Raw genomic sequence first — 45,471 nt, forward strand, 5'->3', positions numbered from 1 at the left:
ACTTCTCCGTTAATTTTTTTACGCCGAGCTCCAATTCATTTAGATCACAATTTACAGGATTCCACTTCTCCGGATCATCCGTCAAGCGTGCAGCCGTATAGAAGGCTCCGTCCTTCCATACCACCGCAGAGTAACCAAACAGAGGAAGCTTATATTCCTTATCTGTTTTTACATAACCGGGAAGGCATAGACGTGTATAACCCTGGGGCAAAAGAGCGCCGACTGCCGTCTCATTCCCTGGCATTGCCTTCATTTCACCCGTTTCCGGGTCCATGCCAATCGCCCGCGTATTCGGCAACCCGACCAGTGTGGCGCCTTCTGGCAGCGGAATTAATTCATCTTCCAATATCTCAACAATCATATCTCCGCTTCGGGCAAGCCCATACCATTCGGAATGATCATATACATTTCCTTGCTCATCTGCGTAAACCAAATACATGTCGTTCTCCTATTCTAAACGTAATTCTTGGTCTCGTGTTCAGCCTTGGGTAGCCGGGGCTGCCTGCGTGCGTGACGTGCGCCTTGCCGGCTGACTTGGGGACGAACTCCCCGAGCTGTTTCCATTCACATCAAACGATGCAAGAAACTCGGCATTGTTCTTGGTATCCCGCATTTTTTTGAGGAACCCTTCCACAAAATCTGCGGAGTCATTCATATTTTTGCGGATCGCCCAAATGGTATCCAATTCTTCCTTGCTAAGCAGCACTTCCTCGCGTCTTGTACCCGAACGACGAATATCGATCGCCGGAAAAATGCGACGCTCCGCAAATTTACGGTCGAGGTGAAGCTCCATATTACCGGTTCCCTTAAACTCCTCATAGATAATATCGTCCATACGGGAGCCTGTATCGACCAGTGCCGTTGCCAAAATGGTCAAGCTGCCTCCCTCTTCCACGTTGCGTGCCGCACCAAAAAACCGTTTCGGACGATGGAAGGCTGCCGGATCAATACCGCCGCTGAGCGTTCTGCCCGAAGGAGGAATAACCAGGTTATAAGCCCGTGCGAGCCGTGTAATGCTATCCAGCAAAATAACAACATCCTTCTTGTGCTCCACCAATCGCAGCGCACGTTCCAGAACCAGTTCTGCAACCTTAATATGGTTTTCAGGCAGCTCATCAAAGGTCGATGCAACCACTTCACCTTTTACCGAACGCTGCATATCAGTCACTTCTTCTGGACGTTCATCGATGAGCAGAACAAACAATTCAATTTCGGGATAGTTGGTTGAGATGCTGTTAGCAATTTCTTTTAGGAGGAGCGTTTTGCCCGCTTTTGGCGGAGCCACGATCAAACCGCGTTGTCCCAGTCCTACAGGAGCAAGAAGATCCATAATGCGGGTAGACAGCTGATTAGGGGATGTTTCTAGCACTAATTTATCTTGTGGATAAAGAGGAGTCAGAGCCGGAAAGTGCAAACGTTCTGCTGCAACAGCGGGATTCTCTCCATTGACTGCATTGACCTGCAATAAGCCGAAGTAACGTTCATTCTCTTTCGGTGCTCTACATTTACCGGACACTAAATCTCCTGTTCTCAAATCAAACTTACGGATCTGGGACGCAGATATGTAGATGTCCTCTGTGCTCGGAAGATAGTTGATCGGCCTTAAAAATCCGTATCCTTCTGATAATACTTCAAGTACACCTTCCATAAACATCAGGCCGCTCTGCTCGGCTTGAGCCCGGAGAATAGCAAAGATCAGTTCCTTCTTCTTCAGTTGGCCATAATAAGGAATCTGATATTTTTTAGCCAATTTATACAGGTCGGTCAGCTTCATACCTTCCAAATCGGAAATTTGTAAATCCATTCAATAACCACCTATTCAATTTTTTAATTCGAAAGTAACTCTTTTCAATCGTAAGTCTATAAGTCTATGATTGCGTCACTAGGATAGGATTACCCATTTCAAAGGGAGATATGCAGATCAAATTTCATTTTTATTCAAACTTCACACAAAAAAAGACCTACCGCTCTCCCTGTAATGGTTTATCGACGTCTATTCCTCTGCCGGCTCACGCCAAACATCGGCACCCAGCATACGCAAATTGGTTACCAGATGGTCGTACCCGCGATCAATGTACTCTACACCGCTAACCTCGGTGACACCTTCAGATACGGTCAATCCAGCGATAACCAATGCAGCTCCCGCCCGAAGATCTGTTGCCTTTACTTTAGCTGCATTCAGTTTCCCGCCCTCAATGATAGCAGAGCGTCCCTCGACACGTATTTTAGCTCCCATTCGAACCAATTCCGGTACATGCTTGAAACGATTGCTGTATACAAAATCGCTAAGCATGCTCACACCTTCAGCCTGTGTTAGCAGACTGGTCATCGGTGACTGGAGGTCCGTTGCAAAACCTGGATAAACTAGCGCTTTCACATTTACATGCTCATAACGCTCTTTACCAATTACACGGATACTTTCATCCAATTCCTCAATGTCTACACCCATTTCCATAAGCTTAGCTGTAACAGCTTCGAGATGCTTAGGAATGACATTATCAATAACAACGTCACCGCGGGTAGCCGCAGCAGCAATCATATATGTTCCGGCCTGAATCCGGTCGGGAATAATCGAATGGCGGCAGCCATGCATTTCAGACACACCCTCAATACGGATCGTTTCCGTACCTGCGCCCTTAATGACAGCTCCCATGGAGTTCAACAGAGTAGCAACATCTATTATTTCAGGCTCTTTGGCCGCATTTTCAATAATTGTGGAACCTTTGGCTTTAGAAGCCGCCAGCATAATGTTAATTGTCGCCCCAACACTGCTCACATCAAGATAGATTTTCGCGCCCCGCAGCTCTTTAGCATGCAGATGAATCGCGCCATGCTCATTCGTCACAGTCGCTCCAAGCGCTTCAAAACCCTTAATATGCTGATCAATGGGACGAGGTTCAAAATTACAGCCACCCGGCAGACCGATAATGGCTTCATTAAATCTTCCAAGCATAGCTCCCATCATATAATACGAAGCACGCAGCTTCTTGACAGGTCCATTAGGCATCGGAATCGATTTGATACCGGAAGGATCGATCTTCATCTGAGAGCCTTCCCATGAAACTTGACCACCCAGCTCTTCCAATATTTCTGCATACACAGCCACATCACTTAAAAGCGGCAGATTTTCCAGTACCACTTCTGTGTCAGCTAATATAGCCGCAGGTATTAATGCGATTGCACTGTTCTTGGCACCACTGATCGTCACGGTACCCTGCAGTGGGCGTCCACCGCGGATCATTAATTTTTCCATAAGCTTAAGGGTCCCCCTACATCACTTACTGCCGAACATATAGCTTGATGGCAGCGTTTTGGGTGTTATCAAGCGATAAATCGCTAGATCTCATCTTTAGAAGCAGTTACGTCTCAGCAAATAATAAATATTGTCTAAGTCATAGTTTCATTGGCGTTTGCCTTTACTATGAAAATGGAAAAACACCGGCTTAGCGGTGTGTGCTTTCCATTCCTAACTAAGGAATTGGACAGCCCTTGACGGGCTGTCCGTATTTATGCTCAATCCATGTTTATGGGCAGCGCCGGATAAGGCGCATCTACCGTTAAATTAAGCTTTGTTATTGGATCCAAACTCGCGGATTTTACCGATAACTGTTTCTTTGATTGCCTCACGGCCTGGCTTCAGGAATGTACGTGGATCGTAAGCTTCAGGCTTCGCAGCCAATACTTCACGAACGACTTTCGAGAAGGAAATTTGGTTCTCTGTGTTTACATTAATCTTGGAAGTACCAAGGGAAATAGCCTTCTTGATGTCATGTGTCGGGATACCTGTACCACCGTGTAAAACGAGTGGAAGCTTAACGGCATTGCGGATTTCTTCCATTTCCTTGAATCCAAGGTTCGGCTCACCTTTGTAAGGTCCATGAACAGAACCAAGTGCAGGAGCAAGTGTGTCAATGCCTGTCTCATTCACGATACGTACGCAGTCATCAAGCTTCGCATACATAACATCACCAACAACATCGTCTTCCTGACCGCCAACCATACCAACTTCAGCTTCAACAGAAACGCCCTTAGCATGTGCATATTCAACCACTTGCTTCGTTGTTTCGATGTTTGTTTCAATTGGGCTGTGGGAATCATCGATCATTACAGAAGTAAATCCTGCATCGATCGCTTCTTTACATTTCTCAACGCTTGAACCATGGTCGAGGTGAATAGCTACAGGAACAGTGGTCTTAAGGTCTTCCATAAGGCCTTGCACCATTTTTACTACAGTATTAAAACCGCCCATGTAACGAGCTGCACCCTCAGATACACCCAAAATTACTGGCGACTTTTCTTGTTCTGCTGCCTCAAGAATTGCATGCGTCCACTCAAGGTTATTGATGTTGAATTGACCAACTGCATACTTTCCTTCAAGAGCTTTGTTCAACATGTCCTTCATAGATACTAATGGCATGGTCCATCCTCCTATAGTCGATTATGTCTAAGTATATAGCCGACGTTCTAATACGATAGTATTATACCACATCGCATGATAAATACTAAACAAGCATTTAGCAAAAAACTACGGTGTTTGTCACATCCACCAAAAAAAAGAACTCTGCTTATACACAGAATTCAGGGTTGATTGCATGTATTCGTTTTATTTTTGAGCTGCATATTAACGGCCAGCCGCATTTCATCAATATCGAAGGGCTTCGTGAAATGCATCAGGGCTCCAAGATCCGTTGCTTCCTTGATCATATCGAGTTCACCGTAAGCTGTCATCATGATCACCTTGATACCGGGATTCATCTGTTTAATATGTTTCAAAATCTCAAGGCCGTCCATGCCCGGTATCTTCATGTCGAGCAGTACCAGCTCAGGCTCATTTTTCTTCACAATATCGAGCGCAATCCTGCCGTTAGCAGCCTGGTATGTCTCATAACCTTCACTGGTGAAAACCTCCATCAGTAAAATCCGAATCCCGTTCTGATCATCCACAATAAGCACTTTGTGTTTGTCCATTTAGCAGCCTCCCACCATCATTTTATTACCTGATATATGTAAAAACTGTCATCCCCCCATATTCACCTTGATTGACCATTACTTGTATTCGCCCGTGAAGAACAAATTCCTCCCTTATTTTTACTTAGCAATTAAAAATAACCTTATTTTCTTCTGCGAAAAATTATAATAATTAGCGAATATAAAAAAGCCTCCCCGCATGGGGGAGACTTATGATATTTTGCCCTTATATAGTAAACGAAATTAAGACAAGTGTTGAATCGAAGCCTTCACAAACTCACGGAACAATGGTTGTGGGCGGTTTGGACGGGAAGTGAACTCCGGATGGAATTGTACCGCCAAGAACCACGGGTGACCAGGAAGCTCGACAATTTCAACCAATCTTCCATCTGGTGATGTACCGGAAATGCGAAGACCTGCTTTTTCGATTTCTTCACGGTACTGATTATTGAACTCATACCGGTGACGATGTCTTTCATATACGAGCTCGTCATTGTAGCAGGACATGGCCAGGGAGCCTGGCTGAAGCTTACAAGGATACAATCCCAGACGCATTGTACCACCCAGATCTTCAACATCCTTCTGTTCAGGCAGCAGGTCAATGACCGGATATTCTGTAGCAGGATTAATCTCGGAGCTGTTCGCGCCATCCAGACCTACCATAGAGCGTGCATATTCAATAACCGAAACCTGCATTCCAAGGCAGATACCGAAGAACGGAATCTTCTGTTCACGTGCATAACGAATCGCCGTAATTTTGCCTTCAATACCGCGGTCACCAAAGCCGCCCGGTACCAGAATACCGCCGATATTACCCAGCATTTGCTCTACGTTTTCCTCTGTAATTTCCTCTGCGTTAACCCAGCGGATCTTCACTTCCGCATTAGCATCAAATCCGGCATGAGCTAAGGATTCCACAACACTGAGGTAAGCATCATGAAGCGCAACATATTTACCGACAATGGCAATTTCAATCGTCTTCTCCAGCTTGGATACACGGTCAACCAGTGCTTCCCACTCCGTCATATCCGGTTCAGGCGTGTTCAGCTTCAGATGATTCACAACAATCTCATCCAGACCCTCTTCGCGCAGGTTCAAAGGCACTTCATACAATGTAGATGCATCACGGCACTCTACAACAGCATCCGGATCAATATCACAGAACAAGGCGATTTTTGCTTTCATTTCTGCGGAAAGCTCGTGTTCTGTCCGGCATACGATAACATTCGGTTGGATACCGATGCTGCGCAGTTCCTTCACGCTGTGCTGGGTCGGTTTCGTCTTCACCTCACCAGCAGCCTTGATGTATGGGATAAGCGTTACGTGAATGTACATCACGTTATCGCGGCCAACCTCGCTCTTGATTTGACGAATCGCCTCAAGGAAAGGAAGACTTTCAATATCGCCTACGGTGCCGCCTATTTCTGTAATAACAACGTCAGAGCCAGCCTCGCGTCCAGCACGGAAAACGCGCTCTTTGATTTCATTCGTAATGTGTGGAATAACCTGAACTGTTCCACCTAAGTATTCGCCGCGGCGTTCCTTGCTAATAACGGAGGAATATACTTTACCAGTCGTGACGTTGCTGTTCTTCGACAGATTTATATCAATAAAACGCTCATAGTGTCCAAGGTCGAGGTCCGTCTCCGCGCCATCATCGGTTACGAATACTTCACCGTGTTGGTAAGGACTCATTGTTCCCGGGTCTATATTAATATAAGGATCGAATTTCTGGATCGTTACCTTCAGCCCTCTGTTCTTCAGCAATCTGCCGAGCGAAGCTGCAGTAATCCCTTTACCCAGGGAAGATACAACCCCGCCTGTTACGAAAATATACTTTGTCACAGTAAAACCCTCCTAAATAAATTCGAAAAAAATCAGGCGACATACGATGTTTATAGTAACCCTTTTACTTCTGATTCATCATTAAAACACGATAAAAATGAACGGTGCCCGCTTCATAATTAAAAGCGAGCCGACCGATTAACATATGACAAGCTTTTCCGGTGAATCAAGCCGGCCTGTCAGCAAACAGCGCGAGAAGCTTCATTCAAGCACCATGTACCTGTGGGGTTCCTTGATAACCGGAATTTGTGCTGTGTAAAAAGCATGACAACAATTCCCTAAAAACAAAAAAAGTGACCCCGAAAATAAACGGGGCACTTTTATAATTAAACATATTTGTCTTCAAATCATAAGCCCAAGCAATAGTTTACTCTGTGCCTTGTCTCCTTGTCAAGAGAAGAACCCATCACAAATTGACCCAATGCCTGGTTAAAAATATACAGTTCGCTAAACCTAAAAATTATTGGTCCAGATCCTCATCGTCGAGCTCTTCATCCGCAGCATCATCATCCACGTCATCGTCGTCTTCCAGATCATCATCGTCAAGCACGACTTCATCGTCTACCTCGTCTGCATCGTCGTCATCATCGGAGAAGATATCGTCATCTGAATCTTCATCAACGTTATCGTAATCCTCGTCTGCATCATCAGTAGTATATGTTTCTTCTTCCTCTGTGAAGTCATCATCATCGTCGTCTTCATCATTAATGATCCGCGGACGCTTAGCATTCGCAACCGGATCGTCAGAACGCTCCAGAGGGTACCAACGCTTCAGTCCCCACAAGTTCGTGCCCACGCAGGCGAAACGTCCGTCTATGTTGATCTCGGTATATAACTGGGCAATTGTATCGTTAATTTCCTGTTCCGTGAAGCCGCGAAGTTTGGCCACCTCGTTCATCAGGTCACGGTAATAATAAGGCGTATTTGCCGCCTTGAGAACCATAAAAGCCAGGTCCACCATCGGGATTTCCTGAATCTTTTCTGGATCAATCTTTAAATTGAGCGGATTACTCACTTACGTACACTTCCTCTCACGCAATCTTCAACTTGCATATCGTCATTGTATCAACTTACCCATTATCAAAACTAAGTAAAACCTATTTAGAGTCAAAAATCAAGTTTTTATCTTTCCTTCCTGAACAAGAAAAAGACGGAGATGAATTCTCCGTCTTCTGACTGTATCCGCCCCAAGGATCGGCTCCTTACGGGATAGAATGAGAGAACCCTTGTGTTCTCTCCGTTTATATTATGTTCGCCATATATGTTTGACACGCCGAACAAGGCCTATTTCCTTGAAAAAAGGGCAGCTTCCCACGCGGGCAACCACCTCCAGTCATACAATACTTCAGCAACGGTTCTTATAAGGGGGATTGCCAGGCATGAACTATACCCGGATCATGCAATCACTGCTATGGGAGTCAAACCCTCGGCACCATACCCAAGAAAGCGACCGAAGGATTCTTACGTTTCATGATCCCCAGCTCTTTCTCAAATGTGTTCATGAGTGGAATGAAATATCTAAATCCGCCTGTGAGCTGCAGCACGTCACCTATTCTCCTTTAACCCGCTCCATTATCGCACCATCCTCCCTGACGGCTTCAATCGAAGCCGAGTTTAAGCAAGATATAACTGTAGAGGAAGACGCCCGGATAAGTATACACGCAGTAAAAGGGAGCATTGAGACCGGACCTGGGATACCTTGGGGAGTCAAGCAGATCAGGGCCCCTCAAGCATGGTCAATCTCCACGGGTCACCGTGTTAAAATCGGCGTGATTGATACAGGGGTCGATTTCAGCCACCCTGATCTTCAGCATTCCTTGATGAAAGGAGTTAATCTGGTCAATCGCGGCATGCTTCCGTATGACGATAACGGACACGGTACACATATTTCAGGCACCATTGCTGCAGCCAACAGTGTTCAGGGAATGATTGGTGTTGCCCCGAAATCGACAATATATCCAGTAAAGGCATTCGATCACAACGGCTCCGCGTTTGTGTCGGATATTGTCATGGGTATTGACTGGTGCATACGTTCGGGCGTCGACATTATCAATATGAGCTTTGGTATGCAGACAAGAAGCCAGGCCTTGCTTGATGTTGTAACGAAGGCCTATCAATCCGGCGTCATTATTGTAGCTTCTTCAGGCAATGATGGTAAACGCCGAACCGTCGACTATCCTGCCCGCTATCAGCAAACGATTGCCGTAGGGGCTACGGATCGATATCACAGAATCGCCGCTTTTAGCAATCGAGGGCAATTTGTGGATATATATGCACCTGGCGATAAAATTGTATCCTCCTGGTTACACGGAAAATATCACGAAATGAGCGGCACCTCTATGGCCACCTCTCATGTAAGCGGGACGATTGCCCTGTTACTGGCCCAAAAGCCGGGTATCAAGCCTGCAGCAATCAAGGCACTGCTGCGGCGAACTTCACTTCCCATCCGCCTTCGTAAAGGACGAACATCGTCCGACTGCGGCGAAGTGTATACTATAAGATTCCTAAAGGAAGGTTTAAAGCTGTGACTTCAGCACAGCTGAGCCTTTAATCCAAAGAAAGGTTACTCCATCATAGAAAAAACAGCCGCTCCCCATGATGGGAAGCGGCCGTTATGGTTAATGTGTATTTTATAATTCTGGACTTACATCCGCTCTGGAGCAGATACACCTACAAGGCGGAGTACATTTGCAATAACGGTGCGAATGGCGCCGAGAATTGCAAATCTAGCCTGTGTCTGCTCTGCATCCTCTGTAATAACACGTTCAGCTCTGTAGTAGCTGTGGAACAGTGAAGCCAGCTCATACACATAACGGATTAAGCGATGCGGCGCATAGTTCTCCGCAGCAAGCGACACTTCCTGAGGAAGCTCACCGATTTTGCGCAAAATGTCGTACTCATGTTCCGCTGTAAGAAGACTTAAATTCACTTTATCCAGAGGCAGCAGCTCAATCCCTTGCTCTTCAGCTTGGCGGAACACACTGCAAATCCGCGCATGAGCATACTGTACATAGAAGACCGGATTTTCGTTAGACGTAGAAACTGCCAAGTCCATATCAAAATCGAGATGTGAATCCATACTCCGCATCGTGAAGAAGTAACGGATCGCATCTACGCCTACTTCATCCATCAGGTCTTCCATGGTTACGGCTTTACCGGTACGTTTGGACATTTTGACCTTTTCGCCGTCCTGGAACAGACTTACCATCTGAGCAATAAGAACAGTCAGCTTCGCCGGGTCGTTACCCAGCGCCTCCATTGCTGCCTTCATCCGCGGAATATATCCATGGTGATCTGCGCCCCAAATATTGATCATACGGTCATAGCCGCGTTCGTATTTGTTGCGGTGATAAGCAATGTCCGGTGTCAGGTAGGTGTAGGTGCCGTCATTCTTAACAAGAACACGGTCCTTGTCATCACCATAATCGGTTGTACGCAGCCAAGTAGCGCCGTCCTGCTCGTACGCTTCCCCTTTTGCTTTCAGCTCTTCGAGCGATTTTTCGACAAGCCCGTTCGTATACAAGGAGGTTTCACTGAACCATTCATCAAAATGAACGCGGAAACGACTTAAATCGCGCTTGATTTTGCCGAGTTCCTTCTCCAAACCAAACTCACGGAAAAATGCCGTGCGCTCTTCAGGGGACAGAGACAGCAAAGAATCGCCTTTTTCGGCAACGAGCTCTTTAGCAAATCCTTTAATGTCTTCTCCGTGATAACCGTCCTCCGGCATTTCAACTTCTTGTCCCAGCTCTTGCAAATAACGTGCTTCAATAGACTTGCACAGGTTCACAACCTGATTACCAGCATCATTAATGTAGTATTCACGGGTAACATCATATCCTGCAAAATCAAGCACGTTGCAGAGTGCATCGCCAACCGCTGCACCACGGGCATGTCCGAGATGCAGGCTTCCTGTCGGGTTCGCACTAACGAACTCTACTTGGATTTTCTGGCTTTGACCCTTGTTTACACGTCCGTAGTTCTCGCCCTCTTGCTGGACGAGTTCAATCACCGGATAAAGATAGCTCTTGTTCAGCTTGAAGTTAATAAAACCAGGACCTGCAATTTCAGCTTTCTCAATTGAAGCTTTTCCTGTATCCAGATGCTCCAAGATGGATTCAGCGATTTGACGGGGATTCTTCTTCGCGATCCGGGTCAGCTGCATCGCTGCATTGGTCGCGAGATCGCCGTGCGATTTGTCCTTAGGTACCTCTAAAGTAATAGCAGGCAGCTCTTCGCGGGACACCAGCCCTGCTGCTACAGCAGCATCAGCCACCGCTTCAGCAACAAGCTGGTTAATGTGATCGAGTGGATTCAATGTCATGATTCATGGGCCTCCTGAATAGTCAAACTGATGGAAAAGTGTCCCGAAAACTCATCGAACACGTATAAATCATACGCCCACGAAGCGCTGCCGCTCATATCGTTAAGTTCGATGTTCAGGCACTGGGTGTGCGTAGACAGATTAAATGAGGTGAACGGGGAACGGTAGTAGCCGGGCAGTCTCTGCCCCTGCTTGAAGGCCTGCTCCGACTGTACTTCACCGTGACGAATGATCTTCAGATCATCTTGGGTCAGCTTCAATGTCGTGCGGGTCTCTCCTTGATACGGCCCCATCTTTGGTTCTTCATAGCGAACATAAATAGCATTTCCTTTGGCAATAACCTCAGCCGGAAGCTGCTGCTCCGTATTCTCCCCTTCATGAAGGCTCTGGAGCCGGATGGTCGCTTGTTTTCGGTCTGACATCATACGTTCCTCTTTTCCTTACCTATTGTAATACTATATCCAGTATAGGGCGGCAATTCAAATGAGGATTTTTGCAAAATTTACAGAATCCCTTCGGATAAACCATATATGGATAGAAAAAACGCTCTATATCTTATTTTACATGAAAATGAGTCATGAGTTACATAACCTTTTTTCATTCGTTATATTTCTGCGCCCATTGCTCTTTCCATTCGGCAAAGGATATCCCAGTAATCTCTTCGAGAGTACGGCCATCCAGGGAGTAAGGACTTCCAACTAATCCGGGCTTGGGTATAGATGTACCACCAATCACTTCACCATCTGCCATCATAATTGCTACCCTTGTATCTGTATTATAATGTTCACTCAAAGGATGGCCCGAAACCGTAAAGCCATACGTTGCAATTTCCTTGCCAAAATAATCACCCGGATCACTCTCCTGTACACCCCAAGTTTGAATGTACGGCAAGTTGCCGGTAGAGGCAGCAGATTCAGAGTTAAGGAGCGACTTATCTAATATGTACGTAAAGGTCTTGCCTAATCGTTCTTCAATATGATATCCCCTTGATTCCACATATGCAGCAGCTCTTTTCTCTTCCTCAGACATCTGCTTCGGGAAAACATCGAAACGACTCAGCACTAACAATAGAAGGACAAGAACAAATACCACAATCAATATCCTCTTCATGGACACACAGACCACTCCCCCACTCATTCTCCACTTATAATACACCAAAAATTTACAACCAAGCGATAGTAACAAAAAACAAGCATCCCCCGATAGCCGTAGGCTTAGAGAAGGGATGCTTGTTTTTTAAAAAGGTTTTAAAGGTTTTAAAACCTCACGCTCAGAGTCGAGGCGAAGCAGACGATGAGTCGTGTACAATCCTAAAATTAGCCGTACCCAGCGTTTAGCTGGTTAGCCGGCAATCTCGCATGAAGGCCACCTCGGCACGAACCCGAAGGGGAGCAGCCGAGAAGTGGCCGGCAGACGACGAGCCCCCGCTTCCTTCCACAACTAAACACCATCCGCCAAAAATTCCGGGTGTCCAGAGGGCAGCGCCCTCTGGGGCCCTCCCTGGCGGGGAGGGTTTGGGAGGGGGGGAAATAATTTAATTTAAGAATGGGGGGGCTTAGGGGGGGCTACGCCCACCCTAGCAGCATCTCCCGAATCAGCTTCGCAGCCACAATCTGTGTCTGCTCGGTCGGATCATAGATCGGAGCTACCTCTACCAAGTCGCAGCCCACCACATTCACGTCAGAGTTTGCAATCAGATGCACGGCCTCCAGTAGTTCCTTTGATGTAATGCCCCCCGCTTCTGCCGTACCGGTACCCGGTGCCGCAGATGGATCAAGCACATCGATGTCAATCGTCACGTAAACCGGACGCTTGCCCATTTTAGGCAAAGCTTCTTTAAGCGGAGCAGCTACCTCAAATGGATGGAAGTTAATGTTCTTGTGCCCGAACTGGAACTCCTCACGGGAGCCGGAGCGGATACCGAACTGATAAATATTTTTCCCGCCCATAATTTCAGCCGCTTTACGAACCGGCGTTGAGTGGGACAGAGGTTCTCCCTCATAATGCTCACGCAGGTCAGCGTGCGCATCAATATGAATCAGAAGAAGATCCGGATATTTCTCATGCATCTTCTGAATAATCGGCCACGTCACCAAATGCTCGCCGCCGAGACCAATCGGAAATTTGCCGTCATCCAGCAGCTTCCCTACATAGTCACCGATAATCTCCAGGCTGCGCCCTGCGTTGCCGAACGGCAGCATCAGGTCACCAGCGTCAAAGTATGTGATATCGTCAATACTCTTGTCGAGGTACGGGCTGTATTCCTCCAGTCCTACCGAAGCTTGACGAATCCGGGAAGGACCAAAGCGGGAGCCCGGACGGAAGCTGACGGTAAAGTCCATCGGCATCCCGTAAATAACGGCTTTGGAATTGTTGTAATCGTCGGAGCTGCAAATAAATACGTTGCCGGAATAAGCTTGATCCAGTTTCATTGATTAACCGCTCCTCCTTACTTCACCAGGTCTTCTACGAATTTAGGCAGCACGAAAGCTGCTTTATGCAGGCGAGGTGAATAATATTTCGTATCCATCTCATCGATTGCAGACTCGTCCACTTCAAGAGGGTCGTACTTCTTGCTGCCCATCGTGAACGTCCACAGACCGCTTGGGTAAGTTGGAATATTCGCACCATATACACGGACGATCGGGAAGATCTCCTTTACATCCTTGTTCACTTGCTGGATCAGATCCGCTTTGAACCATGGGTTATCGGTCTGAGCCACGAAAATCCCGTCTTCCTTCAACGCCTCGTAAATGCCTTGATAGAATCCGCGCTCGAACAGCGGAGCAGCCGGGCCAACAGGTTCAGTAGAATCTACCATGATTACATCGTATTCATTTTTATGTTCCAGTATATGCATATATCCATCGTTAACCAGCACTTCAACCTTCGGATCATCCAGTTTACCGGCAATCTCGGGCAGGTACTGTTTCGAGTATTCAATGACTTTACCATCGATTTCAACGAGAACGGCCTTTTCCACTCCTGGATGCTTAATCACCTCACGAATGACACCACCGTCTCCTCCGCCAACAACAAGCACCTTCTTCGGATTTGGATGGGTGTTCAGTGCGGGGTGAGCGACCATTTCATGATAAACGAATTCATCCTTAATCGTAGTCATGACCATTCCGTCAAGGACGAGCATACGTCCAAATTCTTCGGTATCGATCATATCCAATTGCTGAAACTCCGTCTTCTCATGTACAAATGTTTCCCGTATTTTTGCCGTGATGCCGAAAGTCGGCGTTTGTTTCTCCGTAAACCATAATTCCATCGTCTCTACCTTCTTTCCGCTAGAATAATGTTCAGCCGTCCAGATCCAATCCGCAAAACTTTATTCGGGCAGATGCCGAGTTTCACATCTTTTCCTATTTGTACTAAACAAATGTATTATATTAAATCAAGCCCAAAATGCAACCAAATTATCCAGCAGGCTCTCTCAATCGTAAAATACTACCCCTAAACTATGAATATCCTTTCACATCCAGCACCATAATATATACTAAAAAGGATACGGAGGAATATTCTATGGCGGGACATCATCATCCGCATAAGCGCAAAAGACCCTTGTTTCGACTCGCCATGGTTCTGCTCGGACTCTTAGGGCTTTCTATCATTGCAGGCAGTGTCCTGCTTGCCTATCTATACATAAAGCCGCTGCCTGTTGCCGAGACCGAGCGTTCATCCAGGCTGCTGGATAATCGCGGAGAAGTCATCGCCACATTCTCCTCTTCAGGAAGGTCATCAGAAAAAGTGACGCTAAACCATATATCACCGCTGCTTATCAGAGCTACCCTGGCCGTGGAGGACCGAAAATTCTATGATCATCCCGGATTTGATCTGAAAGGAATGGCGAGGGCGGTCCTCGTCAACCTGGAACATATGAACAGCAAGCAGGGGGCAAGCACACTTACCCAGCAGCTGGCCCGAAATTTGTATTTGTCTCATGAAAAAACATTGTCCAGAAAACTCAAAGAGGCTAAATTCACGGTCCAAATGGAGATGAAATATACCAAGGATGAAATTCTGGAAATGTACTTAAATGAAATTTATTACGGACATGGTGCCTACGGGATTGAATCGGCGTCACGCATGTATTTTGGCAAGTCTGCTAAGGAACTCAACCTGGCTGAAAGTGCCATGCTGGCCGGAATTCCTAAAGGACCTACCTATTATTCACCCTATAACCATTTCGACAATGCGGTAAACCGGCAAAAAACCGTACTGAACTCTATGGTCGAGACAGGCGATATCACTCAGGCAGAAGCAGAGGAAGCCGCCTCTGCTAAACTGGTTTTACTGCCTCAGGACCGTCAGGAGAACAAGGTGATTGCATCCTTTTTTCGGGATTATATAGGCGGACTGGTAACCACCAAGCTTAATATCACCGAAGAGCAGCTGGAGCAGGGCGGATTAAACATTTACACCACGCTTGACCCTCAGGCACAGCAAGCGGCTGAAGCAGCAGTAGCTAAAGAGATGGACAGCAAGAGCGAGCTGGAAACAGCACTCGTGTCTATAGACCCTCGGAACGGCCATATAAAAGCAATGGTAGGGGGAAAGAACTACCGTGCCAATCAATATAATCATGCTCTGGCCAAGACGCGGCAGCCTGGCTCTACCTTTAAACCGATCATGTACTTAACAGCAGTTGCCTCCCGCCAAATGACAGGAATCACGATGTTCAACAGCGAGCCAACCCTGTTTCATTACGATAACAATCGCAAGACATATCAGCCCAGCAACTTTGGTGACAAATATTTCGGTGAAATCAATATGCGCGAAGCGATTGCCGCCTCAGACAATATTTATGCTGTAAATACGATCATGCAGATCGGACCAGAGCGGGTGATGGATATGGCTAAAAAACTGGGCATATCCAGCCCGCTTGAGCCTGTCCCTTCGCTCGCACTTGGGACTTCACCTATCAGCCCGCTGGAGATGGCCTCCGCTTTCGCGGTTCTTGCCAGCAACGGTCAGCGTATACCTCCTGTAGCGGTCCTCCGCATTACGGATGCAGCCGGACGGACTTTATATACGTCACCCGAAGAGAAAGGGGAACAGGTGGTAGAGCCTGCAGCAGCCTATGTGCTGACACGAATGATGGAGGGTGTGTTTGATTCGGGAGGCACCGGAAGAAGAGTATCTTCTATTTTGAAGCGTCCGGTAGCCGGAAAGACCGGGACAACCGACACCGATGCCTGGCTTGTCGGTTATACGCCGGAGCTGTCTACAGCCGTCTGGGTCGGTTATGACAAGGGAAGAGGGATCAATTCATCGGAAGGGCGGCATGCTGCACCTATTTTTGCAGAGTACACAGAAAAGGCGCTCGAAAATGTTCCTCCGAAAATTTTCCCCATTCCCGAGAATGTGGTCAGCACCTACATTGATCCGAAAACCGGCAAGCTCGCCGAATCGAGCTGTCCTGACAAAGTACTCGAGGTATTCATTAAGGGTACAGAGCCTTTAGAATATTGTGACGCTCATGGCGGCACACCTGAACCAGCCGCACCAGCGGACCCAAGGAAACAAGAAGAGCGCTCATGGTGGTCCGACTTTAAGCGCTGGTGGATCGAATAAATATCAGTGTCTCTGCTCGTTCTAAGCGGATTCCCCTTCCCCTATAAAACAAGCCCTGCTCCGGATATGGTTATCCAGGCAGGGCTTGTATCCATGATACCTGATCAAATATCGATATTCGGGGTCTCTCCCCACGCCGATTCATAGGTTACGGGCTTCTCTTCCTTGTACTCTTCAAGCTCATCGGTATCGAATCCCCATGTGTTCGAGATGTAATCCACCTTCCAGCTCTTCTGGTCCTCATCATATACAAGGCCCGTATAGCTGTATGCCTCCTGCATCTCCAGAGATGGTGATTCTCCTTCGATAAAAGTGGCCGCTTCAATGAGAGGCTGGGTAACGAGCGTCATCTCCCAGACCCCGTTCCTGTAATCAAGATCCATGGACCCCTTATCAAATATCGTACCTAAATAATTCGATTTGTAGGCATATCCGCTCTCTTTGAAATCATTAACAACACTCTGAAGCACATCCTTGTACTTATCCGTGGATAACGTGAGCTTGTCTGCATTTCCGGATACAAAAGCTTCAAGGTTCTCTTTTGAATGCTTAATAACGGTGTCCTGTATCGTCTTCCGGAAGCCTTCATCCTGCGTAAAATCGATAACAATATAATTTTCATCAATCTTAACCTCGGTGCTTCTTACGGTACCCCATGGAAAATCTGCTTCCACGGCGAGCGTCATTGACCCATCCGTAGTTACAGGACCAAATTCAGAATTAGCAAAAGGATCAACTTCTACCTTCTTACCGTTAATGTACAGACGTCCGTCCAATTCAGGTTCATCCATAAACCGGGTAGACCAGCTTACCGTCTCCCCTTCCAATTCGAGATATTCACGATAAGAATAACGGGTATCCAGCAGCTCAATTTCCTCTGCCGTTTTGAGATCAATAAACTCATTCTTGAACCTCGCCTCTACGTCATATATCCCTGGTAAGTAAGGACCCAGCGTAGTCTCATAATCCGGGACATCAGCTACAGCAGCTTGCTGGCCATTCACGGATAATACGGTGCCTGCATAATTCGTTTCGACTTCCAGATAAACTCCGCCCATTGTCAATGAGTATGTATCAAAAAATAACGTCTTCCCGCTCTTCTCCAGATTGATGAGGCCATTCAGTCCGTAGCCCCCATACAAGTCCTCAAAGCTCTGATTCTGTGCGGCTTTTTCGATTACCTCTGCCTGTTCTTTCAGTAGACCAATAATCTGACTGCTCTCATTCGGGTTATGATCCAGGTACTTCATAAAGCCTGTAATTGACTTCTCATCGACCTTCAATTTTTCATCTCTCGAAGACAGCAGCTCAGCCACAGCCTTGGCATCTTTGGACTCAAGCGCAGCCTCTAATCGACTAATCAGCCGATCCTCTGAGGTAAAATACTGCCCCGCTTTATACCCACCGACCAGAACGGCCAGCAGCAGCACGCCTGACAGTATGAATATTTTCTGCTTGAGGCTCATACGTACAGAAACAGCAGCAGAGGTGCTGCCCTGATTCATACCTACAGGCGGTAGTGAGGCTGCCGTCGCAGCACTCTCCCGCCGAGCCTCCGGAATGAAGGAGCTGCCTTCCTGCCCTGGCATAATCTCTTGGTTTATCTTGTACGGAAGGACACCAGATTCATCTGTGCTGGTATCCGTCGTAGACTTATTTCTCTTTTCTGCCTGATTTAATAGTGACCCGCACTCTTTGCAAAACTTCGCCTGCTCAGAAACCTGCGCACCACACTCCGTACAAAATCTCATGTCCCATATTCCCCTTTATCTGCTATCTGCCTTAAAAATTAAAAATACGCTCAGGTCGCAGCATGGACCCAATCGAATCCCCAACGATAAGCATAGTCAGGAAAATAGCTACATAAATAAGCAAAATAGCATAGAGCGTATCCAGTCCCCCGAGGGCTACACGCTTGTAGCTCGTTGTAATCAGCGCCGGAATCGTAAAGATCCCGCCAATAAGCCCAATGGTCAGAAATGCTCCGCCAACTGAACTTCCCAGGATTATAAAGAGAAAAGCGATAAGAGATATAACAATGAAAGGAATAAGCATGACTCCAAAGCGGGCTATAATTTCTTTGAAATGAGCGCCTGGATGGGTTGACAGCTTTACAGCCCCGAATGTGTAAACGGCAACCAGGAACATAAATACCGCTAACCAGAACGCAGGTTTTAACACAAAATCTACAAATGGACTCGAACTGAGGAAGCTGCGTGCCTCATGGCCCAAGGAGAAATAAAACATCAAGGGAAAGAGAATTACAAAAATAGCAAGGGATATGATACCGTTCAGCAGTTGTTCGCTTCCCGTTTTCTGGGTTACGGCAAGCGGGCTTTTGAGACCCTTTAGGAAATAATCAAAATAAACCTTGGAGTTTTGCTTGGCGCTCTCGATATACGGATTAGGCTTGGAAAGCTCATCCCCCGCTGTCCCTCCCGTTGTAGCCTGGGGACGCGGCGGAGCTGTAAATACATGATGATGTGCTTCACCTGCTGCCGACTCATTCTGCACGCTTCGGAATTCCGCCGGAGGTGCCGGTATTTCTGTATTCACTTCCGTTTCACTTGCCTCCTGCCCCTCAAAGGACTGGACTGCTGAGGTTTCCTCTACCTCAGGGCCGAGCTTCGCACCGCATTTTTCACAAAACTTCCCACCCTCGTTCTCGTGGCCGCAAATCTTACAAATCATTTCTTTACCTCCTTGTTCATTTTAGTTAGAACTCACATTATCTTAGAGTTAGATAAAGAAGACACATGGATAACGAATTAGCTCCTCAGGTACCATTTACTTTTTGAAAACCGATCTATGTAATCAAACCATTATAAATATGAAAACTGGTAAGATGGCCCTAAGTCTAACCTTTATATTCCCAAAAGCATGTGAGTCTGGAACTATTTTAGATTATAGTATAAATGCGGCACCCTGCTAATGGAAGCATTTTCTGGTTTATGTCCGCTTGTAGGATGAAGAGGTATGTCATTATTTGTTTATACTATATAGAAGAACTCCATATAAATTATTCCAATAGGAACCAGGGAAGGTGCTCTTCATGATTCATGAAAAAAAAGATTTTACAGCTCGCTATGGCCAGCCCTTACCCTCTTCTATATTTACAGATACGGCACTTGAATCTGCCCCTAAACTGCTCGGACAGACACTCGTTCGATCCACAGAGGACGGAGAAATCCGCTGCAAAATTGTAGAGACCGAAAGCTATGGGGGCGTCGAAGACAAAGGCTCTCACGCTTATGGTGCCAGACGTACAGCCCGGACTGAAACCATGTTTCATGCAGGCGGCGCATGCTATGTTTATCTCATCTATGGCATGTATCATTGCGTCAATGTGGTTACAGGAAAGGAGCATGACCCCCAGGCTGTATTAATCCGGGCTGTAGAGCCTTTGACGAGCCGGGATGCCGAGTTAATGAAGCTTTACCGCGGCAAGCTTCCGGCCGGAAAGCCCGCCAATCTAAGCAACGGTCCCGGTAAACTCTGCCGTGCTCTCCGGATTGATAAAAGTCTAAATGGCTGCCAATTGAACCAGATGAATGGACCGCTCTATCTGGAGCTTGGAGAGGATGTGTCCCGCCTTTCTATCGTACAGGCCCCCCGCATTAACATTCCTTATGCGGACGAATATGCGGCTAAACCTTGGCGTTTCTATATTAAAGGCAATCCTTATGTATCGATAGACGACAAAGAAGCTGTACCTTACTCCATCTAAGCCAGTCAGGATGCGGGGGCATTTTCCTGAGTCCTTTTTTTAGATATCATAATCAAACCAACGTTTGAATATTGGGCGAAAATGGCGTATATTCGAGTTAACAATCAAATCATCATTTGAATATACTGTATTCGCAGGGAGGTGAAACGGGTGACGATAAAGAGAGAGCTGTTATCTTATCCCGATAATAACCAGGATGCGTGCGAGGCTTTCTGTCCAACACCAGAGAAGGTATCACAACTGAAGCAGGCTATAGCTGAAGATGACATCACCGGAATGACAGAGATATTCAAGGCTCTCGCCGATCCTACTCGCGTTAAGGTGGCCTATATGCTGGATCGTGGCGGTGAATTGTGTGTGTGCGATGTGGCTGAGGTGCTTGGGAGCTCAACGGCTACAGCCTCTCACCATCTCCGTACGCTTAAAAATAAATCTATCGCTAAGTCACGCAAGGAAGGCAAGAACGTATTCTATTCCTTGAAAGACGATCATATTCGCACCCTGCTTCATATGACACTGGAACATCAGAAAGAGAAGGTGGAAACATGAGCACATATAACGACTCCACACCTCGCGGCAAAGATAACAACAACAACGATGTAAACACGGAATACCGGGTGCAGGGCCTTTCCTGCCCTAACTGTACACGCGAAATGCAAGATGAAATCAACAAGCTGGAGCATGGTCAGGGTGCTAAACTAAGCTATAACAGCGGGAAGCTGACCCTTTCTCCCCACGTAGACCTTACACGGGTTGAGGAAATATTAAAAAGTGACGGGGCCCGAATTGTTCATCCTTCCGATCCTCACGCAGCAGCTTCTACTAAGCATGCTCATGCGCACGATCATGGCGCCCATGCCCATGATGATCACAATCCTGGTGACAGCGAAGGCCAAAGCCATGGACATGCTCACAGCCATAACGAAAGCAGCAAAATGAAATGGCTGCTGTCGATCTCAGCTGTCTTCTATCTGCTTACGTTCGTACTTGAAAACCAGGTTCCGGCTCCTGTCATTATCACGCTCTATGCTGCGGCTATGATCCTAAGCGGCTATACCACGTTCCTTCGCGGACTCCGAAATCTAACGAGGCTTAAATTCAACATGGATACACTGATGACTGTTGCACTGATCGGTGCAGTGATCATTGGCGAATGGCGGGAAGCAACGCTTGTAGCCATACTATTCGGTCTGAATGAGATGCTTGAAGGCTACGGCATGAATCGTGCCCGTCAGTCGATGGAGGCCCTGCTTGCAGCCGCACCTAAAGAGGCGGAATTACTTCGTAATGGTGAAGCCATTCGTGTACCGATTGCAAGCCTTTCACCAGGCGATATTGTCCGTGTCCGCCCAGGGGAGAAGATCCCTTCTGACGGGATCATTTCGCAAGGAACAGGTGCAGTCAACGAAGCCGCGATTACCGGAGAATCGGTTCCTGTGACGAAGAGAGAAGGAGATGCCGTGTTCGGCGGCAGTGTCAGCACAGACGGCCTGTTGAATGTAGAAGTGACCAAGGCCTATGAAGATTCATCTCTGGCCAAAATTATGCATTTGGTTCAGGAAGCACAGGACAGCAAGACACCAACAGAGTTGTTCATCGATAAATTTGCCAAGTACTACACACCGGCAATTATGATGATTGCCCTATTCATGACGATCATCCCGCCACTGCTGTTCGGTCAGCCATGGATGACATGGGTGTATCAAGGCCTCTCCATCCTTATTGTCGGCTGTCCATGTTCACTTGTACTGTCTTCCCCTATCGCACTGGTAAGCGGGATGACCAGGGCAGCACGGAACGGTATTCTGGTCAAAGGCGGCGTTCACATGGAGCAGCTTGGACGGCTTCAAGCCATCGCATTTGACAAGACCGGCACACTGACACGCGGTGAGCCTGCTGTATATGCAGAAACTATATATAATCAGGAGAAATTTTATGCGGTTGCGGGCTCTGTAGAGCAGTCTTCCTTACACCCGCTGGCCAAGGCAGTCATGAAACATCTGGCCGCCAAGCAGCCGAATCAGACTTTTGCTGAGCCGCTGGATTCTACCGTGCTGCCAGGTGAAGGCGTTCGTGCAGAGGTTAACGGTAAACGCTATTGGGTGGGCAGTGAAGAAGTGCTTCGTCATGTAAAAAGTGAGCAGGAACCGGCCATAACTGCTGTTCGTCAGGATATCCGGCGTATGAAAGAGCAAGGCTTCACGATTATTGTCGCAGCTGACGAGCATTCCGTGCTCGGCCTGTTCGGTCTGGCTGATGAGATACGTCCGGAAACGCCGGAGGTTATCAGACAGCTGCATCAAGCCGGTATTACGAATACCGTCATACTGACGGGTGATCACGAGCAATCTGCACAGTCGATTGCGAAACAGGCCGGTGTAACGGACTTCTTCGCCAGTCTGCTGCCGGAAGAGAAAGTGTCCAAGATTAAAGAACTGGCACGCCATCAGAAGACCGGTATGGTCGGAGACGGTATCAATGATGCACCTGCCCTTGCCGCTGCTGATCTCGGTATCGCTATGGGAAAGGGAACGGACAGTGCCATCGAGACAGCAGATGTGGTGCTCATGCAGGATCACCTCGGAAAGCTTCCTAATGCGATCAGCACCGCGAGAAAGGTTAACCGTGTCATTCGGTGGAATATCGCGATCTCGTTATCACTGAAGGCTATTGCACTGCTGCTGACCATTCCGGGTCTGCTTACCTTATGGATCGCCATCATATCGGATATGGGTGCAACGATTCTGGTGACACTCCTCGGATTAACCATATTACTCGGTAAAGATAAGCCATCTGCTTCATCCCGCTCATAAACCGCGACTACGGTCCCCTTCTCTTGGCTTTCGAGAGGAGGGGATTTTTGCTTGTCCGGAACCGTGAGTATTTTGAACAAATTCTATTTATTGTAAATATATGAGTGTAATTATGGAACTTTATCCATCCCCTGTGCGTCTAATACGTATCAAAGAGAGGAGGTGCAAGAGGATGAGATTCCCGAAATCAACGAAAACGGCAGGTGCTGCGGCGCTCGCGCTAACGCTAAGCATTTCACCCGTTGCAAGTCTATTACCAGGCTTCACTTCTTCTGCTTTTGCAGTCCAATCCATAAAGGAACCTTCAATAGCTTCTTGGGATCTAGAGCTTCAGCACGCACCATTCACCAAAAATGGGGTCCTGCTTGTTCCTGTTAAAGAACTCACCGAGTATATGGATCTTCGGATTATACAATCAACCAACAAGAAATTCATTTATATAAGCAGTCCCAACCAATCGGTTCGAATTACACCCGGCCAATCCAGAGCAATCAATGCAAAGGGAACGATATTAGCTCTTGAAACAGCTCCGACTGTTCGTCATGGCGTGACTTACGTACCGGCATCGCTGTTAGCTAAAGGCTTCGGAATCCATCTAAAGTCGAAAGGAAAGTCTATCGTTTCTATACAGGGCAGCGCGCGGGAACACGTCTCTGCAGCGGCGGGCAATATGCTCATCTGGCTGAACCGTGAAACCCTGCAGCTGTCCATGGGTGAGATCGGCAAGCTTCCTGAAGCAGCAGGCAAGATCACTTTAGAGAATGTGGATTGGGTAAATTTCAAAGCCCGCAAAGTTAATGCTCTCAGCTATGTCGTCGAAATTAATAATTGGCACGGAGAACCTCATATCCACGAGACCTACGTTCGTGCCCTCCTTCATAAAGGCAAAATCGTAAAACAAGGGGCGACCCACTTTACCAATTTCCCTGGTATAAACACAAAGCTAAATATCAATGGATATAAGGGGAATGTGGTAGTCATGGACGGCAGCACCCTCCAGCTTGTTCACCCAACAGGCAAAGTGGTTAAGACATATGATCTTGCAGCAATCACGGGTGTGGAAGATGACTTCGTCGTGGAGGCGATCGAGAATGATTTCCTGTTGGTCCGTCCATATAAAGCAGCCACATTGTTCATCGTTCACCCGGTTTTAAAAAAGGCTGTCCTCATCTATCCGGATCTGTTGGATGAGGAAACGCAAAAAATGATTAGAGAATATCCCCCGAATGAGGCCGGGTTCGTCGGTGACGGATTAGCCTACACCGGCTATACCAATCAGGAACTAACGTTTACATTTAATTATCCCTTACTTAACACTAAGAATAAGAGATTCTCATACAAGCCTCCTTTCTAATATGACCTCTCCCCCTGTACAAAAAAGGCCCAGTGCGAAAATCCCCTTTCGCACTGGGCCTTAATCTGTATATGTGTAGTTTATTATTCTGTTTCCAATGCTTGTTTGAACTCGTCAGAAGAGGCATTCCACCATTCCTCGTTCTTGGAGATCAGAAGCTCTTTCAACGCTTTTTTCTCCACATCACCGAGTCCATCCACAATAATCTTCCGCTTCAGTGCTGCATCGAGTTTATTTACATGATCGGCAAGGATTTTCCAGCCCCGCTTCGCTTCTTCATCGATCCACATTTCACACGCGGTCATGCCCCCATAGTGCTGCCCTTCCGGTGTACGGTCTACCGCAACCCACACAATCCATACCTGACGTCCATTCGGTACATCCTCACGGTTCGTGGAGAACTTGATACCGCGCTCTACCTTACTCTTCGCATGCATGGCCCCAATTTCAATCTTAGCCTCTCCGCGATCAATAATGACCGGTGACACACTATTCAGGTCGATCGATCCTGCCCCGAACCCCTTGTGCTTGCTCTTGCTGTTTATAATGTTAAGGGCAATTTGCTTTTTTCCGCTTTGCTCCTGGTTCTCCATTTCGATAAACCTCCTGTATATAAGAACAGAAGCGAACCTCCGTCTCATTGATTTAAACAACCCGTCCAATATATTTTATTTTAACTAATAATCCCCCAAAAGCAAACATATACATGCTGTAGATGCTTGTCAACGGGAGGTTGTTCGATATGGTCCCACCACGCGCCAAAGTCTTTTTATCATCCCTGCTCGCCCTCGGTCTTCTTGGAAGTTCAATGCTGCTATTTCTGTATCAGACTCATGTTTCAGCGCCTGTTCTCGCTCCGGAGTCGGGCAAGCCTGCAGCGGCAGAGAAGGCTCCACTCTCACCACCGAAAGCGCAGTACGATGTACCCGCTCCCGCCCTGAGCAGCAGACTGGTCGAGTATCACATGGATGTCCGGTTTGAGCCCGGTGAGAAAAAACTAATAGGCAAGCAGACACTCACCTGGACGCATCCTGGAAAAAAAGCCGTAACTGAATTGTACTTTCACCTTTATCCCAATGCCTTTGCCTCTAAAGAAACCACATTCATGAAGGAATCCGGCGGCAGGCTTCGTTCTGACCCCATGCCGGAGGACGGCTTTGGCTCCATGAAGATAACGGGAATCAAGACGGAGGAAGGGCTTTCTTTACTCCACCGTCTGCAATATGTTCAGCCTGATGACGGCAATGCGAAAGACCAAAGCTTGGTGAAGGTACGGCTTCCACGTCCTGTCCGGGGCGGTGAGAGCATCACGCTGAATATGGAATTCGAAGTAGCAATGCCTAAAATCTTTGCCCGTATGGGTACGGCAGATGACTTTGTAATGGCAGGGCAGTGGTTTCCCAAAATCAGTGTGTACGAGCCCGCCGGTTCACGCGGACGTAAGGATGAAGGCTGGAACCTGCACCAATATCACGGCAACTCAGAGTTCTACTCAGATTTCGGCATTTACAGTGTACGTATTCGGGTACCCGACAACTACATTGTGGCTGCCACGGGTTTTCCAACCAAGCCGGCTGTAAAGGCGAATGGGGAAAAAGTGTATCACTTCTATGCCGATGACGTCCATGATTTTGCCTGGGCCGCTTCCCCGAACTTCGTCGTTGCGGAGGAAGCCTACTCGGCTCCCGGTGTACCTGGCGTCCGAATCAAGCTATACCTTGATCCGGTACATAAGGATTTGAAGGAACGATATTTTGATGCCGCCAAAGCAGCCTTATCCTCCTTCGGCAAGTGGTATGGAACTTACCCATACTCAACGCTTTCTATTGTCGTTCCTCCGAAAGATGGGAATGGCGCCGGAGGCATGGAATACCCGACGCTGGTGACCGCATTCGGTGCCAAGGATGATTCGCCGGGATATGAACTGGAGCGCACCATTGCACATGAGATTGGCCACCAATATTTTTACGGAATCATCGCGAATAATGAATTTGAAGAAGCCTGGCTGGATGAAGGGTTCACCTCTTATGCAGAGGAAAGGGTGATGGAGAAAGAATACGGGATCACTCCTAATACAGCAGCCCAGGCAGCCTCCATCTTCTCGCCGGAGCCGCTTCAGCTGGAATCGTGGAAATACGGATCCCAGAAGAAGTACGCCATGAATGTCTACACCCGCGGTAAGCTGGTGCTTCAAGATATGGAGCGTCTGGTCGGCACACCGACCATGGACAAGATCATGATGACTTATGCGAAAAAATACCGGTTCAAACATCCAACCACTCAGGACTTCCAGAACGTTGTAGAACAGATAACCAAACAATCCTGGCAGCCCTATTTCAATGAGTACGTTTATGGAAATCAGATGGTGGATGTCGCGATCGATCATATTCAGACCAAAAACCTCGGTACGCACGAAAAGCCGGCTTATGAATCTATTGTAACGGTGGTGAGTAAAGGCGGACCGGTCACCAACATTCCGATTACATTTGCCTTCAAGGATGGAAAGAACATTAAAAAGATATGGGACGGCAAGAATGGAAGCACTCAATACAAAATCAAACATTCTTCTCCGCTGCTCTGGGCTATGGTCGATCCCAAATATACGATCGTGCTTGAGAACAAGCATATTAACAATTATATGAAGACGGGAACCGACCAGAAGGTATTCACCCGCTGGAATCTAAGCGTCACGAAGCTGGTAGAGACATTATTCGGCGGCCTGTCATGGTAAGGGGGGAGAGAATGAAGGTCTACACAGGCAAAGGCTGGCTCAGTGTGAAGGAGCAGTTTTACGTCATTATCCTGCTGTTTCTGTACAGGCTCATGTGGGGGTACTGTCTTTACCGGATTGTAAAATCAGCCGTGGTCCCTCTTTTGATGCGGTTTCCGGACCCTGCTCCGAATGAGCTCAGTAAATTACTGTTTTTTTACGAAGGTGAAATGGCATTGTCTCAGAGCAGTGACATTCACTTATACGCCTGGCTCCTGCTTGGAATGCTGCTTGTTCGAATGACGCTGACTCCTCTCATACACGCAGGGATATTTTATAACCTCCATCAGGAGGTAAAAGGAGAACGGGGACTGTTCTTCTTTCAAGGCATGAGAAAGTTTTGGAAGCCCATGACTTTATTCTACATGATCGAAACTATTCTGATCTTTACTCCTGCATACTTGCTCTTACCAAAGATTCTTCCCCCCCTGCTTGAGGCCATTCGCGAACCATCTGCCTTACTTAAGGCAGCTCCTTACCTTGCAGGCTGGTTAATATACGCGCAGCTGCTCCGCCTGCTCCTTCTTTATCTGCAGTTTGGCAAAACCGCAGATGACAGCGGGATGCTGCCTTCCCTGCTGGTTTTTTTACGGCATATCGGAAAAGCCGCCCTGGTCTCCATTATCATTGGCGGAACAGCAATGTTAATCTTCCTTCTCTTAAGCGGCTTATCTTTATTCTGGTCGGGCCTGACTGGAATCATCATCCAACAAGCAAGCTATTTTGTAAGCAGTCTGTTTCAGCTCTGGGGGGTTACCGCTCAATTTCAGGTATGGCATACCCATACCCATACTCATAGCCAGCAGCCCTGAAAATGAATTTGAACCCTTAATCTAAATAAAAATCCCGTCCCTTTTTAAAAGGAACGGGATTTTTATTTAAAGTATGATATTCCTCATTTGCCAAAATGTAAATCGTCTGTTAAAATAACGAAAGTGATAGTAACAACTTTGTCATCTTTATTGTAACTTTTTACACCAAAATAAAGCCGAGTTCCCGTAACAACGGGAAGCGGGGGATCCGTCTTGGGTGCATTGATCTCGCAACAGAGTGATCATAGGCCTAACCTTCTGCCGAACCCTTAAGCTAACCTCGCAGGCATTGGAAGGAGTATTATTTTGAAAAAAAAGTTAGCTGCCATCTCCCTTGGCTTAACTCTCGCCCTTACAATCAGTACCGGAAGCGCTTTCGCCAATTCCAAACTAGACAACGCAATCAAACCTGTCATTGGTGTCTCTTATAAAATGGGTGGTACAACGACCAAAGGATTCGACTGCTCTGGATTTACAGGCTATGTCTTCAAAAAAATTGGTATCACACTGCCACGCGCATCTACATCCCAATACAAAGTAGGAACTCCGGTTGCCAAAAAGAATCTGAAAGCCGGCGACCTTGTATTCTTCAATACTTCAGGCAGAGGTGTCTCTCACGTAGGGATTTATGTTGGAGGCGGCAAGTTTGCCCATTCCTCTACATCCCGCGGTGTTACCATTACCGCACTCAACTCCAGCTATTTCGCCAACAAGTATATTGGCGCCAAGCGAGTGATGAGTGCGACCAAGTACAAAGCTGTCGCTGTAGACTACAACTAATTTATACGCTAATATAAACTAAGCCCGGACGAGATTGCTACAATCTCCTTCGTGGCTTTTTCTTTATACTTCTATAACGTACGAACCAAGGAAAAGGTTTTCCATCTTCCGAAAAAAATTTCAATTATTTCTCAATTTCGGTTTCTTACCATTGATTACCCTCTCCTTTCGTACCTTGAAACATATTTTTCTAGATTTTTTTGTAAATTACTACTCGACGAAGGGAGATTATATATGAATGAGCCATCCGTTCAATTTCATGCGGTTCCCATGACTGCCGATCAAGCAGCCGAAATATGCAGCTGGTCATATCAAGCCCCCTATAATATATATGGCTGGCTACCTTGGGAGCAGATGAAAGGCCTTGGTGTTGAATTTGGTGATCCGGTTATCCGTGAGCAGCAGTATATATCCATTCTGGACGAAAAAGGCCAGATGTGGGGATTCGCTCAATTGTTTCCGATGGTGGGTGTGACTCGAATCGGTCTGGGGATGCGGCCTGATTGGTGCGGACGAGGGATGGGCAAATATTTTGTGGAGGCCATTGTTCATGAGGCAAGACTCAGGCGACCCGAAGATGAAATTGACCTGGAGGTATTAACCTGGAATGAACGGGCCATTCGTACTTATCTTCGCGCAGGATTCCACATCACCGACACTTATGAACGGATGACTCCAACGGGAAATTCATTATTCCACTGCATGGTATATGAAAAATAGCACAATTTTGTGTAATTTTAATCGTCAAAGACGTATATTTGTTGCTTTTTTTGTCACAACTGCTATGATGTCCTTGTATGTTCGTTTATAATAGAAGCAATTGCCAGTATACATAAGAAGGGACGATATGACGATGCAAAAATGGATTATGAGCGGATTATTCTTCGTCGCATGTGCGCTCGCCCTCGCGTTGATGTTTACGCTTCCAGGAAAAGAAGAAGTGGCTGAAGAAGCTAAACCAACGATGCCTGAAGTGACACTCGATGCCGCTTCGGCTGAGGCTGCTGTGAAAGCCAGCTGCATTACTTGTCACGGGGATCAGCTTCAAGGCGGAGCAGGACCTGCCCTCAATCAAGTAGGCGGTCATATGGACACCGAAGCTCTGTTTAGTGTAATCTCAAAAGGCCGCGGCGGAATGCCTGCCTTTAAAGATCAATTAAAGCCAGAGGAAATTGCTAATATTGCTCTTTACCTGGCTGAGAAGAAATAATTCAATTTATTCACAAGCTAACAAAACACGCTTGATCAGGATTTATCCTGTTCAAGCGTGTTTATTTTATACCATCAAACGGCTTATTACTCTTCCTGATTGTCCGTAGAACGACCCTTTTCATATACTTCGTTAAACTGCTGGGCTTCTTTGATATCTACAGCCGTAATGCCTCCATCATCCCACGAGGTCAGACGCAAGGTCACTGTTTTGTAATCAATCGTTATATAAGGATGGTGCCCAAAAGCCTCCGATATCGCAGCTACTTGATCAACGAAAGCGATCCCCTTCATAAACGAAGGAAACGTATATTTACGTATGATCCATCGTCCTTGCTCCAGCTCCCAGCCCTCAAGCTGCTCCAGATGTGTCTCAACTTCCTGCTGTGTATACAGCATTTTATCTTCCTCCCAGAAAAGCTTTCCCACTAACGTGGATCTAATGATTCATCTATTCTATTCCTCATCCGTCTAGTTTAGTACGATCTGCTTCCTCAGGTAAGGGCTACAAACGCTAAATCTTCATCTCCAATAAGAATATGTATCCGATGGTTTACCTGATCATGCATAACTACACCGCTTCCTACCGGAATGACAGGCTCCGTGCCCAGCCCGTAAAACAAGTCTTCAGCCAAAGCCTCGTATACCTCATTCTTGTCGGTGTCACCTAGGCTGCTCCACTCTTCAGAATCCATTTCAAAAAAAACGTAGCTGTCTGGAATTCGCCCTACAGCCTCGGTTAACTCCTTCAAAATGTCTCCGTAATCACGTCCGTGCTTTACACCCATCGATCTCACTCCTTTCTGCGACTTCATACCTAAAGTTGCCCTTACTCTTATTATACCGGAAATTTCAACTAAAAAAAAAAGGTTAACTTGACGATAAATAGGTTAATGCGCTTATTTGCACAGCGCTAGCCCTATAAATAGAAACAAAACGAATGGATTCGTTATATATTTCTCATGGATGAGGTGTGTTATGGAAATTTCAACAATTATAGGTTTGGTGCTCGGTATTGTATCCGTATTGGTCGGAATGGTCTTAAAAGGAGCTTCTATTACGGCCTTGGGTAACCCGGCAGCCTTTCTCATTATTATAGGCGGAACTGCAGCTACTCTCTTCATCGGCTTTCCTATGGTGGAACTGAAAAAGTTTCCGAAGCTTATAAAGATGGCCTTCCTGAAACAAAAGCTGATGGACAAGACGGATCTGATCACGCTGTTTATGGAGTACGCCTCTATTACCCGCCGCGAAGGATTGCTTGCCCTGGAATCGAAAGTCGAAGAAATCGATGACGCGTTTCTCCGTAACGGAATGCGTATGATTATTGACGGAAACGATCAGGAATTCGTTAGTGACGTGCTTATGGAGGACATTCATGCTACCGAGGAACGACATCGTTCCGGTGCTCTGATCTTCTCCCAAGCCGGTATGTATGCTCCGTCCCTTGGTGTACTGGGTGCGGTTGTTGGTTTGATTGCTGCTCTGGGTCAGATGAATGACATGACAGAGCTAGCTCACGCGATTGGTGCCGCTTTTATCGCAACCATGCTCGGTATTTTTACCGGTTATGTCCTTTGTCACCCAATTGCTAATAAGTTAAAGCGTTTATCCAAGCGCGAAATCGAAATCCGGTTGATGATGCTGGAAGGTCTTCTTTCCATCCAATCCGGAGTATCCACGATCGCGATCAGTCAGAAGCTATCTGTCTTCCTGACTCCTTCCGAGCGTCTCAAACTAAGTGATAAGGAGGCTGGTTCTAGTGAGTAAAAAGACTAGACACGAGCCCCATGAAGAGCATGCCGACGAATCCTGGCTGCTTCCTTATGCAGATCTGCTAACCCTTTTGCTGGCACTCTTCCTGGTCCTTTATGCCATGAGTGCTACCGATGCCAAGAAATTTCAACAGATGAGCGAAGCATTCAACGTGGCATTGAACGGAGGATCCGGCGTTCTCGATTACAGTAAAATCGAACCAAGCAAAAGCCCTGCCGATAATAACAAAAGCATAACTACCATTCCTGCACCTAATCCGGACAAAAAACGCGAAGAGCTTATGAAGCAGGAACAGGAAGACCTGGAGAAGCTGAAAAAGCAGCTGGACACCTATATTAAGAATAACGGCTTAACGACAGAACTAAGCACAAAGCTGAATCAATCGCAGCTGATGATTACGATTCGGGATAATGCCTTATTTGCTCCAGGTGAAGCCACTGTAAAGCCGGAAGCAAGAAAGCTTGCGAAGGAAATATCCAATCTGCTTCAAAAATTCCCCGACTACGATGTCATCGTATCCGGTCATACGGATGATGTTCCAATGAACAGCATGAGGTACCCTTCCAACTGGGATCTAAGCTCGGATCGGGCACTTCAGTTCATGAAGATTCTCCTGCTGAATTCATCCCTTGATCCGAAGCGTTTTATGTCAACCGGTTATGGCGAGTACCGTCCGATTGCAGAGAACAGTACCGCGGCAGGCAAAGCTAAGAACAGACGTGTCGAAGTATCTATTATCCGCAAATATCAAGATAGTAATACGTTTACCAGCGTAACCAATTCAAAGGATCAAAAATAAGACAACCGGTTCTCGGACAAGCTTTCCGGGAGCCGGTTGTTTGCGTTTCAAGTCAACGTATAATTCAGGAGCTTGCCAAGCTCCTGTTTCTCTTGATCAGTAAGGTCCCGCCATACTCCTGTCTTCTGATTCCCCAGCTGGATATTCATGATGCGAATGCGCTGCAGCTTCCGCACCTCATATCCAAAGGCACTGCACATACGGCGAATTTGACGATTTTTTCCCTCGGTCAAAATAATTCGAAATACGCGCTCCGACATCCGGGTTACCTTGCATGGAAGTGTTGTCGCGCCTAGGATTTTGACTCCGCTTGACATGCCCCGAATAAAGGCTTCCGTTATTGGACGATCAACTGTGACGATGTACTCCTTCTCGTGTCTTCCTTCAGAACGGAGAATTTTATTGACAATGTCCCCGTCGCTTGTAAGCAGAATGAGCCCTTCCGAATCTTTATCTAAACGCCCGATCGGAAAAATCCGCTCTTTATGTCCTACAAAGTCAACAATGTTTCCTTTAATGTGTTGCTCTGTTGTACTGGTGATTCCCACAGGCTTATTGAGTGCGATATAAACATGCTTGGTCTTCTTCTCGTCTAAACGGCGTCCGTTCACTCGGACATCATCGCCCTCCTCCGCCTGGCTGCCCAGGACCGCTTTCACTCCATTGATTGTCACCTGACCGCTCTCTACAAGCTTGTCAGCCTCCCTGCGTGAGCAAAAGCCTGTCTCACTGATGAATTTATTTATTCTCAAGCTGTATCCTCTCCATCTGTGCTTAGTTTACTTTACATTTCGTCTTGTACTTTCTCGGCAGAAGGCAGCAGAATGGTCACCGTAGTGCCCTTGCCCTCTTCACTTTCTATCTCAAGGACACCCTGGTGCCCTTGTATAATACGTTGGCTGACCATTAAACCCAGCCCCGTGCCATCCTCTTTATTAGTAATAAACGGTTCACCGACATGCGGCAATAATTCCTCAGGAATTCCTTTACCTTTGTCCGTAATACTCACGGCAATCTGGTCTGAATTCGGTTTGCTGAACTCAATCGTAACATATCCCCCATCCGGCATCGCTTCCAATGCATTTTTAAGCACATTGATAAACACCTGCTTCAACTGGTTCTCTTCACAATGGACGAACAAGGGGGCATCCGCGTTCCGTAATCGGAGCTGAATACCATATAAATGGGCCTGACTATCCAATAAGGAGATCACATCATTCATAATAATCCGTAAATCCTTATATTGAAAGCGCACAGCCTGCGGTTTTGCCAGGATAAGAAATTCACTGACAATCAGATTTATTCGATCAAGCTCAGATAACATAAGATCGATATGAGACGGGTTCACCTTTTGAGTCTGCTGCTGAAATTGTAAAAATCCTCGAAGCGTCGTAAGCGGATTGCGAATTTCATGGGCTACACCCGCAGCCAACTGACCCACTGTGGTCAATTTCTCCGACCGCCTCAGCAATTCTTCCATCCGGTTTCGTTCGGTTACGTCTCGTGACACACTGACAATGGACGTGATATTTCCCGCTTCATCCAAAATCGGAGAAGTGCTGATGCTAACCTCGATCATTGTTCCATCCTTACGTTTCCGAACCGTTTCAATAGATGTAAGCCGTTCTCCCGCTTGCAGTCGTTTTCTTCTTTCAGCCTCTTCCTTCTGAACCTCTGGTGGAATCATTTCAGGCTTTCTGCCAAGCACCTCATGACCTTTCCATCCGTATAACTGCTCAAATGCCTTGTTTACACTCGTGATGTTACCATCCGTATCCGTTGTATGAATAGCATCTGCTGTCTGATTAATAACAGATTCCAGGTACTCTTTGACAGACTTATTTTCATCGACCATTTGTTTCAACTGGCTGGTGTAATGCCCCAGATTTCGAGTCATCGCATTAATCCTACCAGACAATTGGCCCAATTCATCCCGGCTCGTTACTTCAAGACGCGGTTCAAAATTACCGTCAGCTACATTGTTTACCGTCCGCAGTATCGCTTGAATCGGTTTTGTGAAGTACCCTGCTACCATATAACTCCCAAAAATAACGATTTCGAGCAGCACAAGCGAAATCGCTACCAGGCTGGTTGTCTGCTCCCGCATGACGGAAGAAACAGCTTCATAATCCATCACTACGCTAATAACATACGGATTTTTGCCCTCAATCTCAATCGGTATGAAGCTCTTCATAACTTTCTTGCCATTTACGGTTCTTACAAAAACTACATTTTCCCCAGTGGAAATCGAATGCGCAACGGCCTTCTGATCTTCCTTCAAGCTGCCGTATAAGTAGGTTCCGAATTTTATCGGACGATTACGAAGCTTATAATTGAATTGATCTGTTCCGTCCTTCTCCATATAAATGTTGCCGAATGTGACAGGATTAATGCCCGTAATCTCCAGAATTCGGGGATTTGATTCAATGGTCTTCTGGGCAACAACATCGGGGCTCGTTATTTTGACAAAATCCTTAATGTTTGAACTGCGAATATAGGGATCGATAATATAATTTCGTTTACCGTCATAATAGTAGCCCCATTTATCAATATACTCCGGCCTGGAGGTGGAAAACTCGAATGGACCGGACCAGAAGTGCTTCTCCTTATTCCCCTGTTGAATGGAGCGGACCTCATTATACTTAAACAGCTCCTGAAATGCGGTGTACCAATACCCCCAAGAACTTGTAGATAATCCGATCTCCTCTGCTTCACTAGAACGGGCAACGACGATGTCATTTTTCGTCTGAACGAGCAGAGAAATATGGTCAACTCCAAGCTCTTCACTTAGCTTCACAAGCTGTTCATTCGTAATATTGTTGTAGTCTTTATCCAGTCTTTTTGCAGCATTGATCGCAGTAACACGCAGCATGTCACTGAATACTCCATCCACATATCTGGTACTGTATTCCGTCTGCTCAACAGTAATCGCAATCTGTGTCGCTGCCATAACCATCTTGGTTTCACTGTCCTGCCTAAGATTCTCTTGTGTCGTATAGAAGTTAAGTGTAATGTTCAGCAGTAAAATTAATAGTACAGAGATAAACATAATTAAAGATAATTTAATTTTGATGGACAAAGATATCTACACCTCTCGACACTTTCAGCAATAAATTGGTATAGCCTGTCATGTTTATGATAACGTGCCACAGATCAATTGAAAAGAAATTTCGCTTATTTGCTTCCTGTATATACAGGAGTACAAGCCCATTCATTGATATTGGATCATTATTTCTCTAAAATAAAGAAAAAGTAGTTCGTTTCTCACACAAATGTCCACAGCTTGCTAACAAATACACATGTTTTCTGTGGATTATGTGCATAAGTCTGTGTATAACCTCTATTTTATCCACAAAACAGTCCACATCATGTTAACATTCGAATGGATGTTCGTTGTATAACCGCTACTTTAGTCCCAGAATGAGAGGAGATCATCAGTTGAATTCAGATATTAACGATCCGCATCCTGTGGATAAATATAATCATGAGTTTTGGATGCGGGAAGCGATTGCCGAAGCAAGAAAGGCTGAAGAAATCGGAGAAGTTCCTATTGGAGCTGTTATCGTCTATGAGGATGAAATCATTGGGCGCGGCTACAATCTGAGAGAAACAACCTTTGATGCGACTGCACATGCCGAAATGGTTGCCATCCGAGAGGCAAGTCGTCACCTTGGTGCATGGCGACTGCTCAATTGCCGGTTGTATGTAACGTTAGAGCCTTGTCCGATGTGCGCTGGTGCCATTGTTCAATCAAGAGTACCTCAGCTTATTTACGGCACCATAGATCCCAAGGCCGGATGTGCTGGTACGTTAATGAATCTGCTTCAGGAGTCACGTTTTAACCATCGGACAGACGTCGTAGAGGGAATCCTTCAAGAAGAATGTGCATCTCTGCTGACCCAATTCTTTCGTCGTTTACGGGGAAAATAACATTGCCGGCTGCCGCCAGCCTACAATCATAAAATTGTATCTATTATAGGAATTAAAAAACCCAGCCAAATCGGCTGGGTTTCTAACTATGATCTAATGATTAGTACATTCCCATCTCACTCATGGACTCTTCGAACTCTTCCATTGTGATCAAGTCCGTATCTTTAGGAATTCCAATCTTAAATGTTTGCTTCTCATTGATTTTGCTGTACTGTGTGCTTCCTTTAACAGCAAGCTTCATATTATCTTGAGTTTCAGGATCGTTGAAGTCAATGTTCATTACGACATCCTGGTAAACCGGGAAGTCCTTCTTATCAATAGCTGTGTTAATGTTCAACGTATTGATCTTCAGGTATTTCTGCATTTCTTCAAGATCTTGTTTGAATTCGCCTTGATCTACAGAAGTCATTTCTGCTTTAGCTTCTTCAACTTCTTCCTTCGACAAGTTCAGCATCTCGCGGTACTCATCTTTAGCAACAATATCCATGATTTTTGGAGCTGCCTTATTCACCAGAACTTCCAGTGCTTCTTTCAGAGTATCATTAGTAATATAGAATTGAACCACTTGCTTCGCATCTACACCTTCAGGAAGCTTAGCATCCTTGGTTTCGATTTGCTTGAAATATTTCGCTTGATCATACTCAGAAAGGAGCGCGTCCATTACTTCTGCACCGAACTTCTGAGATTTCTCAGTATCAAATGCACTCGGGTTGAATTCCTCACCAGCTTCTTCAGCCAGTTCTTTCATATCCATATACAGATACTTACCTACAACATCTTCAGGCAAAGGCAGCATTGGGATGTTTGGAATTTTAACATACAGCTTCTCTTTAGTCATGACCATATCAATATTGAAGGTCATAGCCATATCGCCCTTCAGATTAATGCCCATTTGAATTTCAGTCTGCTGTGGTTCAGCCTGGTGAATACCTGTCATTGTAAGCTCGGCATTCTTCAGCATTGTAGCCACTTGTTCTGCAGAAGGGTCACCTTCCGTGATCTTAAGGTCTTCAATAGCTATACTGCTCTTCATCTCGTAAGATGTCATTTGCATAGCATTCTTGGCTGCAGCGCTCATAGCCTCTTTAGGTTCTTGCTTCTTTGCGCAGCCAGATAATACAACTGTCAGTACCAACATAAGTGACAGCATGATAGCTGCAAACTTCTTGTTCATTAATCTCTCTCTCCCCTCATACGCATAAAAAATAAAATGCCTTTCTAATAATAAACCATTTTCTCCAAATGAGGAATACTTTAAAGGAATATTTTTTACTTTATTTCTTTATTCTTCCTTTCATCCCACTCAACATGTAATAACTTCTATTTCCAATATCCACCTATTCTTGGACGCGGGCCCTAGCGTCTATTCTCTGTATTACGTGATAAACCCGGATAAAGTTTCATTATTTTTACATTTATTTTTACATTTATTTTTACATTTATTTTTACATTTGTTTTACATAGCATCTTGCACCTCAACAAAAAGACTCCCCAACCTATGGCTGGGAAGCCTCGACACTCAGACAGAACCTGTTTACGAATTAGACCGCTAACCTTCGGGATTATAATTTCCCGACTGCTTGTGTATCTTAGCACGGTGAGAGCCTGTCATGGGCTCTTGCATTCCGCCGCCTCCATTATCTTTCCGTCTTCTTTGCGGTTCTTGAGCTTCTGGAACTGGAATTGATTTGGGTTTACTCATGACTTTCACCCCTCCAATCATCACCACTTGGTCCTTGTCCGTTCTTCAAGAGGCTGCACATGCCAGTTAACGCTGGGGAACTAAGGATGGGTAATTTGCTGAAGTGCTTGAGCACATTCATGAATATGGCGAGTATAGTCTCCGGCCATCCCTTGAATATTCTCATTGCGCTCATCAATAACCACACCAGCCCGTTCTACATCCACCAGCTTTACCTCCACTTCCCTTGAATCCACATAACGACATTCAAAGTCGAATGAGTAATCCTGTCTTCCTGCCGCATCAATGTGAATTCGAACAGCATGAGGGTTAGCCATATCGGCTGCAACTTCTGCATGGTCGCCAGGCTTCAAAACCGTAGGAAGCCGTTCCTGCCAGGCATTAACTAATGTCGTCTGGTCAATATTAAGCTCTGAGTTCATAGATCACACCTCCCCTTGTCTTTAAATTGCGGAGATGTGTTTCTTTTTATACTTCAGCTTTTTTGAAAAATGTACAACAAAAAAACCGCCTTCCTTATTCGGAAAACGGTTTGTGTGCTTATGTATGGCGGAGAGGATGGGATTCGAACCCATGTGGAGTTGCCCCCTAACGGTTTTCAAGACCGCCCCGTTATGACCGCTTCGGTACCTCTCCAAGTGTGGTACAACAACAATCACAAGCAAGAATTATTGTACCACACAACAGATCCTGTTAGCAAGTTATTTTTTGTGTTCGATGACACTTACATTTCTCATGTAAGGACGAAGCACTTCAGGAATAACGACACTGCCATCAGCCTGCTGATAATTTTCGAGAATGGCAGCTACGGTTCTGCCCACGGCAAGCCCTGAGCCATTCAACGTATGAACAAACTCCGGCTTCGCTTTCGGTTCTGGACGATAACGGATATTAGCCCGGCGAGCCTGGAAATCACCAATGTTCGAGCAGGATGAAATTTCCCGATAAACGCCGCTCTCAGGAAGCCAAACTTCCAGATCGTATGTTTTTGTGGAACCGAAGCCCATATCGCCTGTACATAAAGCAAGAACACGATAAGGAAGATTCAAAAGCTGCAGTACACGCTCTGCATCGTTCGTCATCTTCTCCAATTCATCAAAGGAAGATTCCGGATGAACAATCTTCACCATTTCCACTTTATTAAACTGGTGCTGACGAATAAGGCCGCGTGTATCGCGTCCTGCAGCACCTGCCTCTGAACGGAAGCATGAGCTGTAGGCAACATATCTCCGCGGGAGATCCTCCGCGTTCAGTATTTCCTCACGGTGATAATTCGTCACGGGAACTTCTGCCGTCGGGATCAGATAATAATCCGTATCGCTAAGCTTGAAAAGATCCTCTTCAAACTTAGGAAGCTGGCCTGTACCGTACAGACTGTCCCGGTTAACAATATAAGGAGGCAGCATTTCTTCATACCCGTGCTCACTGTGAAGATCCATCATAAAGTTAATCAATGCACGCTCAAGCCGGGCACCGAGGCCCTTATAGAATGTGAATCGCGACCCTGTTACCTTCGCAGCCGCTTCAAAATCCAAAATATCGAGAGATTGCGCGATATCCCAGTGTGCTTTTGGCTCAAAATCAAATTCTCTCGGTTCTGACCAGCGGCGCACCTCCACATTATCCTCTTCAGATGCCCCAATAGGAACACTTTCATGAGGAATATTAGGAATCGCCAATGTAAGCTCGGAAATTTGACTCTCCAGCTCTCGTACTTCTTCATCCATGCTTTTGATCCGGTCCGAAACTTCACGCATTTCAGCGATTAGATGATCCGCGTTCTCACGGTTCTTTTTCAGCTTGGCTACTTCTGCCGACACGGTATTGCGCCGGTTCTTCAGAACTTCGCTCTCCTGCAGCAGCTCACGCCGGCGTGTATCAAGCTTTGGAAAGTCCGCGATTAAATCAAGTGATTTTCCGCGATTCTTCAAGGCCTCTTCTACACGGCCGTACTCACTGCGCAATATTTTTACGTCTAACACAGGAAACCCTCCTAAGTAAAACATCCATAGCTGTAAACTATTCCAAATCATTCATTCTTTATATTCTAGTGAAAAACTTAGAAAAAAACAAACTTGACCCTTAAAAAAGAGTCAAGATTATTTCCATGCTGATTTTACAGCTTGGCTAATGTACTTTCCTTTACCATCTCAATGAAGTATTGATGAAGCTGACAGTCATCCGTCAATTCGGGATGATACGATGCCGCAAGGAGACGTCCCTGCCTTGCCGTTACAATTTCTTCATTATATGTTGATAAAACCTCCACATCAGCACCCACCTCCACAATCAGTGGAGCGCGGATGAAGACGGCACGGATCGGCTCTTCGATTCCTTTTACATCGAGAGTGGTCTCAAAGCTCTCACGCTGACGCCCAAAGGCATTACGTGCAACTTTCATATTCATCAGTCCCAGATGAGCTTCTTCCCCACTGTCTATTTCTTTGGCCAGCACAATGAGGCCCGCACATGTACCAAATAGAGGTTTACCACACGCTGAGAACGCACGAATAGCATCAATAAAGCCATACTTGCGCATGAGCTTGCCGATCGTTGTGCTCTCACCGCCTGGAATGATCAATCCATCGATCGTTTCCAGCTGTTCAACGCGTTTGATTGAAACGCCTTCCGCACCTGCCGCATTGATGCTGCGGATGTGTTCAGCAACCGCACCTTGGAGTGCAAGTACTCCGATTCTCATGCCGATCCTTCTCTCTTACCAGCCGCGATCCGACATACGCTCGGATGGAGACAGCTTGGAAATTTCAATGCCTTTCATCGGTGTACCCAGGTTCTTGGATACTTCAGCAATCAATTTATAGTCATCATAATGAGTGGTGGCTTCCACAATGGCACGTGCAAACTTCTCAGGGTTATCCGATTTAAAAATACCGGAACCCACGAATACGCCATCTGCACCTAAATGCATCATCAAGGCTGCATCTGCAGGTGTAGCAACTCCTCCTGCCGCGAAGTTAACGACAGGAAGCTTCCCGTCTTCTTGTACACCTTTCAGGAGTTCATAGGATACGCCCAGATTCTTTGCCTCAGCGAACAGCTCATCTTTAGACATGCTCTGTACTTTACGAATCTGACTGTTGATGAAACGCATATGACGCACTGCTTCAACGATATTTCCAGTTCCCGGCTCGCCCTTCGTACGAATCATAGAGGCACCTTCACCAATACGACGGAGCGCCTCCCCCAGATCTTTAGCGCCGCAAACGAATGGTACGGTGAAATTCCATTTATCGATGTGGAATACTTCATCAGCTGGTGTGAGAACCTCACTCTCATCCAAGTAGTCTACACCAAGCGATTCTAAAACTTTAGCTTCCACAAAATGACCAATACGTGCTTTTGCCATAACCGGAATAGAAACGACCTTCATGACTTCTTCCACAATCGTTGGATCTGCCATGCGGGCAACTCCGCCAGCTGCGCGAATATCTGAAGGAACCCGTTCAAGTGCCATAACTGCTGTAGCGCCAGCCGCCTCAGCAATTTTCGCTTGTTCCGCATTCATGACGTCCATGATGACGCCGCCCTTTTGCATTTCCGCCATACCTCTTTTTACAGTAGCTGTTCCCGTTTCCATGTCCCCTAGCCTCCCGAATTAGTTGCATAGTTTATTTGTTGGTTAAAAAACCTGCGATTCAATCTAACTTGTAATTCTAAACTACGGGGATCAAATAGACAACCCATTTACTCGGAATTTAAAAATGTCTTTATAAGGTATTAAAAAAGATTTTTAATCGAATCAAACAAATCGATGAAAAACTGCTGAATTGCACGTAAGAATAGCTTAAACCATCCGGCTTTTTCTGTATCCTCATAGGTTACCAGATCCACGGTTGCCTTCTGTACGTTCTTCATTCCTTCGATTTCATATGAATATGTTGCTGTTCCTACCTTGGTACCCTTTTTCACCGGAGCTGTAATAGCCTCACTATCCAGCTTGGTTTCTATTTTAAGATTGCTTCCGTCCGAACCTTTTGGCAGCATAAAGCTGACATCTTTGTTTGTAACGAGCTTCACCGTTTTATTCTTGCCCTTTTTCACATCTATCGTTTCTGTGCCTTCTACAACCGTATTTGCATCTACGACCTGCTTAACCTCAAAGTTGTTAAAACCATAGTCAAGAAGCTTACGTGTCTCGGTAAATCGGGAGGCCTTCGTTTCTGCTCCCATAACAACACTGATCAGACGCATGCCATCACGCTCTGCTGTTCCTGCAAAGGTGTTCAGCGCTTCTTCAGTGAAGCCTGTTTTCATTCCATCCAGGCCTTCGTAAGCAAAAGATTTAAAGTTGGTTACATCCTTATTGGCTTCAAGCATCCAGTTCAGGTTAATGATTGGATCTTTATCACGTTCACGGAACTTATAAGATTGAATCGTGGTATACTTCGAAAACTCCGGATGTTCTTCAACGATGAATTTGACCAGTTTTGCTGTATCCATTGCGGACATAACAGTCTCTTCTTCTGTAGCCGGTCTGTAATTCTCCGGCATCATGGAACGAGGTAAACCGGTAGAGTTAATAAAATGCGCCGTTGTCATACCCATTCGCTTAGCATTCTCGTTCATGATCTTTACGAATTCTTCTTCAGATCCTGCGATCTGCTCCGCCAATGCTACAGTAGCGTCATTTGCTGAGCCTACAGCCATAGCGATGTATAGCTCTTCTACCGTATGTTGGTCTCCTTCAGCGAGGAAGATCGTGGACCCTCCGCTTTTAGCGGCATTTTCTTTTACTGTTACAACGGTATCCCATGATAGATTACCCTGCTTAATTTCATGCTGCACGATATATTCTGTCATCAGTTTGGTCATACTAGCTGGCGGCAGCGCATTATCCGAGTTTAAAGACAGCAGCACCTGCCCTGTTGTAGGCTCCATCAGTACAGCGGATCTCACCTGCAAGCCCAATGACTCCGCATTCGGCACTTTATCCTTATTAACGGTTTTAGGTTTCGCTGTTGTCGTCGTTGTGGTCTTTTCATCTGCAGCAGTCGCCTTTACAGGCTCAGCTAATGCCAGAGTAGCTGGAACTGCAGATAGGCATAATATATTCATAAGCATAACGGATGCTATTGTTCTTTTTACAATTGGACGTTTACTAGGTTTTAATAACTTGGATTTCAAATGATATTACTCCCCTCTTAACTCAATAAGTCGTTTGCTTGTTCTATTCTATCACAGGGGAGGGTATCAAAAAAAGACAAGCCGGTTACATTTCTCCGGCCTGTCTCTCTTTATGAGCACATAACAACCTTTTCTAAATTACAAGGAGTAGTTTGGTGCTTCTTTTGTGATTTGAATATCATGCGGATGACTTTCGCGAAGGCCTGCGCCCGTAATACGGATGAATTGAGTATCGCTAGCCAATTCCTTCAGATTCGCTGTTCCACAGTAACCCATACCGGAACGCAATCCACCGATCAGCTGATGAATTGTATCTGCCAGCGGCCCTTTATACGCTACACGTCCTTCAATACCTTCTGGAACGAGCTTCTTATCATCATCCTGGAAGTAACGGTCCTTGCTGCCTTGCTTCATAGCTGCAAGCGAGCCCATACCACGGTATGCTTTAAAGCGGCGTCCTTGATAAATTTCTGCTTCACCCGGACTTTCTTCCGTTCCTGCAAACATACTTCCAAGCATAACTGCACTTGCGCCTGCCGCAAGTGCCTTGGTGATTTCTCCAGAGTACTTAATACCGCCATCTGCAATAATCGGAATGTTATACTCTCTTGCTACGGAAGCACAATCGTAGATTGCTGTTACCTGCGGTACACCAATACCTGCGATGACACGGGTTGTACAGATCGAACCTGGACCGATACCTACTTTTACAACCGAAGCGCCAGCTTCAATAAGTTCTCTCGTAGCATCGCCTGTAGCCACGTTTCCTGCTACGATGGTCAGCTCTGGGTACAGCTCACGCAGCTTGCGAACAGCTTCAATGATGTTAATATGGTGTCCATGCGCTGAATCGACAGTAATCAAATCGACACCAGCTTTTACAAGCGCTTCTGCGCGTTCAAAGGTGTCTTTAGAAATACCGATAGCTGCACCGACGAGCAAACGTCCTTGAGCGTCTTTTGCCGCATTCGGGAACTGAATTGCTTTTTCAATATCTTTAATGGTAATAAGCCCTTTAAGAACATTGTTATCGTCTACCAAAGGAAGCTTTTCGATTTTATGCTTCTGCAGAATAGTTTCAGCTTCTTCAAGCGTTGTTCCTACAGGTGCGGTAACGAGATTCTCACTGGTCATCACTTCGCTGATGGAAATACTGTAATCATGTACAAAACGCAAATCGCGGTTTGTCAGAATACCGATCAGTTTATTGTCCTCGTCCACAATTGGAACACCCGAAATACGGAATTTAGACATAACTTTCTCTGCATCGGATACCAAATGATCAGCTTTCAAAGAGAATGGATTGGTAATAACACCACTTTCCGAACGCTTAACCCGATCCACTTCCTCCGCTTGCTGTTCTATACTCATATTTTTATGAATAATGCCGATTCCGCCTTCTCTAGCAATAGCAATCGCTAAAGGAGCTTCTGTAACTGTATCCATTCCTGCACTCATTAATGGAATATTCAGTTTAACATGCTCGCTCAACTCGGTTGTTACATCCACTTCTTTAGGAAGAACCACCGATTTTCTAGGAACCAACAATACATCGTCAAAAGTAAAGCCTTCTTTACTGAATTTATCTTCCCACACCTGGGTAATTCCTCCTTTATTGTCGTCTTCCGGCGGACTCTAAATACTGTCAGAGCTGGATTTGACATTTTTTCATAATTATTTTCAAAAATATATTATTGCCATCTTAGCAAAGCCCCTATAGGCTGTCAAGGAAAGAATACCTCTCCTCGGCCGGATTACCAAAGGGATGTGTAAGGGGAAATCCGTCTCCTGTGGATGGACACTCTTTATATATTTCCCTTAATAAATGGAATGCATCCATTGTAATTAAGGATGTCTTCAACAACAAATACAAAGAAACCACAATCGATTGCTCGATTGCGGTTTCCCCGGTTGTTCGCTTGGCGACGTCCTAC

At 46.1% G+C, this 45,471-nt stretch carries 40 protein-coding genes, 1 tRNA gene, 1 pseudogene and 1 riboswitch; of the genes and pseudogenes, 14 read left to right on the forward strand and 28 right to left on the reverse strand.

Annotated elements, in window-relative coordinates; translation table 11 throughout:
* The 7 genes and pseudogenes from BN1234_RS04140 to rpoE form a co-directional block, all read right to left on the reverse strand.
* A pseudogene (locus BN1234_RS04140) lies at positions 1-439 on the reverse strand (radical SAM protein); the annotation flags it as partial.
* A 39-nt stretch (positions 440-478) separates the two neighbouring features.
* Positions 479-1,804: a transcription termination factor Rho gene (gene rho, locus BN1234_RS04145; RefSeq protein ID WP_054955396.1), complete on the reverse strand. Its 1,326-nt coding sequence runs from the start codon at positions 1,802-1,804 to the stop codon at positions 479-481.
* Positions 1,805-1,993: 189 nt separating this feature from the next.
* Complete coding sequence (gene murA / locus BN1234_RS04150) at positions 1,994-3,253, reverse strand: UDP-N-acetylglucosamine 1-carboxyvinyltransferase (RefSeq protein WP_054955397.1); 1,260 nt, start codon at positions 3,251-3,253, stop codon at positions 1,994-1,996.
* Between the two features lie 309 nt (positions 3,254-3,562).
* Positions 3,563-4,417, reverse strand: coding sequence for a class II fructose-1,6-bisphosphate aldolase (fba, locus tag BN1234_RS04155; protein WP_054955398.1), 855 nt, complete (start codon positions 4,415-4,417; stop codon positions 3,563-3,565).
* Positions 4,418-4,578: 161 nt separating this feature from the next.
* Positions 4,579-4,968 (reverse strand): response regulator, encoded by a 390-nt coding sequence (locus tag BN1234_RS04160; RefSeq protein ID WP_054955399.1) that lies wholly within the window; start codon positions 4,966-4,968, stop codon positions 4,579-4,581.
* 243 nt (positions 4,969-5,211) lie between these two features.
* Entirely contained in the window at positions 5,212-6,813 is a 1,602-nt protein-coding gene (gene pyrG, locus BN1234_RS04165; protein WP_054955400.1) for a CTP synthase, read from the reverse strand.
* A 460-nt stretch (positions 6,814-7,273) separates the two neighbouring features.
* Positions 7,274-7,828 carry a DNA-directed RNA polymerase subunit delta gene (gene rpoE, locus BN1234_RS04170; RefSeq protein ID WP_054955401.1) on the reverse strand — a complete coding sequence of 185 codons (555 nt, stop codon included), beginning with the start codon at positions 7,826-7,828 and terminating at the stop codon, positions 7,274-7,276.
* A gap of 364 nt (positions 7,829-8,192) precedes the next feature.
* Between rpoE and BN1234_RS04175 the strand changes: the two genes are divergently transcribed.
* Positions 8,193-9,341 (forward strand): S8 family peptidase, encoded by a 1,149-nt coding sequence (locus tag BN1234_RS04175; RefSeq protein ID WP_054955402.1) that lies wholly within the window; start codon positions 8,193-8,195, stop codon positions 9,339-9,341.
* A gap of 116 nt (positions 9,342-9,457) precedes the next feature.
* Here the strand turns inward: BN1234_RS04175 and argS are convergent, their stop codons facing one another.
* The 5 genes from argS to speE form a co-directional block, all read right to left on the reverse strand.
* The gene (gene argS, locus BN1234_RS04180) at positions 9,458-11,137 is read right to left on the reverse strand and encodes an arginine--tRNA ligase (protein WP_054955403.1); all 1,680 of its coding nucleotides are present in this window, start codon (positions 11,135-11,137) and stop codon (positions 9,458-9,460) included.
* Positions 11,134-11,559: a YwiB family protein gene (locus BN1234_RS04185; RefSeq protein ID WP_054955404.1), complete on the reverse strand. Its 426-nt coding sequence runs from the start codon at positions 11,557-11,559 to the stop codon at positions 11,134-11,136. Before BN1234_RS04185 ends, argS begins: the two co-directional genes overlap by 4 nt.
* 175 nt (positions 11,560-11,734) lie before the next feature.
* Positions 11,735-12,247, reverse strand: a complete 513-nt coding sequence (locus tag BN1234_RS04190) for a hypothetical protein (RefSeq protein WP_054955432.1) — start codon at positions 12,245-12,247, stop codon at positions 11,735-11,737.
* 455 nt (positions 12,248-12,702) lie between these two features.
* Positions 12,703-13,569 carry an agmatinase gene (gene speB, locus BN1234_RS04195; RefSeq protein WP_054955405.1) on the reverse strand — a complete coding sequence of 289 codons (867 nt, stop codon included), beginning with the start codon at positions 13,567-13,569 and terminating at the stop codon, positions 12,703-12,705.
* Between the two features lie 17 nt (positions 13,570-13,586).
* Positions 13,587-14,414, reverse strand: coding sequence for a polyamine aminopropyltransferase (speE, locus tag BN1234_RS04200; protein ID WP_054955406.1), 828 nt, complete (start codon positions 14,412-14,414; stop codon positions 13,587-13,589).
* A gap of 254 nt (positions 14,415-14,668) precedes the next feature.
* Between speE and BN1234_RS04205 the strand changes: the two genes are divergently transcribed.
* Positions 14,669-16,720 carry a transglycosylase domain-containing protein gene (locus BN1234_RS04205; protein WP_054955407.1) on the forward strand — a complete coding sequence of 684 codons (2,052 nt, stop codon included), beginning with the start codon at positions 14,669-14,671 and terminating at the stop codon, positions 16,718-16,720.
* 104 nt (positions 16,721-16,824) lie between these two features.
* Here BN1234_RS04205 and BN1234_RS04210 read toward each other — a convergent pair whose 3' ends face one another.
* Both BN1234_RS04210 and BN1234_RS04215 read right to left on the reverse strand, forming a co-directional pair.
* Complete coding sequence (locus tag BN1234_RS04210; protein ID WP_054955408.1) at positions 16,825-18,471, reverse strand: zinc ribbon domain-containing protein; 1,647 nt, start codon at positions 18,469-18,471, stop codon at positions 16,825-16,827.
* Between the two features lie 31 nt (positions 18,472-18,502).
* Positions 18,503-19,411 carry a zinc ribbon domain-containing protein gene (locus BN1234_RS04215; RefSeq protein WP_054955409.1) on the reverse strand — a complete coding sequence of 303 codons (909 nt, stop codon included), beginning with the start codon at positions 19,409-19,411 and terminating at the stop codon, positions 18,503-18,505.
* A 361-nt stretch (positions 19,412-19,772) separates the two neighbouring features.
* Here BN1234_RS04215 and BN1234_RS04220 point away from each other — a divergent pair, with 361 nt between their 5' ends.
* From BN1234_RS04220 to BN1234_RS04235, 4 genes are all read left to right on the forward strand, one after another.
* The gene (locus tag BN1234_RS04220; protein ID WP_054955410.1) at positions 19,773-20,447 is read left to right on the forward strand and encodes a DNA-3-methyladenine glycosylase; all 675 of its coding nucleotides are present in this window, start codon (positions 19,773-19,775) and stop codon (positions 20,445-20,447) included.
* A 150-nt stretch (positions 20,448-20,597) separates the two neighbouring features.
* Positions 20,598-20,996 (forward strand): ArsR/SmtB family transcription factor, encoded by a 399-nt coding sequence (locus BN1234_RS04225; protein WP_370733784.1) that lies wholly within the window; start codon positions 20,598-20,600, stop codon positions 20,994-20,996.
* Positions 20,993-23,260: a heavy metal translocating P-type ATPase gene (locus tag BN1234_RS04230; RefSeq protein WP_082423094.1), complete on the forward strand. Its 2,268-nt coding sequence runs from the start codon at positions 20,993-20,995 to the stop codon at positions 23,258-23,260. Before BN1234_RS04225 ends, BN1234_RS04230 begins: the two co-directional genes overlap by 4 nt.
* Positions 23,261-23,432: 172 nt before the next feature.
* On the forward strand, positions 23,433-24,614 hold the full coding sequence (locus tag BN1234_RS04235) for a copper amine oxidase N-terminal domain-containing protein (protein WP_054955411.1): 1,182 nt from the start codon (positions 23,433-23,435) through the stop codon (positions 24,612-24,614).
* 83 nt (positions 24,615-24,697) lie between these two features.
* Here the strand turns inward: BN1234_RS04235 and BN1234_RS04240 are convergent, their stop codons facing one another.
* A complete protein-coding gene (locus tag BN1234_RS04240; RefSeq protein WP_054955412.1) occupies positions 24,698-25,207 on the reverse strand; it encodes a YwhD family protein in 510 nt (169 codons plus the stop codon).
* A gap of 149 nt (positions 25,208-25,356) precedes the next feature.
* Between BN1234_RS04240 and BN1234_RS04245 the strand changes: the two genes are divergently transcribed.
* From BN1234_RS04245 to BN1234_RS04265, 5 genes are all read left to right on the forward strand, one after another.
* On the forward strand, positions 25,357-27,345 hold the full coding sequence (locus BN1234_RS04245; protein WP_054955413.1) for a M1 family metallopeptidase: 1,989 nt from the start codon (positions 25,357-25,359) through the stop codon (positions 27,343-27,345).
* An 11-nt stretch (positions 27,346-27,356) separates the two neighbouring features.
* Positions 27,357-28,196 carry a hypothetical protein gene (locus BN1234_RS04250; protein ID WP_054955414.1) on the forward strand — a complete coding sequence of 280 codons (840 nt, stop codon included), beginning with the start codon at positions 27,357-27,359 and terminating at the stop codon, positions 28,194-28,196.
* Between the two features lie 164 nt (positions 28,197-28,360).
* Positions 28,361-28,500: riboswitch (cyclic di-AMP (ydaO/yuaA leader) on the forward strand.
* 2 nt (positions 28,501-28,502) lie between these two features.
* On the forward strand, positions 28,503-28,976 hold the full coding sequence (locus BN1234_RS04255) for a C40 family peptidase (protein WP_054955415.1): 474 nt from the start codon (positions 28,503-28,505) through the stop codon (positions 28,974-28,976).
* A gap of 234 nt (positions 28,977-29,210) precedes the next feature.
* Positions 29,211-29,696, forward strand: coding sequence for a GNAT family N-acetyltransferase (locus BN1234_RS04260; protein WP_054955416.1), 486 nt, complete (start codon positions 29,211-29,213; stop codon positions 29,694-29,696).
* A 133-nt stretch (positions 29,697-29,829) separates the two neighbouring features.
* Complete coding sequence (locus BN1234_RS04265; RefSeq protein ID WP_054955435.1) at positions 29,830-30,186, forward strand: c-type cytochrome; 357 nt, start codon at positions 29,830-29,832, stop codon at positions 30,184-30,186.
* 86 nt (positions 30,187-30,272) lie between these two features.
* On the opposite strand, the gene BN1234_RS04270 is transcribed toward BN1234_RS04265, so the two are convergent.
* Positions 30,273-30,584, reverse strand: a complete 312-nt coding sequence (locus tag BN1234_RS04270) for a 4a-hydroxytetrahydrobiopterin dehydratase (RefSeq protein WP_054955417.1) — start codon at positions 30,582-30,584, stop codon at positions 30,273-30,275.
* A gap of 95 nt (positions 30,585-30,679) precedes the next feature.
* Positions 30,680-30,973: a hypothetical protein gene (locus tag BN1234_RS04275; protein ID WP_054955418.1), complete on the reverse strand. Its 294-nt coding sequence runs from the start codon at positions 30,971-30,973 to the stop codon at positions 30,680-30,682.
* A gap of 190 nt (positions 30,974-31,163) precedes the next feature.
* On the opposite strand from BN1234_RS04275, the gene motA reads away from it, so the two are divergent.
* Together motA and motB are read left to right on the forward strand one after the other, a co-directional pair.
* Positions 31,164-31,955: a flagellar motor stator protein MotA gene (gene motA, locus BN1234_RS04280; RefSeq protein WP_054955419.1), complete on the forward strand. Its 792-nt coding sequence runs from the start codon at positions 31,164-31,166 to the stop codon at positions 31,953-31,955.
* Complete coding sequence (gene motB, locus BN1234_RS04285; protein ID WP_054955420.1) at positions 31,948-32,760, forward strand: flagellar motor protein MotB; 813 nt, start codon at positions 31,948-31,950, stop codon at positions 32,758-32,760. The genes motA and motB overlap by 8 nt, the downstream gene beginning before the upstream one ends.
* A gap of 47 nt (positions 32,761-32,807) precedes the next feature.
* Here motB and rluF read toward each other — a convergent pair whose 3' ends face one another.
* Both rluF and BN1234_RS04295 read right to left on the reverse strand, forming a co-directional pair.
* Positions 32,808-33,512 (reverse strand): 23S rRNA pseudouridine(2604) synthase RluF, encoded by a 705-nt coding sequence (rluF, locus tag BN1234_RS04290; protein WP_054955421.1) that lies wholly within the window; start codon positions 33,510-33,512, stop codon positions 32,808-32,810.
* A gap of 32 nt (positions 33,513-33,544) precedes the next feature.
* Positions 33,545-35,839 (reverse strand): PAS domain S-box protein, encoded by a 2,295-nt coding sequence (locus BN1234_RS04295; RefSeq protein ID WP_054955422.1) that lies wholly within the window; start codon positions 35,837-35,839, stop codon positions 33,545-33,547.
* A gap of 341 nt (positions 35,840-36,180) precedes the next feature.
* Between BN1234_RS04295 and tadA the strand changes: the two genes are divergently transcribed.
* Complete coding sequence (tadA, locus tag BN1234_RS04300; protein WP_054955423.1) at positions 36,181-36,690, forward strand: tRNA adenosine(34) deaminase TadA; 510 nt, start codon at positions 36,181-36,183, stop codon at positions 36,688-36,690.
* A 100-nt stretch (positions 36,691-36,790) separates the two neighbouring features.
* On the opposite strand, the gene BN1234_RS04305 is transcribed toward tadA, so the two are convergent.
* From BN1234_RS04305 to guaB, 9 genes are all read right to left on the reverse strand, one after another.
* Positions 36,791-37,864, reverse strand: coding sequence for a DUF6612 family protein (locus tag BN1234_RS04305; RefSeq protein WP_054955424.1), 1,074 nt, complete (start codon positions 37,862-37,864; stop codon positions 36,791-36,793).
* 375 nt (positions 37,865-38,239) lie between these two features.
* Positions 38,240-38,392: a hypothetical protein gene (locus BN1234_RS04310; RefSeq protein ID WP_054955425.1), complete on the reverse strand. Its 153-nt coding sequence runs from the start codon at positions 38,390-38,392 to the stop codon at positions 38,240-38,242.
* Between the two features lie 80 nt (positions 38,393-38,472).
* Positions 38,473-38,814, reverse strand: a complete 342-nt coding sequence (locus tag BN1234_RS04315; RefSeq protein WP_054955426.1) for a hypothetical protein — start codon at positions 38,812-38,814, stop codon at positions 38,473-38,475.
* Between the two features lie 125 nt (positions 38,815-38,939).
* Positions 38,940-39,028, reverse strand: a tRNA-Ser gene (locus tag BN1234_RS04320).
* Between the two features lie 65 nt (positions 39,029-39,093).
* On the reverse strand, positions 39,094-40,374 hold the full coding sequence (gene serS / locus BN1234_RS04325; RefSeq protein WP_054955427.1) for a serine--tRNA ligase: 1,281 nt from the start codon (positions 40,372-40,374) through the stop codon (positions 39,094-39,096).
* A 134-nt stretch (positions 40,375-40,508) separates the two neighbouring features.
* Entirely contained in the window at positions 40,509-41,093 is a 585-nt protein-coding gene (pdxT, locus tag BN1234_RS04330; RefSeq protein ID WP_054955428.1) for a pyridoxal 5'-phosphate synthase glutaminase subunit PdxT, read from the reverse strand.
* Between the two features lie 15 nt (positions 41,094-41,108).
* Positions 41,109-41,990, reverse strand: coding sequence for a pyridoxal 5'-phosphate synthase lyase subunit PdxS (pdxS, locus tag BN1234_RS04335; RefSeq protein WP_054955429.1), 882 nt, complete (start codon positions 41,988-41,990; stop codon positions 41,109-41,111).
* A gap of 140 nt (positions 41,991-42,130) precedes the next feature.
* Positions 42,131-43,537 carry a D-alanyl-D-alanine carboxypeptidase family protein gene (locus BN1234_RS04340; protein ID WP_054955430.1) on the reverse strand — a complete coding sequence of 469 codons (1,407 nt, stop codon included), beginning with the start codon at positions 43,535-43,537 and terminating at the stop codon, positions 42,131-42,133.
* Between the two features lie 138 nt (positions 43,538-43,675).
* On the reverse strand, positions 43,676-45,133 hold the full coding sequence (gene guaB / locus BN1234_RS04345; RefSeq protein WP_054955431.1) for an IMP dehydrogenase: 1,458 nt from the start codon (positions 45,131-45,133) through the stop codon (positions 43,676-43,678).
* Positions 45,134-45,471 lie beyond the last annotated feature (338 nt).

Origin of the sequence: Paenibacillus dakarensis (assembly GCF_001373415.1) — a bacterium.
In the GTDB taxonomy this organism is placed as follows: Bacteria; Bacillota; Bacilli; order Paenibacillales; family Paenibacillaceae; genus Paenibacillus_AQ; species Paenibacillus_AQ dakarensis.

Bases quoted from the DNA above. Each gene is read 5' to 3' on its own strand.
- rho (WP_054955396.1), bottom strand. From the start codon at position 1,804: ATGGATTTACAAATTTCCGATTTGGAAGGTATGAAGCTGACCGACCTG.
- murA (WP_054955397.1), bottom strand. From the start codon at position 3,253: ATGGAAAAATTAATGATCCGCGGTGGACGCCCACTGCAGGGTACCGTG.
- fba (WP_054955398.1), bottom strand. From the start codon at position 4,417: ATGCCATTAGTATCTATGAAGGACATGTTGAACAAAGCTCTTGAAGGA.
- BN1234_RS04160 (WP_054955399.1), bottom strand. From the start codon at position 4,968: ATGGACAAACACAAAGTGCTTATTGTGGATGATCAGAACGGGATTCGG.
- BN1234_RS04175 (WP_054955402.1), top strand. From the start codon at position 8,193: ATGAACTATACCCGGATCATGCAATCACTGCTATGGGAGTCAAACCCT.
- argS (WP_054955403.1), bottom strand. From the start codon at position 11,137: ATGACATTGAATCCACTCGATCACATTAACCAGCTTGTTGCTGAAGCG.
- BN1234_RS04185 (WP_054955404.1), bottom strand. From the start codon at position 11,559: ATGTCAGACCGAAAACAAGCGACCATCCGGCTCCAGAGCCTTCATGAA.
- BN1234_RS04190 (WP_054955432.1), bottom strand. From the start codon at position 12,247: ATGAAGAGGATATTGATTGTGGTATTTGTTCTTGTCCTTCTATTGTTA.
- speB (WP_054955405.1), bottom strand. From the start codon at position 13,569: ATGAAACTGGATCAAGCTTATTCCGGCAACGTATTTATTTGCAGCTCC.
- speE (WP_054955406.1), bottom strand. From the start codon at position 14,414: ATGGAATTATGGTTTACGGAGAAACAAACGCCGACTTTCGGCATCACG.
- BN1234_RS04205 (WP_054955407.1), top strand. From the start codon at position 14,669: ATGGCGGGACATCATCATCCGCATAAGCGCAAAAGACCCTTGTTTCGA.
- BN1234_RS04210 (WP_054955408.1), bottom strand. From the start codon at position 18,471: ATGAGATTTTGTACGGAGTGTGGTGCGCAGGTTTCTGAGCAGGCGAAG.
- BN1234_RS04215 (WP_054955409.1), bottom strand. From the start codon at position 19,411: ATGATTTGTAAGATTTGCGGCCACGAGAACGAGGGTGGGAAGTTTTGT.
- BN1234_RS04220 (WP_054955410.1), top strand. From the start codon at position 19,773: ATGATTCATGAAAAAAAAGATTTTACAGCTCGCTATGGCCAGCCCTTA.
- BN1234_RS04230 (WP_082423094.1), top strand. From the start codon at position 20,993: ATGAGCACATATAACGACTCCACACCTCGCGGCAAAGATAACAACAAC.
- BN1234_RS04235 (WP_054955411.1), top strand. From the start codon at position 23,433: ATGAGATTCCCGAAATCAACGAAAACGGCAGGTGCTGCGGCGCTCGCG.
- BN1234_RS04240 (WP_054955412.1), bottom strand. From the start codon at position 25,207: ATGGAGAACCAGGAGCAAAGCGGAAAAAAGCAAATTGCCCTTAACATT.
- BN1234_RS04245 (WP_054955413.1), top strand. From the start codon at position 25,357: ATGGTCCCACCACGCGCCAAAGTCTTTTTATCATCCCTGCTCGCCCTC.
- BN1234_RS04250 (WP_054955414.1), top strand. From the start codon at position 27,357: ATGAAGGTCTACACAGGCAAAGGCTGGCTCAGTGTGAAGGAGCAGTTT.
- BN1234_RS04260 (WP_054955416.1), top strand. From the start codon at position 29,211: ATGAATGAGCCATCCGTTCAATTTCATGCGGTTCCCATGACTGCCGAT.
- BN1234_RS04265 (WP_054955435.1), top strand. From the start codon at position 29,830: ATGCAAAAATGGATTATGAGCGGATTATTCTTCGTCGCATGTGCGCTC.
- BN1234_RS04270 (WP_054955417.1), bottom strand. From the start codon at position 30,584: ATGCTGTATACACAGCAGGAAGTTGAGACACATCTGGAGCAGCTTGAG.
- BN1234_RS04275 (WP_054955418.1), bottom strand. From the start codon at position 30,973: ATGGGTGTAAAGCACGGACGTGATTACGGAGACATTTTGAAGGAGTTA.
- motA (WP_054955419.1), top strand. From the start codon at position 31,164: ATGGAAATTTCAACAATTATAGGTTTGGTGCTCGGTATTGTATCCGTA.
- tadA (WP_054955423.1), top strand. From the start codon at position 36,181: ATGAGAGGAGATCATCAGTTGAATTCAGATATTAACGATCCGCATCCT.
- BN1234_RS04305 (WP_054955424.1), bottom strand. From the start codon at position 37,864: ATGAACAAGAAGTTTGCAGCTATCATGCTGTCACTTATGTTGGTACTG.
- BN1234_RS04310 (WP_054955425.1), bottom strand. From the start codon at position 38,392: ATGAGTAAACCCAAATCAATTCCAGTTCCAGAAGCTCAAGAACCGCAA.
- BN1234_RS04315 (WP_054955426.1), bottom strand. From the start codon at position 38,814: ATGAACTCAGAGCTTAATATTGACCAGACGACATTAGTTAATGCCTGG.
- pdxT (WP_054955428.1), bottom strand. From the start codon at position 41,093: ATGAGAATCGGAGTACTTGCACTCCAAGGTGCGGTTGCTGAACACATC.
- pdxS (WP_054955429.1), bottom strand. From the start codon at position 41,990: ATGGAAACGGGAACAGCTACTGTAAAAAGAGGTATGGCGGAAATGCAA.